General features: G+C 44.0%; 49 protein-coding genes (1 of these 49 running past the window's edge). 26 read left to right on the top strand and 23 right to left on the bottom strand.

Translation table 11 applies throughout. From position 1 onward, the window contains the following. Positions 1–766: the 3' portion of an MFS transporter gene (locus L4D12_RS16115; protein ID WP_428448872.1), read on the top strand. Its footprint begins 395 nt before the window's first position; 766 of the gene's 1161 nt are visible here — the last part of the coding sequence; its start codon lies off the left edge, out of view; it ends in the stop codon at positions 764–766. An 84-nt stretch (positions 767–850) separates the two neighbouring features. On the opposite strand, the gene L4D12_RS16110 is transcribed toward L4D12_RS16115, so the two are convergent. Beyond that, entirely contained in the window at positions 851–3517 is a 2667-nt protein-coding gene (locus L4D12_RS16110) for a hybrid sensor histidine kinase/response regulator (RefSeq protein ID WP_428448871.1), read from the bottom strand. A gap of 100 nt (positions 3518–3617) precedes the next feature. On the opposite strand from L4D12_RS16110, the gene L4D12_RS16105 reads away from it, so the two are divergent. Together L4D12_RS16105 and L4D12_RS16100 are read left to right on the top strand one after the other, a co-directional pair. Further along, positions 3618–4097: a hypothetical protein gene (locus tag L4D12_RS16105; protein ID WP_428448870.1), complete on the top strand. Its 480-nt coding sequence runs from the start codon at positions 3618–3620 to the stop codon at positions 4095–4097. A gap of 3 nt (positions 4098–4100) precedes the next feature. Then, entirely contained in the window at positions 4101–5153 is a 1053-nt protein-coding gene (locus L4D12_RS16100) for a hypothetical protein (protein WP_428448869.1), read from the top strand. 88 nt (positions 5154–5241) lie between these two features. Here the strand turns inward: L4D12_RS16100 and L4D12_RS16095 are convergent, their stop codons facing one another. Further along, positions 5242–6168 (bottom strand): ROK family protein, encoded by a 927-nt coding sequence (locus L4D12_RS16095; RefSeq protein ID WP_428448868.1) that lies wholly within the window; start codon positions 6166–6168, stop codon positions 5242–5244. A gap of 178 nt (positions 6169–6346) precedes the next feature. On the opposite strand from L4D12_RS16095, the gene L4D12_RS16090 reads away from it, so the two are divergent. Continuing rightward, on the top strand, positions 6347–6562 hold the full coding sequence (locus tag L4D12_RS16090; RefSeq protein WP_428448899.1) for an acetyltransferase: 216 nt from the start codon (positions 6347–6349) through the stop codon (positions 6560–6562). Positions 6563–6657: 95 nt separating this feature from the next. Here L4D12_RS16090 and L4D12_RS16085 read toward each other — a convergent pair whose 3' ends face one another. The 5 genes from L4D12_RS16085 to phhA form a co-directional block, all read right to left on the bottom strand. Next, the gene (locus L4D12_RS16085; RefSeq protein WP_428448867.1) at positions 6658–7239 is read right to left on the bottom strand and encodes a PqiC family protein; all 582 of its coding nucleotides are present in this window, start codon (positions 7237–7239) and stop codon (positions 6658–6660) included. After that, positions 7239–8888 (bottom strand): intermembrane transport protein PqiB, encoded by a 1650-nt coding sequence (pqiB, locus tag L4D12_RS16080; protein WP_428448866.1) that lies wholly within the window; start codon positions 8886–8888, stop codon positions 7239–7241. The genes L4D12_RS16085 and pqiB overlap by 1 nt, the downstream gene beginning before the upstream one ends. Continuing rightward, positions 8881–10221 carry a PqiA/YebS family transporter subunit gene (locus L4D12_RS16075; protein WP_428448865.1) on the bottom strand — a complete coding sequence of 447 codons (1341 nt, stop codon included), beginning with the start codon at positions 10219–10221 and terminating at the stop codon, positions 8881–8883. Before L4D12_RS16075 ends, pqiB begins: the two co-directional genes overlap by 8 nt. Positions 10222–10427: 206 nt before the next feature. Beyond that, entirely contained in the window at positions 10428–10763 is a 336-nt protein-coding gene (locus L4D12_RS16070) for a 4a-hydroxytetrahydrobiopterin dehydratase (protein WP_428448864.1), read from the bottom strand. Continuing rightward, positions 10756–11595, bottom strand: coding sequence for a phenylalanine 4-monooxygenase (gene phhA, locus L4D12_RS16065; RefSeq protein WP_428448898.1), 840 nt, complete (start codon positions 11593–11595; stop codon positions 10756–10758). Before phhA ends, L4D12_RS16070 begins: the two co-directional genes overlap by 8 nt. Before the next feature lie 276 nt (positions 11596–11871). Here phhA and L4D12_RS16060 point away from each other — a divergent pair, with 276 nt between their 5' ends. The 8 genes from L4D12_RS16060 (at position 11872) to L4D12_RS16025 (ending at position 21533) form a co-directional block, all read left to right on the top strand. Further along, complete coding sequence (locus L4D12_RS16060) at positions 11872–13008, top strand: homogentisate 1,2-dioxygenase (RefSeq protein ID WP_428448863.1); 1137 nt, start codon at positions 11872–11874, stop codon at positions 13006–13008. A gap of 104 nt (positions 13009–13112) precedes the next feature. Beyond that, complete coding sequence (locus L4D12_RS16055; RefSeq protein WP_428448862.1) at positions 13113–14141, top strand: fumarylacetoacetate hydrolase family protein; 1029 nt, start codon at positions 13113–13115, stop codon at positions 14139–14141. 68 nt (positions 14142–14209) lie between these two features. After that, the gene (gene maiA / locus L4D12_RS16050) at positions 14210–14860 is read left to right on the top strand and encodes a maleylacetoacetate isomerase (RefSeq protein WP_428448861.1); all 651 of its coding nucleotides are present in this window, start codon (positions 14210–14212) and stop codon (positions 14858–14860) included. Between the two features lie 19 nt (positions 14861–14879). Then, positions 14880–16937: an acetoacetate--CoA ligase gene (locus L4D12_RS16045; protein ID WP_428448860.1), complete on the top strand. Its 2058-nt coding sequence runs from the start codon at positions 14880–14882 to the stop codon at positions 16935–16937. Between the two features lie 102 nt (positions 16938–17039). Beyond that, complete coding sequence (locus L4D12_RS16040; RefSeq protein ID WP_428448859.1) at positions 17040–18026, top strand: CobW family GTP-binding protein; 987 nt, start codon at positions 17040–17042, stop codon at positions 18024–18026. Positions 18027–18153: 127 nt separating this feature from the next. Further along, on the top strand, positions 18154–19536 hold the full coding sequence (locus L4D12_RS16035; RefSeq protein WP_428448858.1) for a TldD/PmbA family protein: 1383 nt from the start codon (positions 18154–18156) through the stop codon (positions 19534–19536). Continuing rightward, complete coding sequence (locus L4D12_RS16030) at positions 19536–20879, top strand: TldD/PmbA family protein (protein WP_428448857.1); 1344 nt, start codon at positions 19536–19538, stop codon at positions 20877–20879. Before L4D12_RS16035 ends, L4D12_RS16030 begins: the two co-directional genes overlap by 1 nt. Before the next feature lie 390 nt (positions 20880–21269). After that, positions 21270–21533, top strand: coding sequence for an Lpp/OprI family alanine-zipper lipoprotein (locus tag L4D12_RS16025; RefSeq protein ID WP_428448856.1), 264 nt, complete (start codon positions 21270–21272; stop codon positions 21531–21533). A gap of 124 nt (positions 21534–21657) precedes the next feature. Here the strand turns inward: L4D12_RS16025 and L4D12_RS16020 are convergent, their stop codons facing one another. Further along, complete coding sequence (locus L4D12_RS16020) at positions 21658–21906, bottom strand: hypothetical protein (protein WP_428448855.1); 249 nt, start codon at positions 21904–21906, stop codon at positions 21658–21660. 38 nt (positions 21907–21944) lie between these two features. Then, positions 21945–22394 (bottom strand): acyl-CoA thioesterase, encoded by a 450-nt coding sequence (locus L4D12_RS16015; protein ID WP_428448854.1) that lies wholly within the window; start codon positions 22392–22394, stop codon positions 21945–21947. Positions 22395–22791: 397 nt separating this feature from the next. Here L4D12_RS16015 and L4D12_RS16010 point away from each other — a divergent pair, with 397 nt between their 5' ends. After that, a complete protein-coding gene (locus tag L4D12_RS16010; RefSeq protein WP_428448853.1) occupies positions 22792–23787 on the top strand; it encodes a Preprotein translocase subunit SecY in 996 nt (331 codons plus the stop codon). Positions 23788–23947: 160 nt separating this feature from the next. Here L4D12_RS16010 and L4D12_RS16005 read toward each other — a convergent pair whose 3' ends face one another. The 5 genes from L4D12_RS16005 to L4D12_RS15985 all read right to left on the bottom strand — a co-directional run bounded on the left by L4D12_RS16005 (position 23948) and on the right by L4D12_RS15985 (position 30665). Next, a complete protein-coding gene (locus tag L4D12_RS16005) occupies positions 23948–26194 on the bottom strand; it encodes a peptidase U32 family protein (protein WP_428448852.1) in 2247 nt (748 codons plus the stop codon). A gap of 172 nt (positions 26195–26366) precedes the next feature. Then, positions 26367–28187 (bottom strand): class I poly(R)-hydroxyalkanoic acid synthase, encoded by a 1821-nt coding sequence (gene phaC / locus L4D12_RS16000; protein ID WP_428448851.1) that lies wholly within the window; start codon positions 28185–28187, stop codon positions 26367–26369. 67 nt (positions 28188–28254) lie between these two features. Next, positions 28255–28602 carry a phasin family protein gene (locus L4D12_RS15995; RefSeq protein WP_428448850.1) on the bottom strand — a complete coding sequence of 116 codons (348 nt, stop codon included), beginning with the start codon at positions 28600–28602 and terminating at the stop codon, positions 28255–28257. 74 nt (positions 28603–28676) lie between these two features. Continuing rightward, positions 28677–29885 (bottom strand): acetyl-CoA C-acetyltransferase, encoded by a 1209-nt coding sequence (locus tag L4D12_RS15990; RefSeq protein ID WP_428448849.1) that lies wholly within the window; start codon positions 29883–29885, stop codon positions 28677–28679. Positions 29886–29924: 39 nt separating this feature from the next. After that, positions 29925–30665 carry an SDR family oxidoreductase gene (locus L4D12_RS15985; RefSeq protein WP_428448848.1) on the bottom strand — a complete coding sequence of 247 codons (741 nt, stop codon included), beginning with the start codon at positions 30663–30665 and terminating at the stop codon, positions 29925–29927. A 726-nt stretch (positions 30666–31391) separates the two neighbouring features. Here L4D12_RS15985 and L4D12_RS15980 point away from each other — a divergent pair. The 7 genes from L4D12_RS15980 to sstT all read left to right on the top strand — a co-directional run bounded on the left by L4D12_RS15980 (position 31392) and on the right by sstT (position 40076). Further along, a complete protein-coding gene (locus L4D12_RS15980) occupies positions 31392–32348 on the top strand; it encodes an AAA family ATPase (protein WP_428448847.1) in 957 nt (318 codons plus the stop codon). Further along, positions 32345–33325, top strand: coding sequence for a DUF58 domain-containing protein (locus L4D12_RS15975; protein ID WP_428448846.1), 981 nt, complete (start codon positions 32345–32347; stop codon positions 33323–33325). Before L4D12_RS15980 ends, L4D12_RS15975 begins: the two co-directional genes overlap by 4 nt. After that, positions 33318–33824, top strand: coding sequence for a DUF4381 domain-containing protein (locus tag L4D12_RS15970; RefSeq protein WP_428448845.1), 507 nt, complete (start codon positions 33318–33320; stop codon positions 33822–33824). The genes L4D12_RS15975 and L4D12_RS15970 overlap by 8 nt, the downstream gene beginning before the upstream one ends. Next, on the top strand, positions 33817–34782 hold the full coding sequence (locus tag L4D12_RS15965) for a vWA domain-containing protein (RefSeq protein WP_428448844.1): 966 nt from the start codon (positions 33817–33819) through the stop codon (positions 34780–34782). Before L4D12_RS15970 ends, L4D12_RS15965 begins: the two co-directional genes overlap by 8 nt. Then, complete coding sequence (locus L4D12_RS15960) at positions 34775–36646, top strand: VWA domain-containing protein (protein WP_428448843.1); 1872 nt, start codon at positions 34775–34777, stop codon at positions 36644–36646. Before L4D12_RS15965 ends, L4D12_RS15960 begins: the two co-directional genes overlap by 8 nt. 7 nt (positions 36647–36653) lie before the next feature. After that, positions 36654–38369: a BatD family protein gene (locus L4D12_RS15955; protein WP_428448842.1), complete on the top strand. Its 1716-nt coding sequence runs from the start codon at positions 36654–36656 to the stop codon at positions 38367–38369. A gap of 456 nt (positions 38370–38825) precedes the next feature. Continuing rightward, positions 38826–40076 (top strand): serine/threonine transporter SstT, encoded by a 1251-nt coding sequence (sstT, locus tag L4D12_RS15950; RefSeq protein WP_428448841.1) that lies wholly within the window; start codon positions 38826–38828, stop codon positions 40074–40076. Positions 40077–40150: 74 nt separating this feature from the next. Here sstT and L4D12_RS15945 read toward each other — a convergent pair whose 3' ends face one another. The 3 genes from L4D12_RS15945 to L4D12_RS15935 all read right to left on the bottom strand — a co-directional run bounded on the left by L4D12_RS15945 (position 40151) and on the right by L4D12_RS15935 (position 42839). After that, on the bottom strand, positions 40151–41131 hold the full coding sequence (locus L4D12_RS15945) for an OmpA family protein (RefSeq protein ID WP_428448840.1): 981 nt from the start codon (positions 41129–41131) through the stop codon (positions 40151–40153). A 268-nt stretch (positions 41132–41399) separates the two neighbouring features. Beyond that, complete coding sequence (locus L4D12_RS15940) at positions 41400–41828, bottom strand: PAS domain-containing protein (RefSeq protein WP_428448839.1); 429 nt, start codon at positions 41826–41828, stop codon at positions 41400–41402. A gap of 3 nt (positions 41829–41831) precedes the next feature. Then, positions 41832–42839, bottom strand: coding sequence for a response regulator (locus L4D12_RS15935; protein ID WP_428448838.1), 1008 nt, complete (start codon positions 42837–42839; stop codon positions 41832–41834). Between the two features lie 174 nt (positions 42840–43013). Here L4D12_RS15935 and L4D12_RS15930 point away from each other — a divergent pair, with 174 nt between their 5' ends. After that, the gene (locus tag L4D12_RS15930) at positions 43014–44510 is read left to right on the top strand and encodes an NAD(P)-binding protein (RefSeq protein ID WP_428448837.1); all 1497 of its coding nucleotides are present in this window, start codon (positions 43014–43016) and stop codon (positions 44508–44510) included. 19 nt (positions 44511–44529) lie between these two features. On the opposite strand, the gene L4D12_RS15925 is transcribed toward L4D12_RS15930, so the two are convergent. The 3 genes from L4D12_RS15925 to L4D12_RS15915 form a co-directional block, all read right to left on the bottom strand. Beyond that, positions 44530–44847, bottom strand: a complete 318-nt coding sequence (locus tag L4D12_RS15925; protein ID WP_428448836.1) for a cupin domain-containing protein — start codon at positions 44845–44847, stop codon at positions 44530–44532. Between the two features lie 20 nt (positions 44848–44867). Beyond that, positions 44868–45530 (bottom strand): chromosome segregation ATPase, encoded by a 663-nt coding sequence (locus L4D12_RS15920; RefSeq protein ID WP_428448835.1) that lies wholly within the window; start codon positions 45528–45530, stop codon positions 44868–44870. Between the two features lie 148 nt (positions 45531–45678). Continuing rightward, a complete protein-coding gene (locus L4D12_RS15915) occupies positions 45679–46746 on the bottom strand; it encodes a PTS sugar transporter subunit IIC (RefSeq protein ID WP_428448834.1) in 1068 nt (355 codons plus the stop codon). A gap of 262 nt (positions 46747–47008) precedes the next feature. On the opposite strand from L4D12_RS15915, the gene L4D12_RS15910 reads away from it, so the two are divergent. From L4D12_RS15910 to L4D12_RS15890, 5 genes are all read left to right on the top strand, one after another. Then, the gene (locus tag L4D12_RS15910; RefSeq protein ID WP_428448833.1) at positions 47009–47917 is read left to right on the top strand and encodes a DNA ligase; all 909 of its coding nucleotides are present in this window, start codon (positions 47009–47011) and stop codon (positions 47915–47917) included. A gap of 336 nt (positions 47918–48253) precedes the next feature. After that, complete coding sequence (locus L4D12_RS15905) at positions 48254–48604, top strand: PepSY domain-containing protein (protein ID WP_428448832.1); 351 nt, start codon at positions 48254–48256, stop codon at positions 48602–48604. Beyond that, on the top strand, positions 48601–49260 hold the full coding sequence (locus L4D12_RS15900) for a response regulator transcription factor (protein WP_428448831.1): 660 nt from the start codon (positions 48601–48603) through the stop codon (positions 49258–49260). Before L4D12_RS15905 ends, L4D12_RS15900 begins: the two co-directional genes overlap by 4 nt. Further along, the gene (locus L4D12_RS15895) at positions 49250–50587 is read left to right on the top strand and encodes an ATP-binding protein (protein WP_428448830.1); all 1338 of its coding nucleotides are present in this window, start codon (positions 49250–49252) and stop codon (positions 50585–50587) included. Before L4D12_RS15900 ends, L4D12_RS15895 begins: the two co-directional genes overlap by 11 nt. Positions 50588–51102: 515 nt before the next feature. Further along, positions 51103–52752, top strand: a complete 1650-nt coding sequence (locus tag L4D12_RS15890; RefSeq protein ID WP_428448829.1) for a P-loop domain-containing protein — start codon at positions 51103–51105, stop codon at positions 52750–52752. 134 nt (positions 52753–52886) lie between these two features. Here L4D12_RS15890 and glgB read toward each other — a convergent pair whose 3' ends face one another. The 3 genes from glgB to L4D12_RS15875 all read right to left on the bottom strand — a co-directional run. Further along, positions 52887–55037: a 1,4-alpha-glucan branching protein GlgB gene (glgB, locus tag L4D12_RS15885; protein ID WP_428448897.1), complete on the bottom strand. Its 2151-nt coding sequence runs from the start codon at positions 55035–55037 to the stop codon at positions 52887–52889. Between the two features lie 53 nt (positions 55038–55090). Then, a complete protein-coding gene (gene malQ, locus L4D12_RS15880; RefSeq protein ID WP_428448828.1) occupies positions 55091–57274 on the bottom strand; it encodes a 4-alpha-glucanotransferase in 2184 nt (727 codons plus the stop codon). Positions 57275–57395: 121 nt separating this feature from the next. Beyond that, the coding region (locus L4D12_RS15875) for a glycogen/starch/alpha-glucan phosphorylase (RefSeq protein WP_428448827.1) at positions 57396–57671 on the bottom strand (276 nt) is incomplete at its 5' end.

The following is a 57671-nucleotide window of genomic DNA, read 5'->3' as shown; positions in this document are numbered from 1 at the left end:
ACGTGCAAAAAATCTTGGTTTATACATGACATCTCTTTATGGCGGAACCACACTTGGTCAATTTGGCATTGGTATGTTTGGAACCGTAGGAATGATGCCATTCATGGTTGTCATTGCGTTGTTAATACTGGCGCTATTACCCGCGATTACCGCAAAAAAAGCCAAACCATCTGTCGATGAGCATGTCAGTTTGACACTGAAGCAAATTGCAGGATTAAGCAAGCCTGCACTCATCGGCTGCTTAGTATCTGGCATCGTAATGGGTTCAATATATGGCCTTTTACCACTAGCATTACGTTCAACAACAACTAATTTTGACCAAATTGGCGTACTTATGGCCGCGACTGTATTAGGCGGCATGACAATTCAGCCTATTGTCAGTAAGTTATCATGTCGGATGTCTAAGTCATTGCTATTAGCCCTAGTGAGTATACTTGGCGTCTTTGCGATGGGGGTCTATCAACTTGATCAGAGCTATATTACACAAATTATCGTTCTTGCATTGTTGGGGATGTCAGCCTTTGCGCTCTACCCTATTGCCATTACCCTAGCATGTGATGGACTTGAATCGTCATCTATCGTTTCAGCGACACAGATTATGCTGTTTAGCTACAGTGTAGGATCAGCGCTTGGTCCGGTAGCCGCCAATTACTTTATGCAGACAAACATGGGATTAATGGGATTTTTCTTTGGCATCTTATTAGCAACATCGATTTATATGTTACTGGTCAGCATGAAAACAAAACCAACCATTATTGCCCAGTAGGATAAAGTCGATACATTAGTGGTTATTTATTAGAAAGGGCGCGACCATGGTTGCGCCCTTTCTTTATTTATCTACACTACATGTCTATGCCGGAACATGTAGATCTTCTAACTTTCCAAGTAGTACGGTTTTGTTAAAAGGTTTCGCTACGTAATCATCCATACCAACTTCATAGCACTTCCCTATATCTTCGTCCATCACACTGGCTGTCAGTGCTATAATCGGCATTCGTTTTTTCTCATGCTCTATTTCCCACGCCCGAATTTCACTGGTTGCAGTGAACCCATCCATGACTGGCATCATGCAATCCATCAAAATCGCGTGATAATCATTTTGTTGCCTTATGGCAACAACGGCTTCTTGGCCATTATTTGCAAAGTCACACTCATAACCAGCCTTTTGTAAAAACAACCCAGCAACGCGTTGGTTTACCTTATTGTCTTCAACAACCAGGATTTTTAGCTTATCTAAGCTAGATTCAATCTGCGGCTCGGGCTCTTTAACTTCAGAAGGCTGTTTTATCACAGTAAAAGCCGTTATCAATGTCTTAATGAAACGCTGCCCCAACAACGGTAACGTAACGACACCTTCAATACTATTTCCATAATCATAATTGTCATGACTATGACTACAACACAAAATCAACGGCATATTTGGTAATTGCTTTTTAACACGTGATAGTTCATTAACGGCATTCACTTTCGTCTGTTGACAATACAATACCGCATCAAACTTATTCAAATGACTATCATTAATAAGGGAGAAATCATGGTTTTCTTCAATCTCTAAACCAAGACGCTGACACTCTCCGTAAACACTATTATAAATAAGATCGTCATTTCTATTCGCACCAACAAGTAAAACCCGTCGACTAGATAACGGCTCTGGCAACTCTCGTCTTTCTTGAATAACATCAACATCAAGCACAAATGAAAACTCACTCCCCACGCCTTTTTCTGATTGAAGAGTAAGATCACCGCCCATTAATTCAACTAATTGACGACAGATGGTCAACCCTAATCCCGTTCCACCGAACTGCCGGGTAATTGAGCCATCTTCCTGAGTAAATGGTGCAAAAACTTGTGCTTGCTTATCCTTTGCGATACCTATGCCAGTATCAATAACGCTAAATCGCAGTGATACTTTATCAGTGGTATGCTGCGTATATCCTATCTCTAATGTCACACTGCCATCTTGTGTGAATTTCACCGCATTAGACAATAGATTCATAAGCACTTGTCGCAAGCGATATTCATCGAGTAAAACGGTATCAGGTAAATCATCATCGATTCTGACATCAAGTATGAGATTAGTTTCTGCTGCTTTAGCAACAACCATCGTTATTGTATCGTATGCAACTTCCCTGACCCTTGACTCGCTAGGCGCCAATACTAAATTACCCGATTCAATCTTGGATAAATCTAAAATATCATTAATTAACAACAGCAATGTCTGCGATGATGTTTCAATAGTCTGGACATACTCCGTTTGAGATGGCGTCAATTGTGTATCTGCTAAGATGCCAGACATGCCAATAATCCCATTCAATGGCGTACGGATTTCATGTGACATATTGGCAAGAAATGAACTTTTTGCTAGGTTAGCTTTTTCTGCTTCATCTTTCGCTTTAATCAATATATCTCGATTTTGTACACGTTCTTCGATCAAATCATTCAGTTTATGGCTAAACACGGTGAATTCATCATTACCATCAACGGTAATTTTAGCTTCACTTCCTTCTTTAGTTTCAAGCTTCATCATCGCTTTCAAGATTCGATTTAAATAGGAACCGATCCGACGAATAAGATTAGCGCCAAGCCATACAATCAATGTTATTGAGACAAGAATCACACTTAAATAAAACCAAATCAACATCTTTGCTTTACTTATCGATTGCTCAATATTATGTTCAAGCTCACCACTTATCTCGTTAACCACGTATTTTATAAGCATAAATCGCTCATTTAATACCGTTAAACTTGATGGCTCAAGTGGTGCAGAAAACGTTTCTGAAAAAATTTCATTTCTAAGTTGGTAGCTTGCAGCAAAAACAGGATCAGCAAAAATTTTACTCAGTAACTCTATTTGGCTGGGAGTCGCATTAATTGTAAGGTATCGGTCAATCATTAACTGTTGTTTTTCAATAACATTATCAAGATTATCTTTATAAATATCAGTACTATCGAATACTGATCGACCTATCATCTGAATATACCAATTTTCTTGCTGAGCCCATAATTGTAGCCATTGGAGCTGATATAAAACCGTTAATTGCTGTTCGATGACTTTATCTTGAACATGCAAATCCGACTTTTCTAAATTCACTAGATTCTGAATTAATATATCAAATGCCCAATCAGACCAGTCATTGATATCTTCTATACTAACATAATGAAACTCATCAACCAGCTCCTGCATTTCACTTTCTGCAGAAATAAATTCAACCTGTAGATCTAATTTTAATGCACTGGACACATAATCACTAAAATGTGATACATCTTCCAATGATTGCTTAGTTAATGTATTGACATCGCCATTTTCTAATTTAGCCACTTTTAACTTATGTATTGAATTTGAAAATTCAGAGTTTGCCGCCAGTAATTTAACTTTACCTTGTAGCATACCAAGTGAATTAACTTTATAAAACAAAGAATTAACCTCAGTGACAGTAAAGGCACTAGTGAATGTCAGTGGTAAAACAACCAATAAAAGCAACCGTATTTTTATCGAAAATCGATTTAATAGGCCCATAACCTCTCCTTGATCAAATTTTTTGAAATGCCTATTTGTAGTCACATCAATGTCTACTAATATTTATAGCAGGATTAATTCAGATAATGGAAATTTATCAATGGTCAAATGGCTGAGTTTACGACATTTTTTATTAATATTACCCTTATTAACGTTTTCCTTGTTAAGTAGCACAATATTCGCTGCTGACGATAGCAGCACAGACGTAAATTTTGCTGTTTTTTCAATGAACAGTGATATTCCGCCGCTGACAAAAAGCAAAACACGAATGCTATATAAAGGGAAGACAAAAAAAGTAAATGGCAGTATAAAAATTATACTTGTCGATTTACCTAAATACTCCATTCACCGCGAAGAGTTTTACAGTATGCTGCTTGGCAAATCAGTGACTCAGATGAATGGCTATTGGGCAAGTCTGTCATTCTCAGGTAAAGGAACCCCTCCAGAAGAGCTAAGTAGTGATGATATTAAAGACATTATTGAATGGCTCAATGCTAATCCTAATGGCATCGCTTACGCGCCTGTTAGCGCTGTGCCTGAAAATGCCAATATTCTTATCACTGTTTTACAAGGAGAGTAGGAAATGACCAAGTTCACATTCCTTCCGTTGTCTTTACTTGTTATCTCAAATTCCGTTTTTTCAGCTATTAATGTAACAGACAACTTTTCACTCCGAGGTTTTGGTTCAACGTCTATTACCCAGTCGAATAATGCAGTACCCATTTTTGTTCATCGTGAAATAACCGATGATACTTGTTATGACTGCGATACGACTTTTGGTATTCAAGCTGACTTACAGATCACTGATAACATCAATGCTTCAGTGCAAGTTGTGAAGAGACCTCAGGATACATGGTCTGATCCTGAGCTTGAATGGGCATATATTAACGGGGAATATAAAGACATTTCACTTAAAGGCGGACGCCTACGTATCCCACTTTTCTTGATGTCAGAATACTACTATGTCGGTCAAGCCTATCCATGGGCCCGCCCACCACAAGAGGTTTATGATAGTATCCTTGGCTTTACTTACTTTGATGGAATTAGTGCAGCATGGCACACTGAATTAAACGATGAGAACATTTTTACACTGTCACCGTATTATGGTTTTAGTCACGATTACAAGGCCAAACTAGGCAATGAAAAATTACTCTTTGATACTGACCACTTCGCAGGACTCTCTGCTGAACTAAGTGGATTCAATTACCGAGTACATTTTGGCTACTTACATTCACAATATACAATGCTGCCAGCAAGTTCACCGATAAAAGAAACATTAAATATCTATACATTGGGTGCTGAATATTCACTCAATAACTGGCAATTTATAACAGAAGCGCAAATCGATAAGCTTCAGAGTAGCTGGTACTTTTCCTCAGCTTATAATTTCGGAGAGTTTACGCCGTATGCCGTCTATGGTGAAAGTCATCATCGTCGTAAAACACAGAGTGTCACGGCGGGCTTACGCTATGACATCACCCATACCATATCACTCAATGCGGAGTGGCAAGGTATATATATGCAGCGCTCAGACTATGATCAATTCAATACAGGGCAATTTATCACATCACCAAAACTCACTGATGAAAGTAAAGATGCCCAAATATATACCCTTATGATCAATTTTGTTTTCTAAAAACCTCACGTAATGGGCCACCACGGGTGGCCCATTATCTATATCCCCGTTACCTCAATGTGGCTTGTTTGACGCTCTTGTCTTGCCATTACTTTACCAACATTGCCGCACCAAACACCCCTGCACTGTCACCCAATTTAGGCTTTACTATCTTCGTATTAAGCGCTGGGTTGAATAAATGCGGCAGAATGGCTTCTCTGCATTTGTCATACAGAGAATCAATATTGCCAACCCCTCCACCGATAACAATAACAATAACATCAGGATCGATAATATTGATAATATTCGCAACCGCTAAGCCAAAGTTATCATAGAGCCTGCGCATCGTTTTTAGCGCATCCTTATCGCCACGTTCAGCAAGGGTAACAATTTGAGGAAGTGTCACGTTTGAACTGGACTGTGTTTGTGCCGTTATTTCTCGGTAATATCGCTCCAGCCCTTTTCCTGACAGCACAGTTTCAACACACCCTGACTTACCGCAATAACAAGGTGCACCATGGGGATCAATGACATTATGCCCCCACTCACCGGCAATGCCATGGCAGCCATACAGCACTTGGCCATTCACCACAATACCCGACCCGACTCCTGTTCCCATAATGATACCAAACACAACTTCTGCATCGGGATGTACATCACGTACAACGCCTAATTTTGCCTCTGCCAATGCAAAACAATTTGCATCATTCGACAACTTCACCGATATCCCCAGCTGTTGCACCAAATCTTTATCTAAAGGCTTCCCATTAAGATGGGTAGAATTACAGTTTTTCATGCATCCAGTGGCTGGATCTATTGTACCCGGGGTACCAAAACCAACGACCAATGGATATTCACCGACTTCGCTTGCACACTCATCAATCAATTGTTTTATACGGCCAATTACGTGCGTGTATCCCTTATTCCCTTCAGTTGCAATACGCTTGCGTAATACACAGTGGTCATCATCATAAGCCATGACTGCGCATTCTATTTTTGTACCACCTAGATCAACACCCCAATAAAACTTAGCCATCAGCTGATTTCTTCCTTAACAAAATAAAGTACCCCGATAGACACATCATGCTCATCAGCAAAGCGTACAAAATCAGCCATACTTATACCAAAATAATAATTCTTTAAGCGTGATTACCGATAGTAGGTGATTACCCATCTTTTTAATCGTCTATATAGCAAATTTTGGAGATAATGTGATGTTTTTAAAAGAGTCACAAACTGGTGATTTGGTCGATGTCGTGGATATGTCCTCACTCGTCAACCCTTTCTCCTCACAAGTTAAGGTTCAATATCAATCCGGGGAGGATTTAGCTGATCCCGTTACTGTAGATAAACAGCTGTTAGCATTTCCATCTGGTGAACAACTGCCTGAATGCTGGACTAATGGTTATTATCGACACGGTCCAAAATAAGCTTGGCCTGATACACGCCTCCTCCACTTTGCATACGTACAAAAATAGCCCTGAACGGGCTATTTTTGTACGTCACTGAATGAAGAACCTAACACTTACAGTGTAATGGCTCCGACCCGTTGGCTAACCTGAGTGGTTAATCGGGATACCCCTTCAGACAATGCTTTTACTTGAGCATCATAACCATCTTCAGCCAGTGGTACTTGCATTGAAAATGGCTGTCGTGTCACTACCTCATCGCTTTTATTAATCAACATCCATTGGCCACTCAGCATTGCAAAGCCTGAATAATGGCCGTTAAACTGGGTAAACCGGATTTGCAACGCAGGCATACCCGCTGAACTCACTGCCGGAGTAAGTTCATCGAACCAGTAACGAGACTGTTTCTGACGCAAATCTTGAGTTATCGCACGTGTTAACTGATCAGTTAAACTTTCGGCCCACAAGTTTTGCTGCGCCTGTACCACCTGTGTATCACTAACCTGATACACAAGACCAATACCTGATAGGTACTCGGCTACTTCAACAGGCCGAACGATGACAACTGGCTGAGATTTATTGACCAATGTTGTTGATACGCTGACATCACTGACTGGGAGCAAATAACTATGGCTAACTGGCTCCGATGAACTACAGCCCGCAAGTAGTAGTAAAACCAAAATACTTATTTTATACATTACTGTCGTCCTCCTACAGGAATGGGGTCAGCCGGTTTTTCGCCAGAAAAAATCAATGAATTTGGCTTATCATTCAGCTGTCTTAGCACGGGTTGTAACTCTGCCATGACTTGTTCAAACTGCCCCAATGCTTGCTCCAAATTCTGATAAGGTGCACCATCTGGACCATAGCCATTCAGCGTATCTTGGATCTGCTGTAAGCTCTCGCGAATATCGCCCGGCAATGCTTGTGTTTCTTTATTTGCGAGCAATTTGTTCAGCTCGTTCGCAACTCGCCCTGCAGAAGCTAGCGTTTTCTGCGACGATTCCAACGTCTTATTCAAGGATAATAGAGTGTCTTCCACTGGAAGATTGTTCATCTTATCTAACAGTGATGTCACCTGTTTTTGAATTTGCGCAAAGCCACCAGCTTGAGTTGGAAAAATCTTATAATCTCCATACATGGTCTGCTTCGGCGTATTTGTCGCATCAGGGTACACATCTGTATCCACCAGCAGCGCACCTGTTAACAAGTTACCTGTTTTCAATGTTGCGCGAAGGCCGTGCTTAAATTCCTTTTCTAAGCTATCAGCTAATTCTTGCAAACTCTCGTAATTCACATGGTTTACTACACGCCCCAGTTCGATGCGTATCAGTACCGGTATATCTTTATCGGTGAAACTCTCACGGTTTGATGGCATGTTCAATGGCACTTTTTCTACGGTACCAATACGAATACCACGATATTCAATAGGAGCCCCCGCCTTTAACCCTCGCACAGATTCATCAAACAACATAACGTACTCAAGATATTCATCAAAGAAACGCTCTCGCACTTCCTTCATGTTCTCATAAAGCCGAAACTTAGATAGATTCTTAGTAATTAACGGACCTGGCTCATGCCCTTCGGGTACTTTGAAACTAACCCCCCCAGTGATCAGTGATTCAACTGAGCCTATCTTCAGATTAAACCCTTCGGCTGACATCTGTAAATCCACGCCTGAGGTTAACCAAAAACGGGTACGCTTACGGATCAAGCTATTGTAAGGCTGGAAAATAAACAGCTGGTATTGGGCTTTTTTGGTTTCGGTATCAAAGGTTGTTTTCTCAACACGACCCACCGTGAACCCTTCGTATAATACCGGATCGCCGACACCCAACTTACCCGCTTCATCATAAGAGAGTATTAACCGAAGACCTTTAGCATCAGGCGGGGCAACGGGCGGAATATCTAATACATCAAACGAATGCCTCGTTTTTTCTGCCCGTCCGGGCTGAAGCTGGATATAAGAGCCTGACAGTAATGTGTCTAACCCTGACACACCCGATTTACCAATACGGGGTTTTACCACCCAGAATAAAGTATCTTCTTTAAGCATCCTGGCCGCTTCTTTATCCATCTGAACCTTCACATTAATCGAACTATAGTCATCGTTTAATGTCACGCCCGTTACCATACCCACTTTGACATTTAGCGCTTTAATTTGCGTTTTACCAACCTCTATCCCTTCGGCAGTTTTCATCTTCAGCGTAATTTCAGGCCCTTGGCTGGTGATGAATTGAACGAGCATCCATATCCCAATACCAACGGCAATTAGCGGTACCAACCAAATGGATGATACCTGTTTAATGCTATGGGTCTTCGCCCGTTTTGATGGTTGTTCACTCATAACTTTGATCCTCTTTATAATTATTCCCGTTACCTGAAGATGATTCTGACAGGGGCTCCTTCGGCCAAAAAACACGAGGGTCAAAGACCATTGCGGATAACATAGTAAGCAAAACAACGCAGGCAAACGATAATGCCGCTGGCCCTGGATATATTGCCATTAAATTTTTCAACTGAACTAACGCGACCAAAATAGAAACAACGAAAATATCAATCATTGACCAACGTCCAATCAACTCGGTTATGCGATAAATTTTTAATTTCTTGATCGCTTTTTTCTCTTCGTCAAAGACATCCTTTTGGGCGTGATAGTACAACCAAGCTAATGCCAGCATTTTGGCTAACGGGATCACCACACTCGCAAGAAATATTACGATGGCAATCGGATATGACTTAAGATGCCACAACAATGTAACCCCCTCCAAAATGGTCGATCCTTCGCTTTTCCCCAAACTCACGGTGTACATCATTGGGTACAAGTTGGCAGGTACAAAAAACACAATGGCGGCTATAAGCAACGCCCATGAACGTTGAAGCATTTGTCCAGGATGGTATGCATGCAATCGACCATGACATCGAATACAACGCGCATGTTTGTCATCGGCATACTCTATTGGGTTAAGTTGTGAGCAGGTATGACAATTAATGTGATTGTGACTGTTGTGACAGTCTCCGGCTTGCACGCCAGGTATCGGTTGTAACGGTATAAATTGTAACCATAACCAGGTTCGATCTACCATCGACACACATTTCACTACCAACATGGTATAAATACAAAACGCCCAAAATGACATACCAATGCCAATATCGGCTAACGAGGCAATTTTAACCAGGCTGACCAAAACACCAATTAGAAATACATCGACCATTAACCAAGGCTCAACCCCCAGCATAAGCCGACATAGACGCTTCTCTGGTGATGAAATCTTTTTTGCTGTTTTTCCTGTTATCACACGGCCAGCTCGATAATACAGGTACAATAGCGACGATATGTAAAATGCCGGTAAAACCAACACAGTTAATAATAGCAATATTGCTAATAAACTATTTTGAAAGACATTCAGCATTTCAGCAGCATGCATCAAGGTAATCGATTGACTTATTCCCTTCACACTGAATGACATAAATGGAAAACTAATACTGGCTACTAGCATCACCAAACAGGCAACACCATAAGATAAAGGCCGTTGGAAAGGCAGGGCTATCTGCTTGGCTAAGGTATGGTCACAGCGAGGGCAAGTGGCTTTTTCATCGTCTACCAAAACGGGTAGTTCAACCACCAATCCACACTCTTCACAGCCAACCAGCATCTCTTGTTCTTGCGGTTTGCTCATTACAACCCTCAACCACCTCATCTTACACTAGTATAGATAAGGTCTACTTAATGATGGCCGCAATCATACTGCAATTAAAAGTCAGTTCACAACCCAAGGCACTGTTTTGACTGTTTCAATGGAAAGTAAATCGCCAAAAGCATCGCTCATGTGAAAAGTGAAGAATTGATTTAGCGTGTTCTACAAAAAGACCTGTTATACAAATATCACTGCAATTGATCGGTTTTTGCCGCGCAAATGAAATCATTTTTATGTAATCCCTGAACAGCATGGCTCCACCAACGCACTGTCACTTTCCCCCACTCCAATGTAATTTCCGGGTGATGAAATGCCTCCTCAGCTAATGCCGCTACCTTATCGGTAAATACCCACGCCATTTTGAAATTCTTAAAGGAAAATACACGCTCAAGTTGCTTAATATCGCCTTGCGTGATTATCTCCCATTCGGGAATCTTTTGTAGCAATGTGTGGGTCTCATCATCAGAAATTTTCTGCGCCCCCATTTTGCACGCCTCGCATTGTAATTCATGTAACTCAGTCATAATTCCCCACTTTTTTATCATCGTTGCTAATACTTGATGGCATTTTTGTCTCTTTGGGTGAAAATAGCGGCGGATGAAGCCCTTGCTGTTTAGCTTGTGCCACCATTGCCATAATGTCTTGCTGAGCCAAGTCATAAAGCTGTTGGATATCATCAAGTATGAAATATATTGGTTGCATAATATCAATCCGGTAAGGTGTACGCATGATTTCAACCGGATCGAACGCTTTGTATTGTGGCACGTTCTGCTCGACCGACAGTGCATAAAGAGTCTCTCCTGGTGAGGATAAGATACCACCACCATATATGCGGATCCCTTGTGATTCTCTCAGTAGACCAAATTCCACCGTAAACCAATACAACCGGGCTAAATACACTCTATCGGCAGGGCTTGCCTTCAAACCCAGTTGACCATAAGTATGGGTAAATTCAGCAAAAGCAGGATTAGTCAGCATAGCACAATGACCAAATATCTCGTGGAAGAAATCAGGTTCTTGTAAATAATCAAACTCATCGCGGCGACGTAAAAATGTAGCAACGGGAAACTGCCGATTTGCAAGCTGTGCAAAGAATCGATCAAAATTGATCAGAGCGGGTACTGCAACACATTGCCAACCAGTTTCCTGTATTAATACACGATTCACTTCCTCAAGCTGAGGTGCCCTATATCGCGGCAAGTCCAACAACTTTAACCCATCAATGTACGCCCTGCAGGCTCGGCCTTCAATACACGCCAGTTGGCGAGTGACCAAGTCATGCCATATTTGGTTCTCTTCATCACACCAATCGACAATGCCATTTTCATCTGGCTTCTTAGATACATACTTATTCATGCTACCCATGATAATCCCACCTTAGTTAACGCTGCCTCCCCTTGGCACACCACATCACTCCCTGCTCATCGTAAATTAAACGTTGTGTTCTATCTTATTAGATTAGGTGGGCCAGCTCTGACGAGAAAAGCAAGCCACGGTGATCACGCAACCGCAGCATGTAACAATATATTTACAAACAACATATCACTAGAGAATACTTCTTCAGAGTTGCTGGAATCGCTCCGCTAAGCCAAAGTTAGTGATAAGGCGAGGCAACGGTCACGAGGAGCGGTAATGCGGCAATGGTTTCAGTTTCCCATCACAGAAGGAATAGCGTCCCGTCAAGCACACTGTGATTTGCCGCAAGGCACCTATGAGCGTGAGTGCGGTAAAGAAGGCTTTTTCGGTCCAGCCAGTCACATGTACCATCAACACCCCCCTACAGGGTGGATTAAATGGGACGGACCTCTTCGGCCGAGGGCAGTTGATACAAGTAAAATCCAGAGTTCCGGCAACTCACCTTGGGACGCAGCACTACTTTTAAGTAATAACAACATCAAGTTACGTATTTGGCACTGTGTCACTGCCATGAATCACCTTGCTCGCAATGGTGATGGTGATGAAGTCCTTTTCATCCATCAAGGATGCGGAGATTTATTCTGTGATTATGGACATCTCCATTTCCGTGATGGGGACTATATCGTCCTTCCTCGTGCCACCAGCTGGCGAATTGAGCCACAGCAGCCTGTCACTATGTTACTTATCGAGGCCACCAATAGTGCTTATCAAATGGCTGATCGCGGCATTGTTGGGCAGCATGCTATTTATGATCCCGCCGTGCTCGACTATGCCCGTATTGATGATCCCTTTTGCCAACAGCAAAATGATAATCAACACTGGCAGGTTAAGCTAAAAGCGCGTAACCAGCTCAATACTATTACTTACCCCTTTAACCCTCTTGATGCACAAGGGTGGAAAGGTAACTTAACCGCCTTCAAACTTAACTGGCGCGATATCCGACCTCTAATGAGCCACCGCTATCACTTACCACCTTCAGCCCACACGACTTTCGTCGCTGAAGGTTTTGTCATTTGTACATTTGTCCCGCGCCCTATTGAAACCGATGAAGGAGCTCTCAAAGTACCCTTCTTCCATAACAACGACGACTATGATGAAGTCCTTTTTTATCACCGAGGTAATTTTTTCAGCCGCGATAATATCGATGAAGGCATGATCACGCATCATCCTTGTGGTTTTTCTCATGGCCCGCACCCCAAAGCACTGGCTGCAAGCCTTACTACCCCAAAGCACGACACAGATGAAGTTGCCGTCATGATTGATACCCGATGGCCATTAAATTTCTCCGACATACCTGAAGAGGCTGAAAATACAGACTATGTTTACTCATGGATGGCAAATAAAGAGAAATAAATAGAGGTGCGAGGTGCGAGGTGCGAGGTGCGAGGTGCGAGGTGCGAAAAAATAGCAGATAGAATAATCATAGCAACATCAATATCGTCAACAAGGAGGCGAATGTGAAACTAGCGTCCCTTAACCAAGGTCGAGATGGTCAACTTATTGTCGTGTCACGTGATTTAACCGCTGCTGTGCATGCTAATGATATTGCACCGACATTGCAGTTTGCCTTAGATAACTGGGAGCAGGTTGAGCCTGAACTACAGCATCTATACCGCAATCTCAATGACGGCCAACTAAATACGACGTTTCCTTTCAACCCTGAATATTGTAGCTCTCCCCTTCCCCGCGCCTATCAGTGGGCTGACTGCAGCGCGTATGTTAACCATGTCGAATTAGTCCGCAAAGCCCGAGGGGCGGAAATGCCTGACAGTTTATGGACGGATCCCCTCGTGTACCAAGGCATGTCTGACGCTTTCATTGGCCCAACGCAACCTATTCTCGTTGCCAATGACCAATGGGGCATCGATTTTGAAGCCGAAATAGCCATCGTGACCGATGATGTCACTATGGGCACTCGTGCCGAAGAAGTCCATGACCATATCAAACTATTAATGCTGGTCAACGATGTCTCGCTGCGCAACCTTATTCCAGCAGAGTTAGCGAAAGGCTTTGGTTTCTTTCAGTCGAAACCCGCCTCATCATTTTCTCCCGTTGCTGTCACACCCGATGAGCTCGGAGAATACTGGCACGATTTCAAAGTCCACCATCGCCTCAGCGTGTATCTTAATGGTCAACTCTTTGGCCAACCCCATGCAGGCACAGATATGATCTTCAATTTTGCCGTGCTCATTCAGCATATAGCTAAAAGCCGCCCGTTAAGTGCGGGAAGCATCATTGGCTCAGGAACGGTTTCAAACAAAGATCGTAATAGCGGCTCATGTTGTTTGGCTGAGCAACGAATGCTTGAAATTATCGAGTCCGGCGTTGCCAAAACACCATTCATGGCATTTGGTGACACGGTACGTATTGAGATGCTGGATCAGGATGGACACTCTGTTTTCGGCGCAATAGAACAGCAAGTCATTCGCTATGAACATCAATATCACAGCGGCGATCTTAACCATCACAATCCCCGCATTTTATAATTTCTAACAGAGTAAAGAGCTACGGGGATTCATTGCTCGCTTAGTCAACGATCAAAGGACTGGATACGATGAAATTGTACGATTACTACCGTTCTTCAGCATCCTATCGGGTGCGAATTGCGTTAAACCTTAAGGGGCTAAATTACCAGCAAGTGCCAGTCTCTCTTATTGACAATGAACAGCTGTCAGAGGCTTATACCACGCTTAATCCCTCTGGACTAGTGCCTGGATGGGATAATGAAAGCAATGGTGTCGGGATCCTCGGACAGTCTCTGGCAATCATTGAATACCTTAATGACCGTTATCCCGACCCACCGCTACTGCCTGACGATTTATGGCAGAAAGCTAAATGCCGAGAGATCGCACTGACCATCGCCTGCGATATCCATCCATTAAACAACCTAAGGGTACTCAATTATCTCAATACCGAACTGGGTGTAAGCCAGAATGAGAAAATGATTTGGTATCACCACTGGCTCAAGCGCGGCTTACAAAACCTTGAAAGACTCGTGAGCCAACAAAAACATCCCTATTGCTGCGGCTCTGGACCCACTCTGGCCGATCTCTGCCTGATCCCCCAGTTATACAATGCCAAACGCTTCGGCTTTGATACCAGACACTACCCACACTTACTGAATATAGAAGCGCATTGCCAAGCACAACCCGCTTTTATTGCTGCACATCCTGATAATAATCTCATTCTGGATAGAAAATATTGATCATGGAGGCTGGCTCACGATGACGACAAAAATACCCTCTGACACAGGCAATGAACCGCAATGTCTGTGGACACCGCAAACAGAGAGGATACATAACAGCCTGCTCTACCAATTTACGCAAATACTGAATCAAAAAATCACATCACCGATTAATGACTACCGCCAACTTCATCAATGGAGCGTGGAGCACAATGAAGCATTTTGGGAACACGTTTGGTCATTCTGCCGCATTGACGGTGCTAAAAAGCCCCCAGTGACCTTCTGCCCTCCTGATAGTACAACACCCGCAAAAGAAACCCAATGGTACCCATATGCGAAACTCAATTTTGCAGAAAATCTATTGAAAAACTGGCACCATCACCCTCACACCGATGCCATTATTTTCCATAGTGAAGGGGATACATCTCGGTGCCAACGCATAACCTGGCAGCAGCTATTCGAGCAAACCTCGCAAGTAGCCAGCTTTCTTCATCAGTCAGGGATCCGTCGCGGCGATGTGGTTGCTGGCTATCTTCCCAACATTCCACAAGCCATTGTCGCCATGTTGGCTACCACATCATTAGGAGCAACGTGGACATCAACGTCACCCGATTTTGGTAGCGACAGCGTTATTGAACGCTTCGGGCAAACCCAGCCTAAGCTGATGTTCTACGCCGATGGCTATTACTACAATGGTGAAGCCCATTACTATCGGGACAAAGTGAATGCTATCGCGCAGCAAGTAGCATCGCTAACACAACTAATAAAAATCCCCTATCTCGCACAATCCGATCCACAAAGACTAAACACAATGGAACAACAAAGCGCCCTCAGTGCCGAGCCTCAGACCCGTTTCAACACCCATGACTGGGCAAACATCTTATCGTCAACAACACCCGGAGAGCTCGGTTTTACCCCTGTGCCATTTAATCACCCGCTCTATATTCTTTACTCCTCAGGCACTACTGGTAAGCCAAAGTGTATCGTTCATAGCGTGGGGGGAACATTGCTTAATCATGTCAAAGAACACCAACTCCATTGTGATATCAAACCCGATGATAGGCTTTTTTACTATACAACCTGTGGTTGGATGATGTGGAACTGGATGGTGTCAGCACTCGCTTCCGACGCGACGCTTGTATTATATGATGGCTCACCTTTCTATCCTGACGAAAATGTACTGTGGGACATGGCGGAACAAGAAGGTATCACCCACTTTGGCACCTCCGCAAAATATCTAGAAGTACTGGAAAAGCAAGGTATTAGTCCCATATCAAATCACACATTCTCGGCACTCAAAAGTGTACTTTCAACCGGTTCAGTCTTAGCCCCTGAGCAGTTTGACTACGTCTATAACGCTATTCACGCCAATATCCAGCTGGCATCTATCTCTGGCGGCACTGACATTTGTGGTTGTTTTGCCATCTGTAATCCCCTAAGTCCGGTATACCGAGGTGAATGCCAAGGACCAGCATTGGGAATGGATGTACAAGTGTACAACGATCAGGCAATGCCTCTGCACCAACAAAAAGGCGAGCTGGTTTGCTGCAACAGCTTTCCTAATCAGCCTTGTGCTTTTTGGGATGATCCGGATGGAGAACGCTATCAGGAGGCCTATTGGAACACCTTCCCCGGCGTATGGCATCATGGGGATTTTATTTCATCCAGCCCAACGGGAGGCATCGTTTTCTATGGCCGTTCTGATACGGTATTAAATCCTGGGGGAATCCGCATCGGAACGGCAGAGATTTACCGTCAGGTTAATCGCCTTGAGGCAATCGCGGATTCGTTGGTGATTGGTCAGGTTATCGGCAACGATGTAAGAGTAGTATTGTTCATTCAGCTCACCAGTGATGCCCAATTTGATAAATCACTGCAAGAGGTAATTTGTGCACGTATACGTAAACAATGTTCACCGCATCATGTCCCTGACGTGATCCTAAACGTACCTGATATCCCTCGAACCAAGTCAGGTAAATTAGCCGAACTAGCCGTTCGAGATATTATTAATAATAAAACGATTAAAAATATCGGTGCGCTGGCCAATCCCGAAGCACTGGATGCGTATAAAAATCGACCTGAATTGGATGTTTCGTAACAACTTAAATCGCGTTACTCATCAACTTTCAGCGTGTGATTAACGCATTGGTAGCGTGAATGATATGATAACAGGAACAATCACGATGAAAACAACGAGTCTATGAAACGTATCCCAACTAATATCATTACCGGCTTCCTTGGTGCTGGTAAAACGACTTCAATTTTATCTCTTTTGGCGCGTAAGCCAGAGAATGAAAAATGGGCCATCCTCATTAATGAGTTTGGTAACGTCGGCGTTGATGGCGCAATCCTTGATCAACAAGGTGCCATTGTGAAAGAAGTCCCTGGCGGTTGCATGTGCTGTGTTGCTGGGCTGCCAATGTCTGTTGGGATCAATGCGCTACTGGCTCAAAAGCCCGACAGATTACTGCTAGAACCAACGGGATTAGGCCATCCCAAAGAGATCATCGCAAAATTAACCTCTGACACATATCGTAATTATATTGATCTGAAAGCCACCATTACCTTGGTTGACCCACGCCACTTCTCAGATACGCTTTATACCGATAATCAAAACTTTCAAGATCAAATCGCACTGGCAGACGTTGTTGTTGCCAATAAAATTGACCAGTGTGTCGACTATGATCTACTGGCTTTTGAAACCTATATTGAACAAATAGAACCACAAAAAATCATGATTGGCCAAGTCGAACAAGGCGAGCTCAAACGAGAATGGCTCGATATCGAACGCTTAGAACGCCATGCAGCCCATAGCCATCACCACCATCATGCGGATTCAGATGACGCAGCCCCGCTTCCAGGCTTTGAATTAGCACCTGGACAGCAGTTTATCCGCAAAGAAAACAGTGGTCAGGGTTATCGTAGCTGTGGTTGGTTTTTTGCCGCCGAACAGATCTTTGACTTCTCTAAGCTATTTTCTTTGTTCTCTAACCTTAATGCCCAGCGCGTAAAGGCTGTTGTAAACACCGAACGTGGCTGTTTTGCATTTAATGTCGTCAATCAAGTGGTATCGATTAACGAACTATCACTTGACGGGTTTGAGTCTCGCATCGAAATCATTGATAAAGAGCCTCTCCCATGGGATGAACTTGAAACCATACTTTGCTCTCTGGCGAGTGAAAAGTAACTCAAAATAGCCACATTGCAATATAAATTGCCACAACAACCAGTGGAAATTATTACAATCTGATTACATACGGCAAGTTGATATAAAAATCAATTTGAACAGCGTTTTTATCAAGCAAGGAGCAACTATGCTAAACCCTGCAACTGCGCAAGCAGTTATCGACCATGCACTGTTTCTCGGTGCAGATTTTGCCGAATTGTTCGTTGAGCACCACCAATCAAGCTCAGTAGAGTTGATTTCAGGAGAAATCGACAAGGTGAACTCTGGCATCGATTTTGGTATCGGTGTTCGCCTGTTTTTCGGCTTCAAAGTCCTCTACGGCTATACCAATAGCACTGACGAGGAAGAGCTTAAACGTGTCACTAGCCTGCTGGCAGCAAAAAATAAACGCGATCAAATCGCAACCGCAGGCTCGCTGAACCTCAGTCGCTATAATAATAGACACCTGTGTCAACAAGCCCTAAGTCAAGGCGCTAATCTTGACGCCAAAATAGCCTTTTTACGTCAATGTGATACGGCAGCTCGTGCAGAAGATGAAAAAATCCATCAGTTCATTGGGCGTATTCTACAACGTGAACAGCAAATCGAGATTTTCAACTCAACAGGCCTGCATATTGGTGACACACGCCACTATACCCGTGTTGCTGCCACCGCTATTGCACAGAATGGCAGCGAACAATCCACCGGTTTTGAAGCGCCGGGCGCATTAACCGGATGGGAGTTTAATGCTCGCCTTGATGCGAATGAACTTGGACACGCTGTCGCCAAACAAGCCATGGTCAAACTGTTTGCTGACAACTGCCCGTCAGGTGAAATGCCAGTCATTATCGGTAATGGATTCGGGGGCGTTATTTTCCACGAAGCCTGTGGCCACTTACTAGAAACCACCTCTGTCGCGAAGAAAGCTTCGGTCTTCCACGATAAGATGGGGGAAATGATTGCTCATCCTGCTGTGAATGCCGTTGATGATGGCACCATGGCCAATGAATGGGGCTCCCTCAACATTGATGACGAAGGCATGGAAACACAGCGCACTCAACTGATCAAAGACGGTAAGCTCACCAGTTTCATGGTTGATCACATGGGATCGCTGAAAACGGGCTATGCCCCGACGGGCTCTGGCCGACGAGAGTCCTACAAGTATGCTCCGACATCACGTATGCGCAATACCTTCATAGAGCCAGGTAACAGCTCGCTCAATGAAATGATCAGCGGCGTTGAGCGCGGTATCTTTGCGAAAAAAATGGGTGGCGGTTCAGTACAACCGGGCACTGGTGAATTCAATTTTGCGGTTCAGGAAGCCTACCTTATCGAAGAAGGTAAGATTACCAAGCCATTAAAATCAGCCACGCTGATCAGCACCGGACCAAAGGTACTGAAAGAAATTTCCATGGTAGGCAGCGATTTCGCCCTCGCCGCAGGTATGTGTGGCTCAGTGAGCGGCTCGGTACCAACCACAGTTGGTCAGCCAGCACTTAAAGTTGACAATATTCTTGTAGGGGGTAACTAATGGCCGATCAACAACAATTACAAAATGCCATTGATCAAGTTCTTGATCGTGTAAAAGCAGCGGGCGCTGAAGCGGATGTTATCGCCAGTGGTAGTCATAACTTTTCGCTGAAAGCCAATGCTGGTGAGCTGGATGAATATAAAGTGACGTCAGGTCAAGTCATTGGCGTCCGCATTGTCAAAGATAGCTGCATCGCAACCAGTTACTCAGAATCGCTTGAACCTGCGAGCCTCGATATGATGGTTAATCAGGCGCTGACTAATGCCACCTTTACTAAAGAAGATGAGCATCAGCAAATCCGCTGCGCAAACAGTACCCTGATAACCAACCAGCCAGAAATCTACCAGACTGATACCGCATCAGTCGATGACAAGATTGCATTAGCACTGGCATTAGAAAGTGGTGTCATTGCTAAACCCTACGCGAGCTCTGCGCCTTATAATGGTTTTGGCGAGTCAGACAGCCAAATTATTTTAGCTAACACACTGGGTACTCGTTGCTACCACCAAGAACGTTCAACCTACTGCTACGCCTATACCTTGTTTGAAAAAGACGGTAAACAATCGATGCACGGTGGCATGTCATCTGGCCGTCGATTTGATCAGCTTGATGCCGACTACTGCGTAAATTACGGTTATGGCATGGCTGAAGCGTTGATTGATGGTGCACCTATCGTAACAGGTAGCTATAGTGTGATCTTCGACCTTAGCTGTTTAAGCAACTTGTTCGGCGCCTTCGGTATGTGCCTATCAGGTCAAGCCGCTATGAAAGGGATCAACCCGTGGCGTGATCAAATTAATCAATCCGTTGCCAGTCCATTATTAACCGTATCAGACACTGCCTATATTGAAGGTGGCTCAGCCATTAAAGCATTTGACAGTGAAGGTTATGCTACCCGAGACAATATTTTAATCGGTGAAGGCCAACTACAGAGCCTGTTACACAATAGCCACACTGCCAGCTTCTTTGGCATTGAGAATACAGCAAACGGGTCACGATCAGCCAAAGGCGGGCTCGGCGTATCAAGCCGTCACACAGTTATTGCACTCGGCACAAGTTCAGAGGCAGAAATCACTGCTGGTGAATATCTGGAGCTAGTAGACCTGCAGGGTGTCCACTCAGGTGCCGATGCGGTAAGCGGTGATTTCTCATTTGGTGCGAGTGGCTTTCTATGTCGCGATGGCAAACGTATTCAACCAATACGTGGGATCACTGTTGCAGGTAACTTCTATCAAATGATCAAAGCAATCGATGCCGTTGGTGACAATTTACAGCACGATCATTCCCGTGATTTCTTTGCCCCAATGATTCGCTTTAATAAATTGAGTATTGCGGGTAAATAACACGTTCTCGTCACGAATATCTTCAAGCGGGCAATGCCCGCTTTTTTCCGCTATCACTTACAATAATGATAATTATATCTATTACGATAACCCGCCACGCTGTTCAAAATACCGCCACAAAACTCATAACTACTTTATTTTTTATATTTTTTATTCCTTCTTGACATACCCCTGACATAAGGCGCATAGTATTTTCAACCAGAGAGGCCTTTAACATAAGATTAATCAGTCACCTAGCCACTCATTACCAGTGGAAAGATGACCACTCTTGATAGTTCGGCAATGCATTATGCCGATATAGATAGATCTTGTTTTTAGTATGTTAATTGCGCTCTTGTAAAAAGCAGTTTAACTCTTGATGTAATCAAAAAATAAAAAATGGAGAAAATCATGAAACGCTCTCTTGCACTAGCTACTGGCCTAATTCTTAGTACTACTCTTATGGGCTGCTCTAACTCAGAACAAGCAGAACAACTTAGCCAGCTAAGCAATAACATTGATACTCTTTCTCAGCAAGTTGCAAGCATTCAAGCTCAACAAGATGTAATGGCAGGCGCTATTGCTGATTCTGTTGCTGCATCTGATGTGGCTTACCAAGAAGCAGTACGCGCTAACCAACGTGTCGACAACGTTGCTAAGTCATACACTAAATAATTAAATCACTGCACGTTTACCGTGCTCAGTGCTTTGAATAAAAAAGTGGCACACCTGTTTTAATCAACAGATAGCGCCACTTTTTTGTTAGCTCAATCTTCCAGCACACAACAGATACTCGGTGTTATCCAATCGCCTTATCAGGATCAACCTGACCATAGGTGTTAATGCTTGCCTCGCCTAATTCAGGCTCCAAGTAGTCCCGCATCATATCTATCGATTCCGCTTCCCACATACATTGGCACAGTGTGAGTCGTTCAACCACCATCGTCGAATGCAACCGCATTCCCGCAGGAGGATGCGTCAATGCTCCACTGGCCTTCTGCCAAAAGAGTTCAGGATCCGTTATTTCATGTTGAATCATAATGAACATTATTTTCCTCTTCTGACTGACAGTGGCAAGTAAACGAATTAAGTGTTATCCATCACGACAAGCTCAGGTTGAACAGCCAATATTTTCTCTAATAGCCGATCACTGGCAATCGCTTTAGTATTGTTGGCGAAGTTATACATCACAACCTTCGCTTGACCCACTGTCGTCACTTTACCCTGTTGCTTGCTGACAATAATATATTCCATCGTAAAACGATCTCGTTGCATTTCAGAAACTCGACTCCCAACAAGCAAAGTATCAGGATAGGTAACAGGCAATTTATAGCGACTTGTCGTCTCACTCAAAATAGGCCCTATATACGTCGCCTTCATTTCTTCCATCAAACCCACTTTACTGAAGTAATCCAATCGAGCCGTTTCAAAATAACGAAAATACACCACATTATTGACATGATTTAGAGCATCCATTTCACCCCATGCGACAGGGATCTCTGAAATCACAGGGTAACCATCGAGTAGCGTCTTCATGACTTTTTCCTTGTCTGTTGTATAAAACCTGAATTTAAACAACTGTTCGATTATTAACCGTATACCTTCGTATACATTTTTGCAACAAGTACATTCTATAAGCAATCTCAGTGGTTAGCACTAGCACGTTCATCTCGTATCTCACAGCAAAACGAATAAGATTTAAACAGTTATGAAAGCGGCGTGTGAATTTTCAGCGGTAAACCCGCATAAGCCTTAATTTATAAGGGTTCAGCATTGATTTTAAGGTATCCTTACCCACCTTTTTATAACCTGACGGTATGAGCCTAATGCTTGCCCGGTGGGTTCAACATGGGCAGCACAGCCTGTTGCAATGATTTAAATTATGCTTTACGACAACAATCTACCAATTCGATACCCTAAGGGGACCTTCGCGATGACCACGGTATACAGTTTTACCGGTGCGTCCATCCTTGCATCCATTATATTTTCTCTCCTGCTTTTCCTGTCTATCGATGAAGATCCTGTTATGCAGATCTTATTCGGGGGCTTAGCGGTGATCTTTGAACTCGGCAAATTCTTTGCCTGGTATGAATTTGGTGAACGTCGAGCACGCCGTAATTATACCGGTGCCATTTCTGCCTTTGCCTTTTATGCCGTACTAGCTGCAATCTCAATTGGTGGTTCAGTAGGTGGCATTAATAGCGCGACCAATCAGGCTCAGAGTCATGTCAATGTTCAGCAAAGCAAAATCAACAACTATAATATGCAAATCAAATCTATTGAGGAGCAAATTGAGCTGAATAATGTTGCGGCTGAAAAATACATTCAAATGGAACGTATTGCCACTGGCGTAACTCGTATCCAACATCAAAACGAAAAACTTCGTGAACAACAACTAGCACTCGCAGCTGAACGTGATAGCCTGCCCGTTGTAAGTCAGGGGTCGGTCATTGGCCTTATCGACAGCCTTGCCACTTCACTGAATGTAAAAACACAAACAGCTCAGCTTGGACTGGTTGTTTTCCTTTCGGTATTGCTCGACTTTTTCGCCGCTTTCTTTGTTGGCCTGATCGGTGAAGAGCAACGTTTCCGTAATCAGTTCCGTCGGATAAAGCCTATTACGATTGACGCTTATTCTACTCATGAAACCAAGGAACCTGAGTTGCTCACAAATCAGTTCTCGTCTGATACAAACGAGTCACATCACGATGAACAACCAGTGGAACCCGTGAAACCTAAAAGCCTTTATGAGCAAGCTATTGAGGCATTGAGCAGCAATAAAGTTAACTGCACTAAACGAGCGGTAACACGTTACCTCAACGCCAGCAACGAAGAGGTCGACGACATCTTCAAGCTATTTATGGATGAAGGCATCGTCAGTAAAAAGCCAAATAATCACTATCAGTGGCACGGTGTTGCAGAAAGTTAATTTTTCTAGTTTGGTATTATGACCTGTCAATTTTAGACTGACAGTGAAACAAAAAGCCCGAACATCATCACATGTTCGGGCTTTTTGTATATATAGACAATATCGTCACATGCACATCTCTGAGTCAATCCATTTACGCTCAGAAATTTAAACTAGTGCATTACAGACCTTTTCGATACTGCGCCTTGGTGGTCGGAGCAATTATAGTGTCAATGGATGTCGCTATTGAGCGGTCTTGGGTCAACTGTTGATTAAAAGCAGCAACAAGACCCGCTTTATCGATGCCGACCTGTGTCGCGGTTTTAATGTCGCGCAGATCAACCATAAACCCATCAAACTGATCAGCCAGATCAGACACGATATCAGTATTTAAGAAGTTCTCCTGACTGTACAACGCATTGTGATCACCTCGCTGCTTGTCTACGATAAATGACGCACTCTTCATGCTTAGGATCGAGGCTGACTTATCACACTTACGCAAGCATTTCTCATCAAAACGCTTCTTCTTGCACCCTACTGTTTGATGGAACAAACATTGACGACTGGTCAGCAGCATAATAGGGTGGTAAATACTGTAATACAGCGTAAAGTTATCTGGTTTCACTAACTGCTTAATTTGGTATCGGTTAATTTCATTCGATACAAACGCACCAACGCAATTAAACTCGTCTTTCAAACACTGCAAGCTGTAAGAGTTTGTTATGTTCATTTGGGGGCCTGCAACCCACTCAATTCCTAGCTGACAAGCCGCATACCCCACCCCGTTATTGTTTGTCACAATGCGAGCCGGTTTCACGGCCTGTAAAAACTCGACAGCTGCGTGATAATTATCACCAATCAATATGGCCGGGAACCAAGGCACTAATGTGGTATGAGCTTCAAACAAAGCCACCATGTCCTTAAGAGTTGCAGCCAGCGCCTCAGGTAACTGATAGCATACCGTGGTGTTCTCCGCCTGTACCAAAGGTATATCAGCTTGAGATGCAATAAGCACATGTAGATTGGGTTGTATTGTTGGCAATTGTGATGCTTTAACACGCTCTGGAAGCTCAACAGGTTCCACAAATTGCTGTCCGTTATTCAGGTTAGCAATTATCTGCTCCTTCATCACCCTCAGCTCTTTATAGGATAAATACAGTCCCGCATTAAACTCTGTCAGATCAAGCGAGGCTAACTCGTACCCACCGCAGGCAAAACTATTCACCCATTTAGTGATGCTTTCCTCATCCACTGTAAACTTATTGCTTACTAATACTGGCGCCAGTGATTTCACCTCAAACATGCTATCCGAAGAGGTGATAACAGCAACCAACGGTTGCCCTTCTGTCGAGATAACTTTAACGGTTAGGGCTAGTGGGCCGGTATCTAACACCTGAGTTTTAGCATCAACCAGCTGGATAATATTGGTCTTATCATCATAAAGCTTTTTCTTGACTATCTGTACATCGCCCGCTGACTGGCAACTATAGATTTTCGTAAAATGCTTAACAGAATGATCGCGGGGATTATCAATAAACATATCTTTATTGATATCACCTTTTAGATAAGCATTAGAAAAATCGCGATTGAATACGGTATACAATTCAGATGTATCGGTTAATAGCGAATCCTGCTGACAGTAATTATCAATCTGCTGACGCCAATTATCCACCACCGTATACACATAGTGAGATTTTTTGATCCGTCCTTCGACTTTAAGCGAATAAACCCCAGCATCCGCTAGCGCATTCATATCACCAAACGCTGAGTTATCTTTCAAATTCAGCGGATAATTTTTACCCGCTTGCGTTGTTTGGTATTGATCTCGACATGGCTGGCTACAACGACCTCGGTTACCTGAGTTACCATTTCGAACAGAACTGATATAGCACAGACCGGAAAAACCAATACAATATGAGCCATGAACAAACACTTCCATTAGGATGTCGTGTTGATGCCCAAACGTCGCTAATTGTTTAATTTCATTGATGTTCAGTTCACGTGATAAATTCACGCGAGAAGCGGTCAACTGCTTAAGAAAGCTGATCTGTCCTTCATTGTGGGTATTAGTTTGTGTTGAAGCATGGACATCCAGCGAAGGAAAATGGTGTTTAAGGATATAAAACAATCCCATATCCTGGACAATTACACCATCGATCTGCGTATTCACTAGCTTATTCAGCAACCGCACCAACGCTGGTATTTCACTCTCAAGAATGACGATATTCAGAGTAAGAAAGATTTTACAATCATACTGATGAGCCAAGCGAACAATGCCATAGAGCGTATCAAAAGTCAGATTAGTGGCCCGATTTCGCGCATTGAAGTTATCGAGCCCACAGTAAATCGCATCAGCGCCTGCAATAATCGCAGCCTTGATTGACTCAATATCACCACCCGGTGCCAATAGCTCAAATTGTTTTTTCATTACGCCACTACCTACTTGCCAACCGCAATATCAAAGGGGGCGTATTCTACGTGTTTCATCGGCTAAATGCCATTAATGTGCTGTCTAGCCCCAGCTCTGATGAATGGCTATTATGGCCAAGAAAAAACCAGCGCAATGCGCTGGTTCTAAATTAGCAAGACACTTTGATAGATTACGTTGCGCTAGCGACATCGTCTCGCTTTTCAGCAAGTACATTCGATACCTCTATCGGTAACTTCTGCATGACATAATCACCAGGTGCTGCTGCTCTGACGGGATAATTAGTGCTGCCTGATTCACGAGCATTCACAGGCTCCGCTTCTTCAAATTCAGATAACCATTTATTCCAGTGAGTCCACCATGAACCATCATGACGTTTTGCACCATCCATCCATGCTTCAGGATCTTTTACGGGTTTACCATTCGTCCAAAAACCATACTTGTTCTTCTCCGGATGATTCACAATACCGGCGATATGACCAGACTCACCCAGAACAAAGGTAGACTTACCACCTAAGCACTGAGCGCCACGATATGTCCCTTGCCACAGCGCGATATGATCTTCCTGTGTCGAGATAAAGTATGTCGGTATCTTAATCTTTGCCAGATCAATGTACACCCCAGCAATTTTAATCCCTTTTGGATCAACCAACTTATTATCAAGGTAGAACTGTCGTAGCAAAGTACTATGGCAAGCAACAGCAACATTAGTACTATCACCGTTCCAGTAGAGTAAATCAAAATCGATTGGACTGTTGCCTTTCAAGTAATTGTTGATGTAATAGTTCCAATACAGGCTATTTTCACGCAACAAACTGAACGTCACGCTCAATGAGCGCCCATCCATATACCCTTTAGCTTCATTCTGAGCTTCAATCGCAGAGATAATAGGGTCATTAATATAAGCCCCAATTTCTCCTGGCTGAGAGAAATCCAGCAGTGTTGTAAAGAAAGTAGCTGACTTGATTCGGCTACGCATACGCTTTGCTGAATAATAAGCTAACGCGGTGGCAAGTAAGGTGCCACCAATGCAATAACCTGCCGCATTGATCTGTTTTTCACCCGTAATATCTTCGATTATATCAACCGCTTTTACTACGCCATCAACAACGTAGTCATCAAAGTCAATATCAAACATACTGGCATCAGGGTTACGCCATGACATCATGAAGACAGTGTGACCTTGCTCAACCAACCAGCGTACCATTGAGTTCTTCTCTCGAAGATCCAAAATGTAATACTTATTGATGAACGGTGGCACGACAAGTAGCGGAGTTGAATTTACATTTTCAGTAAGAGGTTTATATTGAATCAATTCAAACAAATGATTCTTATAAACAATATCACCGGGTGTATTAGCAACATTTTCTCCAAGCTTGAAAGCGGCATCGTTGGTCATGCGGATCTTTAGCACATCAGCACTCGATTGCATGTCCTGTTGCAACAACTCCATACCTTTGATCAAATTTTCACCATTACTTTCAACCGTTAGCTTAGCAAGCTCAGGATTGGTCGTAATAAAATTTGAAGGAGACATCGCATTAATTGCCTGACGAGAAAAGAAATTCAACCGTTCTTTTGCTTTGTCGTCAAGACCATCAATTGAGTCGATCGTTGTTTTCATCGTATTGCTAAACAGCAAATACGATTGCTTTATATAATTATAAAACGCTTCATTTTCCCACGCAGGGTCTGTGAAACGTTTGTCATCTTTTTCAGGCTTAATAAGATCAGCATCGTTACCTGTTTTCATGGTCACGTTTTGCCAGATCTTCATCTGATTTTCCCACCAATCCATTTGCACTTGTGCAAGAACGGTTGGTTGCGCTGCGGCTTTTTCTAATAGTTTGGTTGTATCATTCAAACTAATTTCGTTGAGCGCTTTATTAAGGGGAGAGCTCATGGCGACTTTGCCGGAATCCAGTTCTTTCCACCATATCTGGTTCATTTCCTGGAGCTTGGTAAAGTAGTCCGAAAAGAAATTATGATTCATTACAATGACCTCTAAATTAGGGCTAATAAAGCCGCCTCTTGGCAGAGGCGGCTATTTGGTCATTATATTAAGCTGGAGTAGCCTGTTTTACGTTCTCTGCCACTAGCTCTTCTACTTCAGTCTTGAAGCTCTGCGCAACAGCATTAAACTTATTGCTATCATCAATTAACTGCTGAGATAGCTTGGTTAGGGTTTCTAGCTGCTGGCTATTAAACTCCGCAAAAGATTGCACATCTTTCACTTCACTGACTGCCTTAAGCTGAGACAGGCCAAGTTCACTGTAAGCGCGTACTGCTGCTAATTGAAGCTCTGTCAGCTCTTCAACATTCTTAGTAAAAAGTTTATTGAATTTTACATATGGCGCTAGAGATTTTTCAGTCTGCTCAGAGAAAGATTTAAACATTTCCGTATACATAGCTTGTTTCCTTCATTTCAAGTAATAAGATTGTCACCCGGTCTAGAGCATTCCAGACACAGTGGCTTAATCGATTAAACATTTTTTAGTACAACAGCTGTACCCATACCGCCACCAACACAGAGTGTTGCAAGACCATGTTCAGTGCCGCGACGACGCATTTCATGCAAAAGGCTAACAATAATACGGTTGCCCGATGCACCCAGTGGGTGGCCTAGCGCAATGGCGCCACCATTCACATTCGAGCGCTCAGCCAAGTCTTCGACCTGAGTATTAAGTTCATCAGCAAGCTCATGAAGTACACCTAAGGCCTGGCCAGCAAACGCTTCGTTAAATTCAAAAAGTCCAATAGAATCAATAGATAGATCAGCTTTATTAAGTGCTTTAACAACAGCGGGCACTGGCCCTAATCCCATGATTTCTGGTGCCACACCAGCTTGAGCATAACTTTCAATTTCTGCCAGCGGTGTTAACCCATATTTTGCAACTGCCGCTTCTGAAGCCACAATGATTGCGCTCGCACCGTCATTAATCCCTGAAGCATTACCCGCAGTCACTGACCCCCCTTCTTTCTTGAAGGCTGGACGTAGGTTTGCTAGTGCTTCAATGGAGGCATCGGCTTTGGGATATTCATCAGTGTCGACAACATTTGTTGCACGACGAACAGTGACCTCAACAGGGGCGATTTCATCAACGAATTTACCTTGTTCAATAGCCGTGACCGCTTTTTGCTGGCTGGCTAGTGCAAAGTTGTCCTGCTGCTCACGGGTCAAACCGACTTTTTCAACAACGTTCTCTGCCGTCACTCCCATATGATACTTGTTGAAAACATCAGTCAAACCATCAGAAATAAGCAGATCGGTCAGTTCCAAATTACCCATTTTCTGGCCATCCCGGATAGCAGAGGAGGCACAAAATGGAATTTGAGACATATTCTCAGCACCTGCGGCCACAACGAGCTCTGCATCACCCGCTTTGATGTGTGCAGCAGCATCCATCACTGCTTTCATTCCAGAACCACATACCATATTCAGGCTATATGCTGGAACTTCTTGTGGAATACCCGCAAACAATGCAGCTTGGCGACCAGGTCCCATTCCTTGACCCGCTCCAATCACATTACCAAGAATAACTTCATCTATATTTGCGGGATCAACGTTAGCTTCAGCCAACGCAGCTTTAATAGCAACAGCTGCCAACTGGGTCGCTGATACTGTCTTTAGTGCACCATTAAAACTACCAAGTGGAGTACGTTTTGCTGCAACAATATATACTTTAACCATGATTTTTTGCGTCCTTTCTTTCACTACTCAATTAAACCATTAGTGCATGTACAAACCGCCATTCACTGACAAGGTTTCACCAGTGATATAAGCTGCAGCATCGCTCGCGAGGAAAGTCACAGCAGCGGCAACTTCTGCTGGCGCGGCAAGACGTTTCATTGGAATTTCAGCTTTGATGCTATCTAATACTTCTGGCTTAATAGCCTCAACCATTGGCGTACCGGTATACCCCGGCGCAATCGCATTTACCGTCACTCCGGCACGCGCACCTTCCGCGGCAAGAGCCTTAGTAAAACCAATCATCCCTGCTTTAGCCGCTGAGTAATTTGCTTGACCAAACTGTCCTTTTAGGCCATTAACCGATGAGATGTTGATAATACGTGCGTTACCATGTTCGCACATGGAAGCAAATAGAGGCTGTGTGACATTAAATAAGCTATTAAGGTTTGTCGTGATGACCTCATTCCACTGCTCTTTTGTCATACGCTTAAACGTTGTATCACGTGTGATGCCAGCATTATTAACCAATACATCAATGTTACCTTCATCTTGCAATAATGTTGCTAGCGCTTCTTCACAGTAAGTCGCATCCGTAACATCAAGAGGAAATAATCTCACTTGTTCTTCTGAATAATTATTCTCTTTAAACCACTCTTTTGCTTTAGCTTCACCACTTGGAAAATACGTGGCAATAACACGATATCCTGCATCAACCAATCCCTTAGTGATTGAAGAACCAATACCACCTTTCGCACCAGTTACTAATGCTTTTTTACTCATTACAAAAGACTCCATTCCATCATGATGATGACATATAACCAATACTGACAATCACTTATATGCAACCTGTCGTTAAAGACCACTAACCAACGTGAACTGTTATTCAGTTCTATAATTTATCTTTTTGTATCCTAGCGTGTGAAAAAGACACTTAAGTGACCTTGTCATTGCATTTACATTATAAGAACACATGCACATATCAATATCAATACAGGGCATCAATGGTCGTACCAATATTCCTGAATAGAATCACACATAAACATTGAAACAAATTTAATCGTTAAATGTGTCAATATTGATGTTTTTTTGTTGCTTTTGGGGTGAGGATTTAATTAGTTCATGGAAATCAACTATATACATGTTGTTTCTTATCTTTTCCGGAAATTTTACACTGTATGCTATTCACAAAATATGCAAGACGTTACGGATATAGTGTGCATAAAAAAATCGGCCTAACCTACATATGACCGACTCTATTCATTCAAAAAGCTATTATTTACTAATTGGTTATTATCGTTTTGATGTTCATTACCATGATTGACGAGACCCACCTTGCGCCTCATCGTCTGTGATCAATGAAGCCAACTTCGATTATCGATGTGTATCAATGCTAATACAGAACAATAAATGACCAACCAAATCAGATTGATGAACTAATCCCTTTAATTTCAGTCTGAATGTCCATATTTAATTTATTGACTGTTTCATTAAAGGACATATCAATCCATGTTGACGACTACATTCCAACGCCTTCAAACGTACCTGAATAGTCAGGTTATCGGTCAGCCTGATCTTGTTAAACAGTTAATGATTGCCTTGCTTGCAGACGGTCATATTCTGGTAGAAGGGCCTCCCGGCCTAGCGAAGACACGTGCCGTTAAGGTGCTGTCTGATTGTATTGAAGGGAGTTTTCACCGCATTCAGTTCACCCCTGACCTACTTCCCGCAGATCTAACGGGAACCGATATTTATCGCCCTGAAACCGGAGAATTTACCTTCCAGCCCGGGCCGATATTTAATGCCTTATTACTCGCTGACGAAATTAACCGTGCGCCGGCGAAAGTTCAAGCCGCCATGCTTGAGGCTATGGCTGAAAAACAGATCACAGCAGGGCGTAAAACTTATACCTTGCCAGAGCTATTTTTGGTCATGGCAACACAGAATCCGATTGAGCAAGAAGGAACGTATCCGCTGCCTGAAGCGCAGCTTGACCGCTTCTTGCTACAACTTAATGTTGAATATCCGAGCGCATCAAGCGAGCTTGAAATTCTACGACTAAACCGAGGGGAAGCGCTGGGAGTTCAACGCGCCGAACCAGTACAGATCAGCCAGCAAGAAATTTTTGCTGCCCGTAAAGAAGTTCTCAGCATTCATATGGCTGAAGAAGTTGAACAATATATCATTCGGTTAGTCATGGCGACGCGCCAACCAGAGCGGTATAGCAGCCAACTGGCCAGCTGGCTGCAAATGGGTGTCAGCCCACGTGCAACACTGGCCCTAGATCGTTGTGCTCGCGCGCACGCTTGGATCTGTGGCCGTGATTTTGTCACTCCAGAAGATGTACAACAAATGGCTTACCCTGTATTGCGCCACCGCCTACTGCTTAGCTATGAAGCACAAGCGGAAGCAATTGCTGCAGATACCATTGTTGAACAGCTTATTACACAGGTCGCATGCGCATGATCAAAAACACAATGACTCCTGCACTGCCTATGCACAGTGATGGCGTTAATTTGTGTCTGGCCGAGCTACTGCAATATAAAAACCAATCTGTGCGCTGGTTACCACCAGCGCAGAGTGTTTGGTCACAGCTCAATGGTCAGCACCAAAGCCAGCGCAAAGGTCGAGGGATGAACTTTTCTGAAGTGCGTCCCTATCAACCTGGCGATGATATACGCGCCATAGATTGGCGGGTCACCGCACGTACCGGAAAAACCCACACTAAGTTGTTTACGGAAGAACGTGAACAACCCGTTATGTTATTGATTGATTTGAGCCCCAGCATGATGTTTGGTTCACAACTCATGCTCAAGTCTGTACAAGCTGCTCACTTCAGCAGCTTATTAAGCTGGCTGGCTGTTAGCGAACAAGACCGTATTGGTGCGATCATTTATACTGGCCAGAAACTGATAGAATGCAAGCCCACTGCACGCCAGCAAGGCCCTCTTAAGGTTATTAACGCCTTGATTGAGGCGCATCAAGACTATCAGCTCAGTGCCGCCTCACCAGACACAACATCACTGCCCTTTGCCGATGCCTTGAAGCATTTGCATCATCTCTGCCCTAAAGGCAGCGAAATTGTGGTTCTGAGTGATTTCTACCAGCTGCAACAAAGTGATAAGCGACGACTTAGCCAACTGCGCCAACATAACCGAATTCAGTTTGTCCAACTGTATGACCCGCTGGAGCTTGGTCAAACAACCTTCAACGGGATTGAATATGTCGCAGACAGCCAGCAAGCAACCTGGCTGGATTTTTCTAAGGCTAAAACCCGCGATGGACTAAGCCAGCAATATCAGGCACATCAGGAATTCTTACAGTCACTCTGTAAACGTTTAGCTATTCCACTCCATACGCTTTCCGCCGCCGAGCCGTTAATGCAGCAATTAGGCTTTTCGGGAAAAACAACTGCCACTCAGCAGGGAGGACAACATGGCTAACCCAACAACAGTACAAACGCTGCCATTGGCTGATCTCCACCTGCCTAATGCGCCAAGCTTCTGGCCTCTATCTTGGGGATGGTGGTTGTGCCTTCTCTTTGCCATTGCTTTACTGGTCGTCGCCATGCACTGGATACAACGCAAGAAACTGCATAATCAGGCGCGTCGGGAAGCAATCAAGCTTCTAAAAGGGCTCAATTCACCCGCTCAATTTGATAAATTGAATTTACTATTACGGCAAATGGCTCTGACTTACCAACCTCGACAACACGTTGCAGGCCTAACCGGAGAGCAATGGCTCTGTTATTTGGATCAGCAACTACCTGTTAAACACCGTGGTTTCATGGCGCTATCTGCTGAATGGCAACAAGGGCTGTTTTCAGCAGCCCCACTCACGCCGGATCAGTTCAACGCCTGCTACCAACAGGCAAAAATTTGGATTGCTAGAGCAAATTTCGTGCAATCCTCTACTAAACGTCAAGAAGGCCAACATGTTTGAGTTTACATGGCTTTGGGCACTTGTTCTCTTGCCTCTGCCGTTTTTTGTTTACCGCTTCAGTAAGCCGTCGATTCAACCGTCAGCAATCCGACTGCCTAAACTGCCTACTGGGCTAGGGCAGCAACAACAAACCAGCCGCTGGCTGATCGGCCTGATGACTGTTGCTTGGCTGAGCTTAATTGTGGCGCTTGCGCGGCCTGTTTGGTATGGCGACCCGATAGAAATCAACCCTGAACATCGGGATATGATGCTCGCAGTCGATCTTTCAGGTTCGATGGCTATAGAAGATATGATCACAAACAATGGTGATAGTATTGACCGCTTAACGGCTGTCAAGAAAGTCTTACATGATTTCATTGGTAAACGTCAAGGCGACCGTCTTGGGCTGGTTGTGTTTGCAAATCATGCTTATTTGCAAACACCATTAACCTTCGACCGTAATACCGTTCAGCAGCAACTTGACCGTACTGTCCTTGGCTTAATTGGCCAAAGTACGGCAATTGGTGAAGGGCTTGGCGTTGCTACCAAAACCTTTATCGAAAGCGACGCCCCACAGCGTGTCATCATTTTACTCAGTGACGGTGCAAATACGGCGGGGGTTATCGATCCTATCGAAGCTGCAGAGCTTGCAGCGCGAAGTAATGTGACTATCTACACCATCGGTGTTGGCGCAGAGGAAATGCAACAACGTTCATTTTTCTCCACTCGAACAGTTAATCCCTCTCAGGACTTGGACGAAAAAATGCTCACTCGCATCGCCAAAATGACCGGTGGGCAATATTTCCGAGCCCGCAGTCCTCAGGAGCTTGAACAAATTTACCAACTTATCGATCAGCTTCAACCAATCAACAATGCCCAGCAAACTTGGCGTCCACGTCAAGAGCTATTCCGTTTCCCGCTGGCAATTGCATTACTGCTGTCTGTCATTATTGTTATTATGAGAAAGCGACATGGCTAGTTTTACATTTCTATATCCGCAATGGTTTGCAGCTCTGCTTCCATTAGCCTTGCTACTGCCATGGTTAACCCAACATAAGCAAAAGCAGGGGCTAATTGCTCCGCACCTCGCTGACAAGCTGGGTCTGAACCGCCTGACAAAGCAACGATCTATCCTGCCATGGCTAACGGCTTTATGGTTATTCACCGTCATCGCTCTGGCGGGACCAAGCTGGCAGAAAACCAAACTGCCAGCCTATAGCCTATCCGGCGCACGAGTATTGGTCATGGATATGTCTCGTTCTATGTACGCGACAGATGTCAAACCAAACCGCTTAGCTCAAGCTCGCTTTAAAGCGCTAGATCTACTCCCAGGATGGAAAGAAGGCAGTACGGGGTTAGTCACTTATGCCGCTGATGGCTATATCGTTAGCCCATTAACCCGCGACAGTAAAACGTTGGCGAATCTGATCCCTCACCTTTCACCTGAAATTATGCCGATCCAAGGCAGCAATGCCGCAGCGGGCATTCAACAAGCCATTGATTTATTAGAACAAGCAGGTCACGCCCAAGGAGATATCATATTAATCACCGATGGCCTCAGTGAGAAAGAATCGGCACAGAGCCAAAAATTGCTCACGAATACCCAATATCGATTATCCATACTGGCCGTCGGTACAACGCAGGGTGCTCCAATACAATTACCTGATGGCAGGCTTCTTACTAATAGCGAAGGAAAAACGGTCATTGCTAAAGTTGATCTCGATACACTGCTCCCCCTAACAAAAGAGACAGGCGGTCAACTACAACTGGCACAAACCTCCAATCGAGATGTTGATAGCCTGATAGCGGCGACAGCGAAACCATTTCACAGCACAAGTAAAGAAGAGAAAAAAGAGCTAGAAGAGCGCCTCAATAACGGTTTCTGGTTACTCATTCCCATCGTTATTATTGCCCTGTTTGGATTCCGCCGTGGGATCGTACTGGCTCTGCTTATCGCGATCACTCCTGTTGAATCAGTACATGCCGCAAGCTGGAAAGAGCCATTTCGCAATGATGACACTGTAGGCTTTGAGCTATTTGAACAAGGGCAGTTTGCTGAAGCGGCAAAACATTTCAATGCTCCCGCATGGAAAGGAGCGGCTGAATATAAAGCAGGGGAATATGACAAAGCCATTGAGACCTTGCGTCCCCTAAAGGACACCCATTCAAAATACAACCTCGCCAATGCCTACGCTCAGAACAAACAATTCGATCAGGCTGAGGCGCTGTATAAAGAATTACTCACCAGCGATCCCAATAACCCTGATATTAAACATAATCTTGATGTTATTCAGAAAATGAAAGAGCGACAAAAACAGCAAGATCAGAAACAGCAGCAATCTGGCAAGCAGTCACAGCAAGATCAGAAACAGCAGCAATCTGGTCAGCAGTCACCGCAAAATCAGAAACAACAGCAATCTGGTCAGCAGTCACCGCAAGATCAAAAACARCAGCAATCTGGTCAGCAGTCACCGCAAGATCAGAAACAGCAGCAATCTGGTCAGCAGTCACCGCAAGATCAAAAACAGCAGCAATCTRGTCAGCAGTCACCGCAAGATCAGAAACAGCAGCAATCTGGTCAGCAGTCACCGCAAGMTCAGAAACAGCAGCAATCTGGTCAGCAATCACCGCAAGATCAGAAACAGCGGAAATCTGGTCAGCAGGCCCAAACAGGCCAAGAACAGCAGCAAATGAGTACTGAAGAAAGTGGCGTTTCTGCCAGTGATCCTGTACTAAAAAAACTGGAGCAAGTACCCGATGATACTAGCGGCCTTATTCGCGCTCAGTTAATTTTGCAAGCTCGTCAAAAATCGGCCCCGACCGCCACTGAGAATTCATGGTAAACAAACAATGAAACGACTCGCTTATACTCAATCAAAACAGACGAATAAAGGTATGGTCGATAGAATGATCATACTTGCCACTAGCTTACTAATGCTATTCTCGGCGTCCAGCCAAGCCGCACAAGCGATTGCGACGGTGTCGAAAAATATTGTTGGCATCAACGAAGTGTTCCAACTTCAAGTCACTATTGATGATAACGTCAGTACTAATGCCCTCGATCTTTCTGTACTGGATAAAGATTTCAACTACGGTACGCCTCAGGTGAGTAGTAGTACCAGTATTATTAATGGTGTTGCCAGCCGGAATACTGAATGGTCCGTAGCATTAGCCAGTAAAAAAACAGGTGAACTAACCATTCCCAGCTTTCGAATAGGTGCAAGTCAAACTACACCCATTACGATCACCTCAATGAAGTCAGCTAATAATTCAACGGTGGACGCAAGCAAACCTGATATCAAAATTGACTATAATGTTGATAAAAATAAGCTTTATATCGGTGAAACTAGTCGATATACCGTCAAGATCCGTATTGGTGAACAGATGAGCCAAGCCGCCCTCCAAGCCCCGTATGGTGACGGGCTTGAAGTGAAACAGGACGGGGAAGACAACCAAATGGAAGCGGTACTCAATGGCCGTCGATATCTTATTATCACCCGCCACTACCAAATCACGGCTAATAAAGCCGGTGATCTATTACTGCATGGTGCAACGTTCTCCGGTACGATCATCAAAGGCGGGCGAGGCTTTGGTTCAACCCTCCGTATTCCATTTGAGGAGCAAGCGACAGATCTCACTATGCATGTCAAAGACAAGCCTGCAAATTATAAAGGACTCTGGCTTCCAACTGAAAGCCTACAACTCGAACAGCAATGGCAACCAACAAGTAGTGAGGTCAAGGTTGGAGAGCCATTAAACCGTACTATCACACTACGCATTAAAAATGCAGAGCAAAGCAGCTTACCAAATATCAACCTCAGCTATCCTGACTCTGTACGTGTTTATAATGAGAAACCTGTCTACGGTAATGATGACGGTTATACCACTATGACGGTCAAGCAAGTCATCATTCCACGAGAAGAAGGCAAATTAACCCTTCCCTCACTGTCTATTAATTGGTGGAACACAACAACAGGTAAGCAACAGACAAGCCATATCGACGGCAAAACATTAACTATCTTACCCGGTGAGGCAACAACGTCCTTTGTAACATCGCCACAAAATCTAGCCACAACGAATAACCGTGCCGAAGCACCCACAACCACAACAGTCGCAACTGCCGTACAAACGCAAAATAGTAACTGGTGGCCTTGGATAAGCCTCGTTTTAGGATTGTTATGGTTTAGCACCGTTATTCTGTGGCTGAACGAGCGAAAGCGACGTACTGCACTTACCGCTCATTTATCCGCTCAATCTTCAAGGGCATTCAGTGATATGCCTGAAACAGATTCTGTACTGGGGATGACAAAAGCACTTGCTGAAAATCAACCTATTTTACTGCAAACCTACTATCAACAATGGGCCAAACAAAACCCAGATCATCCACTTAGAGAAAAGCTCGATACCGCTATCTCTGAGCAGATGAAACGTCGGTATGCTAAAGAGCCAGAAACGGCTAATGAGTCAGTTAAACATCAATTAAGTAGCCTACTTCTTGAGCTCAAGAACAGTCATTACAAGGCAAAAAATATGAACCAAAGTGCACTAAAAACACTCATTCCATAAGTGATTTTAATCAAACAAATCAAAAATAAGCCCACTTTTTGTGGGCTTTTTAACAAGATTAAATTCCACTTACCTCTATATTTAACAACTTTTTCTGCTAAAGTCGTTTTGTAACAACTAGTTCTATAATCAGCTTGTTTTCATGTTGCTCATCGGTTAATTAAAAGTTTATTTAATCAATACTGGAAATATGCCAAAAATCCTGTTACAAAATGTGATTAAAGCAATATTAAATGCTTACACCCAAGCGACCTCAAGATGCTAGTTTCAGCGAGCATGTATTGGCTTCTAATCAATATGTAGATTTATCAACATAGTCACTCTACGTTAATAATCTACAACGCAAAGTAGCAGCCAGGACAACGACCCTTTGGGAGCGGAATCCACTCACTCTGAATCCTGCATAGTGAGGTAACTTAGGTATATAAGAAAACTATAAAATATGCAGGACATAACATGAATCAATCACAACCATTTTTAGCCCGAGTTGCAAATGGCAGCCTCGTGATACAGATACTCATCGGTATCATTGCAGGTGTCATCCTTGCACTAGTTTCACCCGCCTCTGCGATCAAAGTTGGTTTCCTAGGTGGACTTTTTGTCAGCGCGCTTAAAGCCGTTGCTCCTATCCTAGTCTTCATACTGGTGGCCTCTTCTATCGCAAATCAGAAGAAAGGCACACACACCAACATGAAGCCTATCATCATGCTGTACCTTTTTGGCACACTGATGGCGTCACTGACAGCTGTTACCATGAGTTTCATTTTTCCAACCACTTTAACTCTGGTTACCGGTGCTGCGCATGCGACCCCGCCTGAAGGCATTGCAGAAGTCATAAGCACCTTGTTATTCCAAATCGTTGATAACCCAATAAATGCACTCAAAAACGGTAACTTTATTGGCATCTTGGCATGGGCGATTGCACTCGGTTTTGCCCTTCACCAAGCCAGTGATGCAACCAAGCAAGTATTCCATGATGTATCGAACGGTATCACTTTAATTGTGCGCTTTGTTATTCGCCTTGCGCCAATTGGTATATTTGGTCTCGTGTCTAACACCTTCGCAGAGACTGGTTTTGATGCCTTATTAGGTTATGGCCATCTGCTAGCGGTACTACTTGGATCGATGGCGATCATTGCCTTTGTGATTAACCCAATCATTGTGCTTGCATTAACCAAAGACAATCCATACCCACTTGTGTTGCGCTGCGTACGTGAAAGCGGCATTACCGCATTCTTTACTCGAAGCTCTGCGGCTAACATCCCAGTAAACATGCAATTATGTAAAGATCTTGATCTGCATGAAGATACATACTCTGTTTCTATCCCACTGGGTGCAACTATCAATATGGCAGGTGCAGCAATCACGATTACTGTGCTAACTCTAGCAGCTGTTCATACCATGGGCATTGAGGTTGATCTCGCTACAGCAGTACTATTAAGTGTGGTTGCAGCGGTGTCTGCATGCGGCGCATCGGGTGTTGCTGGTGGTTCACTACTCTTGATCCCACTTGCATGTAGCTTATTTGGTATCCCTAATGAAATTGCGATGCAAATCGTTGCCGTTGGTTTCATCATTGGTGTCATTCAGGATTCAGCAGAAACTGCACTAAACAGCTCAACTGATGTTCTCTTTACCGCTGCTGCGTGTCGAGCTGCCGAGGCAAAGATAGAAGCGGCTGATATAGAAAATATAAAAGCCGCTTAATCTCTGAACGTTAACTTTTAATAAAAAAAATCCAGCATTGAAGAATGCTGGATTTTTTATTTGTACTTAAATACTTAATTCGTCACTTGAAAACTCGGAACAAACACCTCTACACGACGGTTTTGAGCGCGTCCCTGTTCTGTGTCATTAGGAGCAACAGGATCAAGCTCACCCTTACCTTGCGCGATAATACGGCTATTATCGATACCAAAGTACTTACCCACATAACCAGCAACCACTGCTGCACGCTCTTCAGAGAGTTTTTGGTTATATTCTACAGAACCACGGCTATCCGTATGGCCGACAACATATAATTTTGTATCCGGATAATCCACAAGCTGCTGAGCAACTGGCTGCAATAATTCTATATCTCGTTGAGTTAACTGATCGCTATCAAACGCAAAAGGTAACACAGCCCCAACAGCTTCAATGGTAATAATCTCCGGTGCTGGTACTGGCTCAGGCATTGGTTCTGGCTCAACAACCGCTACGGGTATCGGAGCTGGTGCTCCCCAATGATAAACTAAGCTCAAACCATAAAAATGAATGTCACTTTCACCCGGGCGGCTAGTTTCACCAACCTGATTATAATACTGATATTCAGCTCGAGCCGAGAGATCATTATTAAAGAAATATTCAGCACCTACACCAGCGGTTGCTGCTAGCCCACTTTTATCGACGTTAACGACACCGTTATCACCATCAAATACGAAGCCACCCGCTTTAGCATAAAGATCAAATGACTTTGATACTTCATAGGTGAACTTACCCACTAGATCGATACCTTGTACTTCGTATCCATCATTTAAATAATCGGCTTGTCCTAGGTACGTATACCCACCTTCTAAGCCAAACCAAGAGTTAACGTTATAACCGATAAAAAGACCACCACCCCAGTCATCTTTATCAATATCTTTTCCTTTCAACTCCCCGTCAAAATTATCAAAACTCGTCCCCCCTACTCGCGCCCCGGCATACCATGGGTTATCCGTCGCTGCTTGTACGGTTCCCGATATTAATAGAACCAGCGGAATTATTTTAAATATTTTAGTCACGATAGCTGTCTCCACGTTGTATTTACCACCTGCTTATTTACACAAACCACAACAACCAGTGCTGCAAAATAACAAATAGAACACCAATTACTATAAAGTGCAATCATTCACACAAAATAGTGACATAAAACACAAAATTACACAACATTATCGATATTGGTTAACAAATTTAGTCTTGAGCGTACGAATTATCGGCAAGTCAGTATAAAAAAGCCTGCTTGATCAGCAGGCTTCAACTCAACTATATTATGGAAGCACATTACATATTTTATTCCGCCATTGCTTCAGCAGTGGCATCCTCAACGGCCATAAATAAATAATCTACATGTCCGCGAGTCGACACCATCGGGTTAAGCGTCACATTCTGGTACATGAAAGGGGCTTGTTGAGTAATAGGCCTGACGTTACGGCATTTAAATAAATAGGGCCGTTGGCGCCAAATCAAAAAACTACGGCATTCTAATTCAAACACAGGTTTCGATTTTGCGATAAACCACTCTCTGGATATTTCTGGAAATATCTCGAATAGATTCTTTCCTATCACCTCATGTGCTTGCTTACCGCTATGGTGGGTCATAAACCCATTCCAGACGTGGACAGTAAAATCACGATCTAATACAACCAAACCGATATCGACATGCTGAACCATGTCGACCATCCAGTGGAATTGCTCAAACTCAGCAGGGAGTGACGACATGAATTAATCCTCATCCATCAAATAAGACAACTTGTTATCAAGTAAAGGCAATGATTCATCAACAAACATAAGTAGCAGCTCGCACTTAATCCCTGTCCCTTCAATCCCATAACTCACTTCAAACGTCATCGTTCGGCGCCAATTGCCTTCTGTTTTTTCAATCATATTATCGATTGAAGCATGTTGCCCAAGCACCATTGGATGACTTTGATAGAACTTTACTTCAGCCTGCTGCCCTAACCCTTTCAAGAAAGACCCCACAAGAATATTACTGACATCCATCAACAATTCGAGCTCAGTATCTACCCCTTCTGTGACTGGATAATTCATCATCGTCATTAAATCAGAGACACTGGAATCACTCAAGAGCACCAAGGCCTCCCCAGCAATACCCTCACCACTAAACCCCTGACAAACTCCTGACATACTACTATTACTTGCCAGATGTCGCATCGTCATATGCAACTCACTGACCTCGAAAACATTCACATTTGGTAGAGGTAAGTGAACAAATACATTGAAATGACGCGCCAATGAATCAGCGGCTCGGCCAATTGCGACGTTAGCGACTTCTAAATAAATATCACGACGCCGAAGCGCTGGTGTCACAACACGCTGAATCACACTCTCTAAATTTAATGAATCAACAGGCTTAAGAAGCGACTTCAGCAACGATCTTAGCTGCTCTTTGTCTATTGGTTTTTTTAAAAACTCAATCGCACCCAGCGCCTTTACCCTAGCCTGCGCTTGGGGCTGAATATCCCCAGAAACAACAATTATTCTGATATCAATATTTTTCTGACGAATCGCTTCAAGCGTTTGATAACCATCCATCACGGGCATTGTCAAATCAAGAAACATTAAATCAAAGTGTGACTGTTCCAGCTCACGCATTGCCTCTAGGCCATTAACCGCAAACGTCACATCAGCATGAATGGACGTTGGCAGGGAGCGAGCCATCTGCTTTCTTGCTAAAGCAGAGTCGTCACAAATAAGAATTGATGTTGACATTTTTTCCCTAATCAATTTAAACATCCTCACTATCGAGGATTAACCACAGGGGTATATTAACAGTACAGCTAGGTATAAGATCAATACCCCTAATTTTTTTCGGTTTTCATTGCCGTTACTGCACAGTAAAATCATCTCACTTTTACACATCGCTTTATTTACGACTCACACATTATGAATGATCATGACTTACTTATAAATCGTCAGCAGAAAGCACTATCTGTGGGTATTATTGGGGGGGGGATTGCAGGCTCAACCATTGCACTGCAGTTGGCTGAACTAGGCATTCAAGTCGAACTCTTTGAAGAAGGCCGTAGTCTAGTTAATGGTCCCCCAATTTGCCATCTCCATGCAGGTGGTAACCTCTATCGGGAAATTGACGACGAGCAGTGTGTTACGTTACTCACACAATCCATTGAGACACTCAAAATTTACCCACATAGCGCCAACATACGTCCAACGGTTATTGCAGTACCTCTCCATGACAAGAGTGACCCATCAGCGTTATTACCAAGATTGATTCTGCTGCAACAAGCCTATCAACAATTGGTAGATGATGACTCAAGCAATCAGGTACTAGGAAAGCCTGCACATTATTTTAAATGTTATGACCGCGATACTCTTGATGCTCTTGCGCGCAAAGAACCTCCAACTATACCTGTACAATTAGATGATTGGATGATTCCTGTTGCAAAAAATCTTGATCTCGACGAGCTCAAATACCCGCTAGTCCTAGTACAAGAATATGGTTTAAGTGTGTTTCGCTTAGCGGCAACAGCGAATCTTGCCCTCTCTCACTTACCTAATTGCAACCTTCATACATCCAGCAAAGTCACGCAAATTCATCAAATTGAAAATGCGCGTTGGTCAATTACATACCATGCTGCTGAGACTAACGACACCGTGCAATCGAAGAAGCAGATAGTTGTTGATTACCTTGTCAACGCCTGCGGTTTTCAGACTGGTGCTATTGATGATATGGCTAAATTAAAACGCCAACGCCTTGTTGAGTTCAAAGCCGCTTATGTCACTCAATGGCAAGATAGCCAAGGGGTCTGGCCTGAGATCATATTTCATGGAGAAAGAGGGACACCAAACGGTATGGCGCAGTTAACGCCTTACCCTGACGGATTTTTCCAACTGCACGGAATGACTGAAGAGATCACACTATTTAAAGAGGGGCTGGTTGCCAGTACAGAAGAAAGTGCTCAACCCGTATTAAACGAAACATTCACTCAAAAAATTAAGCATGGCTGGCAAATTGACGAGGTTAATTGTCGCTCACAACGCGCAATATCACATATGTCACGTTTTGTACCTCGGTATAAAACAGCCACTGTTGGTGGACAACCGCTATTTGGCGCTCAGCAGATCCCTGGAGAAGATGCATCACTGCGCGCGGCCGATATATCCTTTGACGGGCATCGCTACGCACGAACAGAAATCGTTAAGGCCTCATCCGCCTTATCCGCTGCACATAGCATTATCGCTCAACTGTATTGTGATGGTTTGCTTCATCACCACACTGAGTATAGTCAAGCAAGACCATCGATTACCGCATCACTAACACGGCAAGATATCGAAACCAAAGCCATTGAACTGGCGATTGAACGCAATTACCCGCCCGCTCTTGCAAAAACACTGTCCTATCCATTAGTGGAGAGTGCTTAACCCATCACAAAAAATAGAGCTAACGATAAAAGACTGCGAGCCAGATAGTTTCAATGTCTGGCTCAGTCCATGACACTCGATGCCGTTGGTGGGCGGGAATATTAATATAATCGCCTTCATTGAGCTCTATCTCTCGCATTCCGTTCTCAAACAGTATTCGCCCCTTCCCTTTAACGACCATAACCCATTCATGTTCATCTTGATCATACCACTCACCATCTGCGGTCACGTGCCCGCGAGAGACAATACGCTCAATACGCGTATGCTCACTTATCACAAGATTGTTCAATAATTCTTGCGGTAAATGAGTAGGCACTGAGGTAAATATATTATTCATATGGGTGCGACTTCGGCCTATTATTCTGGTCGGGGGATTTCAATATCAATCTTTTGATTAAGCTCTTCAAGCTCTTGTTCTAACGCAACTAATTGAGCCATTTCTTCATCAACCCTGCTCAATTTTGCTTCATACTTATCACAATCCGCCTGTGATACCCAGTTCCAACTGGTTCCTGATTTAAATTCGTCGCATGCCTGCTTGAATTCATTAGCAACTTGGGTGGCCTTTTTTACACTTACCTTGGCTTCAATAACTTGTTTCTGTAAAAGTAACTGCTGCTGATACAGGGCCTTCGAATTATCCAGCACTACTTTCTGCTTCTCTGCGGTACTGGTTAATTTCACCACTTGAGTATCGAGCTTTTTGGTCGTAACCGCCATGGTCTGTTGTTGCTTCTGCAACGATGCCAGTTGATCACGACATGCTTGCTTCTGAGCATCAAGATCGAGCCGAGCTTGAGCCAGCTCCGCATCTACTTTCTCAATCGCTAAGGTTTTTGCTGTTTCAAGTTGCTGTAATTGAGCCTGCATATCTGCATACTGCGCGGTTAATTGTCCATTTTGCTGCGCCAGTTCATTATAGTCTTCCTGACTGGGTCCTGAGCTGCTGTACCAAGCCCCACCCACCAGCACACCACCAAGCATAATCCCTGCGACTAACGATACTTTCCAGGATCTCATACGATTCATGTCCACTTGATACCGATTTAACCATTATTGATGACTGAACATACTCTACTCAGTTCAACGTCAATATATGTCATATTTATAACAAACTTACTGATAAAACAATACAGTAAGATTAATGTAGACTGTGACCCAAGCCACGTCATCGTTCAGATAAGTTCAAAGCCAAATCACCGGGTTTGATCCACCCTATTTTTCGCATCAATTCAGAAAAGAACAAAGCCAGTAGCGCCGGTAATACAAAATGCATCAGAATAATAGTGAGATATATTTCACCATTCTGCCAGCCAGCCGCTTCTAATGCGCTAACAGTCTGAATTTGACCAACCAATCCAGAGGTTCCCATTCCAGCTCCAAGAGGGGTGTTCTCTAATGCAAAAATCATCGTTGCGATGGGTCCTAAAATGGCAGACGCCAAAATGGTTGGTAACCAAACTTTATGATTTTTAATAATATTCGGCATTTGCAACATCGAGGTACCCAGCCCTTGTGCCGCAAGTCCAGCCCAGCGATTTTCTCGGAAACTCATTACCGCAAAACCAACCATTTGTGCGCAACATCCAACCGTAGCCGCCCCTGCGGCTAATCCATTAAGGCTTAGCATTATTGCAATTGCCGCACTACTGATAGGTAAAGTCAGTGCCATACCCATCAATACAGAGACAATCATACCCATTAATAATGGTTGTAACTGAGTGGCATACATAATTACGCCCCCCAACGATGTCATCATGGTGCCAATATAAGGACCAATGAAGGTGCCCACCGCCACGCCACTGATAATCGTCACGGCTGGCGTAACAAGAATATCAACCTTCGTTTCATTAGCGACTATCTTGCCGCACTCTGTCGCGCACACCGCTGCAACAAAAGCACCGACCGGCCCTCCAAGCACCGCCCCCGCAGCACCAACAGTTGTTACAGAAAACATCACTAATGGTGGTGCCTTAAGCGCATAGGCTACCGCTACAGCAATAGCAGGGCCCGTCATTTCTTGGGCTAACGGCCACAAAGTGTCAGTAAAAAGAGGGACCCCTAATTTACTCCCCAACGTATTGAGGATCGAGCCAATAAGCAATGAGGAGAACAACCCAAGCGCCATAAAGCTCATAGCATGAATGAAATACGTCCGAGCAGAAAAAGAGATATTCTTACGCGTTAGAAACGCCTTAAATCGTAAATGCTTAGGTAATGATTGGGGTTGTTGCATAATTCTGTAAGCTACTGCTATTTTGTAAACCAATTTGACGGATTCTATCTCACTAACACACTATTTTTCAAAGAATGTTTTACCCCGCATTCGCTGATAAAAATCAGCTTTTGATCTCATTCAAGCGTTTAAACAATCAATCCGTTTCACTCACTTTTCGATCAGAGCCCCATAACATCACCGACAAAAACTATTAACTTTTTACTTGGTACCATATCACCACTTAGGTTTACGCTATCGTTCACCACAATAAGGTTGCCCCATGATAAGCTCTCCTCTTATCGTCACTCGGTTATCACAATTAGCTGCAACTATCGCATTAGCCATCAGCCCATTTTATCTCAACGCCGAGGGCTCCGAGCTCTCATTCTCCGTCATGCGGGCCACAGATGCCCCCAAAGCAAACCTCTTTCAGAACAACTTCAATGATCATGCTATAAACACGTATCTGGCCAGTGAAAAACTCGATGGCATTCGCGCTATCTGGACAGGTAAACAGCTCGTTACCCGCAAAGGCAATCTAATCCATGCCCCAACATGGTTTACCGCAGCACTGCCTGATGATATGAGCGTTGAAGGTGAGCTCTGGCTAGGTCGTAAGCAATTCCAATCACTATCCAGCATTGTGCTTGATACCCAGCCAAATGATGACCAATGGAAAAACGTCAAATTCATGCTGTTTGATAGCCCTTCAACGACAGGAGGATTTCAAGACAGGTTAAACATACTGAACCAGCTAGTAAGCACAAACAGCGCCGATTTTATTCAAGTGATCCCACAACAAACTTTGCTAAATAGCATCGATATTGATCAATTTTTCACTCAGGTTGAACAGCTAGGTGGCGAAGGCATCATGCTTCATCATCAAGATAACCCTTACCAAGCCGGTCAAAGTACAGGGATACTAAAGGTAAAATCCCATCAGGATAGCGAAGCAATAGTGGTAGGCTACGAGCCTGGTTCTGGGAAATATGTTGGCATGATGGGCTCTGTTTGGGTATTAACTGCTGATAACATCAGATTCAAAATTGGCTCTGGGTTTCGTGATGTCGATAGAAAAAAACCACCTGAAATAGGCAGTATCATCCAATTTCGTTATAACGGCTATACAGACCGAGGGATCCCTCGATTTGCCCGTTATGTACGGGTACGTCACCACCCCGACAGCTAACAGGCTGTTTTCTGCAAGCTATTATTCATTTTAGGTTCACATCTGAACAGTTATAATTGTCGACAAGCTACCTCAAGATACTCGCTTCAGCGAGCCTGTCTTGGCGGCTAATCAAGGCAAAGATTTGTAGTCATCGTTGTTCTACATACAAATCCGCAGCGCCGAGCAGAAGCCAACGCTTTATTAATACAATCAAAAAGTTGAGGGATACGTCAGCACTCCACGCAGGTGGAAAACAAGCTTGAATGGGATACTATTTCCGCACATATTTCATTAAATTGAGCTTGCTGATCCCATCCTGAATCCTGCATTTTGAGGTAACTGGGGTATATTACTATGAATATAAAGAGCAAATTACTCGCTATTCTTTTATTGTTCTTCTGTATTTTGCCAAGGAGTTACGCCACGGTTGCGTTGGAAATAGAAGAAGATCATGATGAGGTTATGTTGGCAGTCCAACAGGGGCTTATTCAACCTTATTCCGCTCTGCAGGCCATCGTCAATAAACAATTACGCGGCCGTATTATTCAAGTCGAGCTGGAAGAAGATGATGACGTTTGGGTCTATGAGTTAAAACTCATTGATCCCAATAACAACATCGTCAAAGTGGAATATGAAGCCAAAAACCTCTCAATCATTGAAATAAAAGGCCGTGGATTGGAACATATTATCAAGGTGTCAGAATGAAAGTACTTGTCGTCGAAGACGAAATCACACTGGGTGAACAAGTCGTTGCCGGATTAGAGAGCAATGGCTGGGTTGCCGAACTCTCCTGCGATGGTATCGATGCGCTCTACAGAGGAACGTCCGAGCCGTGGGACGCCATTATTCTTGATCTTGGCTTACCTAAACTTGATGGACTGACCGTACTTAAAAGCATCCGTGAAGAGAATGTCTCATGCCCAGTCATTATCCTGAGCGCCAGAAATGAACTCACACAGCGTGTCGAAGGGCTCAACGCCGGTGCCGATGACTATTTGACGAAGCCTTTCCAAATGGTTGAATTAATAGCCCGACTACGCGCCCAAGTGCGCCGTTCAACAGGAAATGCCTCACCCGTTATCCAAGTCAATGGGCTCAGCCTTGACACCCGGACATCAAAGGTCACTTACAACGGTGAAAATATTGATCTCACAGCATTAGAGTTCAAAGTACTGTCATACATGATACACAACGCCGACAAAGTCATTTCGAGAACTGAATTGGTCGAACATATCTATAAACAAGATTTTGACCGAGACTCCAATACTATCGAAGTATTTATTGGCCGAATACGTCGCAAAATTGGCAGTGATGTCATTAAAACCGTACGGGGACTAGGATACCGTATCAATGGCAATTAAAGTACCAGAACGTCAGTTGCCCAGCCTTCGCAGCCGCTTGCTTCTTGCCGCGGCTGTTTGGTTATTGGGCATTACCATTTCTGCCGGATACATCGTGCCCTCATTCATCAAGCATTATCTGGTCGATCAAGAGAATCAGCAGCTTTTTCTCTATCTTGATGAGTTGACGGCCCAAACGGAAGTCGATCATAGTGGCACCTTGTTGCCCCCAAAATCTCTTGCAAATCCACGCTTTCAGCAGCCATATAGCGGACTGTACTGGACCATGAGTCTCAATGGGACCGAACTTCGTTCTCGTTCATTGTGGGATACCCAAATTACGGGTAACAGCCAAACAGGCTTTATCGGTCCCAACCATCAATCTCTACTGGTTGTACATCGTCAATTTCGGCTTCCCGAAACCGATCACCCCGTTGAGCTGACCATTGCTGCGAATCAAGATGTCTTACTCGATACACTTCAGCAACTCACACATAGGCTGTGGTTTATCCTTGCAGTGATGGCCGTTGGTGTGCTCATGCTAATATGGCTGCAAGTCAGCTGGTCTTTATTGCCACTTAAGCGCTTACAAATTGATCTTAAGCAAGTGCGTGAAGGTAATGATTCTGAACTGACTGGTGCCTACCCAGCTGAAATTCGCCCTGTTGTTGACGATCTCAACGCTTTGCTATTTCATTATCAAGAACTGTTAGAGCGAGCCCGTAACCACGCTGGTAATCTCTCTCATGCCCTGAAGACCCCTATCGCCGTATTGTATAACGAAGTAGATAACCTACAGCCAGAAGAACAAGCACGATTAACGCCATCGTTACAGCAACTGCAACAGCAGATTAACTATCATCTAGGGCGTGCTCGCATGGCTGGTGCCGTCAACATCCTTTCTACTCGCACAGCAGCATCAACACGTGTTGATGCCATTTCAATGGCAATGGATAAGGTCTATGCCTATCGACATGTCATACTGGTTAATGAGTTGGCGAGCGACCTGATGATTGCAGTAGAAAAAAGTGACCTCGATGAGCTTATTGGAAACTTGATTGAAAATGGCTACAAATGGGCTCATAGCCTTATTCGTGTTCATCATAGCGAATGCGACACTAAATTTATTCGGATCATCATTGAAGATGATGGGCCAGGCATTGAAGACGATGCCTATCAAAATGTACTAAAGCGCGGCGTCCGGCTTGATGAGACAACACCGGGCACAGGTCTTGGCTTAAATATTGTCAATGAGCTGGCTCATAGCTATCGTGGTGAGCTATTTCTCAGCCGGAGTGTGCTCGGAGGCTTAAAAGCTGAGCTAATACTGCCAAAACCACGAAATTAGCCGTTAATCACACTCCTAACTTGGCCAGTAAACCAAGTTTATAATTCTAAGGACGATACCAATGACTATGCAACTTATCCCAATACGATACCATTTATACTCAGCGCCTATCATACTGATCCGGGAGTAAAACATTTTCACAATTCCTGACCAATCACTGGTGCGTCGTCCATACTGAGCCATGCTAATGAGGAGCATACACAGTCCTGCGATCAAAAGCAGATGTTCAGAAAGGCTCATTGTTACTTGTACCATGACAGATTCCTTTTTTCGTCAACTACAATAAGACAACTAGCTAAAAATTACGCGTTAAAGAGGTGACCTGCAATTAGACTATGGTAGGAATGATACTGATCTATCACGCCACCGCATCGTTACACGGTAACTTGTGTATTTATCGTAACTACACAATAATTCGATGAAAATAACCCCAATCATCAAACTTTATATGCTTATACACTGTGTTTAGTGTAGAATCCGGCCCCCGGAATTATTAACGAAGGTATCGAGGCGACATGCAATTACTCGAATCAAAACTACATAAAATTGACCGTCACAATTACCGCAGCTATTCCAGCTTGCGCGGTGAATACCACTTCGTTGACTTCGATTTCTTCATTGATATCACTCAGGCAGATCCTTTTGCACCTGCGTCACGAGTTCGTGCCCGCCGTAAGTGGTCATTAACTGATCTTGAGTGGCTAAAAGAAAAATCCCCCGTTTATCAGCGTGCAGCCCGAGACTTCATTGCTCGCCACTTTGCCGATCTCGCTCAGCAGATCAATGACATTCAAATTGATCGCCCAGGCCAAACGGTGCTGGACCGCACTGCCGTCGTATTCGATGACGATGCACTAGAGCTTCGTTTTCGCGTTAACCTGCCTTCTGACGGCCGTACTATCATCGCGAAGAAAACAGCAAACCTACTCACCTTCACTATGCCTAAAATCATTCGTCGCGCCACGATTGCCCGTGAGCTGCCAATGGATGAGCTAAAGCGCCATTGTGAGACAATTGAAGATCAGGTTGCCCTGCGCCAACAGCTTGCAGAAAACAATTTGATGGCCTTCATTGCTGATGACAGTATCCTGCCACGTCATGCGGGTAACAGCGATTTGCCAATGGCAGATGCCGTTCCATTCGTCAGCCCTGAAAAACTGGCCGTTGAGTTGACTGCACCACACCGAGGTAAAGTACGAGGTATGGGGATACCGAAAGGGATCACCATGATTGTCGGAGGTGGCTTCCACGGTAAATCAACATTGCTCAATGCCATTGAGAGCTCTGTCTATGACCACATTCCTGGCGATGGCCGTGAGTACATCGTAACTGATGAAACCGCGTCAAAAATCCGAGCTGAAGATGGCCGCTGTGTCCACAATGTGGATTTAACACCATACATTAGTAACTTACCGATGGGTAAAGACACCAGCATGTTTGCCACTCAGAATGCCTCTGGTTCAACATCGCAGGCGTCATGGTTGCAAGAATCCATCGAAGCAGGCTCGAATGCTCTACTAATCGATGAAGATACATCGGCATCTAATTTTATGATCCGTGACGAACGTATGCAGGCATTGATCACTAAAAGTGATGAGCCTATCACACCACTGGTTGACCGTATCTCACTGCTACGTGATCAATTAGATATTTCTGTTCTGCTCGTGATGGGCGGCTCAGGAGATTATTTGGATGTCGCTAACACCGTTATCCAAATGCATAACTACCAAGCCGTTGATGTGACCGAAAAAGCGAAGGCTGTAGTGGCTTCACACCCTACCCGCCGCCAGCTTGAAGGCTCAGCTGAAATTACCCGTCCACGCACCCGTAAACTCAACCGCAGTGGTCTGAAAGATCAATTGGAAGATGGTAAATTCCGCATTCAGGTTAAAGACAAAACATCCATGCGTTTTGGTCGTGAGTTAGTTGATCTGCAAGCATTAGAGCAAGTTGCCGATTCAAGCCAGCTACATGCCATTGGTTGGTTATGGTTCCAGATGGCTCAAGGCAAAGGCTGGGAAAAAGCCCCAAGTAAAGCCTTCGGCCAAATGCTGGCTAACGATGACTGGTTCCGTTCAATGCCAAACTATGGTGATATTGCCAAGCCTCGCGTTATCGAAGTGATGGCAGTACTGAACCGCATGCGTAAAGCAGACTTCCAGTAAGCATTTATAATTTTTTCAGACACTAGACTGTCTGAAAAAGATAAAAAAAGCCCGCAATTCTCATTGCGGGCTTTTCAATATACAGAATTTTACTTATCGTAAAATCAACTAATAAACTGTTATTTTACAAACCATTACACTTTAGCCTTAAAACGGTAGAACACCGTTGCAAGAGGCGGCAAATCAAGTGTTACCGATTGTGCTAAACCACAAGCAGGCTGCATTTCTGTTACTAAGGCTGACTTAATTGATGCCTGACTCCCCCAATACATCTCATCATCAGTATTGAGTAGCAGCTCATAAGTGCCTTCTACTGGTACACCAAGCACATAGCCTTCACGAGGAACCGGCGTAAAATTAGTCACCACCAGCACTTTATCGCCGTTTAACGCAAAACGCTCATGCGCTAGCACACAGTTATCAGCGTCATCCTGCATTCGCCATTCAAAGCCAGCAGGATCACAATCTAACTCAAATAATGCAGGGTCTGAGGTATACAGGTGATTGAGATCTTTCACCAATGCCTGCATGCCGCTATGACGAGGATACTGCAGCCAATGCCATTCAAGTTGACCTTCATGCGCCCATTCAGCACTTTGCGCAATTTCAGCCCCCATAAAGTTCAGCTTCTTACCAGGCTGGCCATACATGTAGCCCATGTAAGCACGTAAATTGGCCGTTTTTTGCCACTCATCGCCTGGCATTTTATTCAGTAGTGACCCTTTCCCGTACACCACTTCATCATGGGACAAAGACAATACATAATTTTCACTGAATGCATATACCATAGGGAAAGTAATGGTATTGTGGTGGTACTTGCGATAGATCGACTCTTCCTTAATGTAAGACAGGCTGTCGTGCATCCAACCCATATTCCACTTAAATCCAAAGCCTAAACCGCCCATATTCGTCGGTTTCGTCACACCAGGAAAGGCCGTTGATTCTTCAGCAATCGTCATCGCATTAGGGTAATGCAGATAAACTTCCTCATTCACCCACCGCAGAAGGCTGACAGCATCGAAGTTTACGTTGCCACCTTCGTGATTAGGGATCCATTGATCATGCTCTCTTGAATAATCGAGATAAAGCATGGAAGCAACAGCGTCTACCCGAAGCCCATCAATATGGTAATGTTCGAACCAGAACAACGCATTAGAGACTAAGAAACGGCGAACATGATCACGGGCATAATCATAAATATAACTCTGCCAATCTTGGTGCCAGCCGCGACGAGGATCTGGATCATTGAATAATGCTGTCCCGTCAAAATTAGCCAGACCGTGATCGTCAGATGGAAAATGGGCAGGTACCCAGTCAAGCACAACACCAATGTTTGCTTGATGGCACTGATCAACGAAATATTTAAAATCATCTGGCGAGCCATAGCGGCTAGACGGTGCAAACAAGCCAATTGGCTGGTAACCCCAGGAGCCATAGAATGGGTGTTCTGATACAGGCATTAACTCAACATGGGTATATCCCATTTCAGTCAAATACGGGATCAATTCAACCGCTAACTCTCTGTAGGTTAGTAACTCACCCTGCTCATTAGTCCGCCACGAACCAGCATGCAATTCATAAAATGACAGTGCTTGTTGATGCTTCGCTGTTACAGCTCTGGCTTGCCACTCTCGATCTTGCCACTGATATTTCGACTGGTCATAAACCTTCGAAGAAAAAGAGGGATACTGCTCACTATAATAACCCCAAGGATCGGCCTTATGCGGCAAACCATTCCCAGCACTATCTTTCAGCTCAAATTTGTATAACGTGTCTTCTGCGAGATCTGGTACAAAAAGCCCCCACAAACCATTATCGAGACGCTGCATCGGATGTCGACGGCCATCCCACGCATTAAAGTCCCCGACGATACTTGCAGCGGAAGCATTGGGAGCAAAAACAAGGAAACGTACACCGGAAACAGGCTGATTACCTCGGTTCAAGGTGATCAGCTGTGCACCCATTTCTCGATGCATTTGAGATGGGGTCTCCAATGCATCGTAAGATGATACGAGATTATGAAATTGATACGGGTCGATAATGATTTGTTCGCCGTTAGGCCAACCAACAACGAGTTGATAAAGTGCAGTGGTAAAATCGATATTGCTCTCTAATATAAAGCCACTTTCAGCTTCACGAGTTAGAGAAAAACGTTCACCATTTTCAATAAGCACATCGACAGTATCAGCACCTGGCATATACACACGCAGTGCAACACCATCAGACTGATACTGAGGTCCTAGAAATGAAAATGGATCTGAATATGCAGCCCTTTCGAGCTGCATGTATTCCTTATCACTGCGGGTCACTAATAATGTGTCCAACGCATTACTCCTGATTACGATTTTTGTGATGCTTCTTCTCGCGTTTCAGTTAAACGGCGAGTCAAATCAACAATGTTCTCGCGTGTAAATATATCATCAAGCGTGGTCGATAATTTACGACGCCAGTTTGGGTATTCATCCACAGTACCTGGAATGTTCACAGGCTGATCCATTTCAAGCCAATCTTCAAGCTGTAAACTCAGCAGTGCACTTGCCCCAGCAGCAAGGTGTAATTGCATCGCTTCACTCAGGTACCTGTCCATAGGCACATATGCAGCATTATGCCCAACACCTTCAGGAAGATAACCATGCCAGGCTAAACTATCAAGAATTTTCTGTTTGCTTTCTGCACGACTTTCAAACAAACCTTGCAACTGCTTCTCATCTGGATACAAGCCAAGCTCTGCCCCCATCTTCAAATCATCACAATGCCAGAATCCACGTAATGTTGGCATGTCATGGGTACACAGCGCCGCCATCGATTGGTCAGCATAATGTGTCGGTGAATAGAAACCACCGTCTTCCGCGGTCTCGAAGAAGAATACCTTATACGAATGGATGCCTGCTGTCGCTAACTTATCTACAATCTCGTCAGGCACGGTACCCAGATCTTCACCAATCACAGTACACTGATGACGATGGCTTTCTAAGGCCAAAATAGACATCATGTCTTCAACAGGATAATACATGTACGCGCCGTTTTGGGCTGAATCCCCTTTCGGAATCCACCACAAGCGTAGCAAACCTAAAACGTGGTCAATACGCAAAGCACCGCAGTTGCGCATATTGGCACGCAATAACTGAATATACGGTTCATAAGCACGTTCTTTCAATACTTCAGGGTTCAATGGTGGAAGGCCCCAGTTTTGACCAAGAGGACCTAGGATATCAGGTGGCGCCCCGACACTAACATCTTGACATAATGCACCGTGGTCAGCCCAACTTTCAGAACCTGAATCACACACACCAACAGCAAGGTCACGGTATAGTCCCATCACCATGCCCTTCTCTTCAGCCAGCTCATTCACTTCAGCAAGCTGACTATCCGCTAACCACTGCAGGTACATATAAAGTTGTACTTGCTTTTCATTATTCTTAATGAAAGTTTGGACAGCTGTATTATCAAAATGACGATATTTTTCAGGGAAAACAGGCCAACCCCAAATTGAATCATCTTCCGCTTTTAGTTTTGCATGCAGGGCATCAAATGCTGCTTGATGAAGCAGGCTTTCGCCACCCTCTTCTACAAATGCCAAAAATTGTTGTCCACGCGCCGTTTTTTTCTCTAAATGGCGTGCACAAAATGTCTCAAACAATAATGGCAGTATGGCCATTTTCAAGCATGACACTTCGCTATAGTTGACCCAATTTGCATCACGAGCGTCATTCAAACGCTGTTGAAATTCAGGACTACCAACTAACTGCTGAGCCTCATCACATTGTGCAAACTCACACACAGAGCTTACATCAATATACATCAGGTTTAACCAGCGACGAGAAGAAGGGCTATATGGGCTTGCTCCTTCAGGGTTCGCAGGGAATAGTGCATGAATAGGGTTCAAACCAACAAAATCACCACCGCGAGCAGCCACATCAGCAACGAGCTGTTTCAGATCGCCGAAATCACCAATACCCCAGTTATGGTTGGTGCGAATTGAATACAGCTGGACGCTGGTACCCCATAGTTTCTTATCAGCAAGCAAGCTTTCCTGCTTGTAGCAAGATTGTGGAGTGACGATCAAAGTCATTTCAAATGGAGATTTACGACGTTTACGGTAAATGCCAAGTTTGTGATAGCCCAGAGCCAGATCGTTTGGCAAGGCGAAAACTAAATTCCCCCCCTGTTCACGATCATCTGACACTAACTGAGACTGTAGCCACCCCTCTAAAACATCACCTTGTTCTGTCTCTAAACGCCAGCTGAAGTCACTGATGCGTGCACTCTGGCCAAGAAACATTTCAACGTGCATAGGTTCGCCACTACGCACCACTTTTACCGGCGCTAAAACGTCTGGTCGTTGCCTTTTATTGGCCGATTCCAGTAATGCTTCATCATTTTGTGTGTCGTAACCTAAAGCAGTAAGCAGACGACGAATAGTATCGTTATCAACTTTGGCTTCATCTCCCCAAGCGCTGACATAACTATCGGCAATACCTACCATCTCAGCAACTTGTTTTAATACTTGATCATCTTTCATTGTTCTCTCCGTTAACAGCCACACGGCTGCTACGATGTTAGGATTTTGCTGCTATCAATTCAGACTTTGATACCAGCCTGAACAGGCTTCACCATTCAGACTGGCATTTTCACGAAATAAATTAACGAGTGATCGGTTCTAACTTCCAAATGTTATTCGCATAATCACGAATACTGCGATCTGAACTGAACTTACTCATCAATGCCGTGTTCAGGATGGCTTTACGCGCCCACATCTTTTGATCACGGTATTGCGTATCGATCTTCTCGTGTGTTTTCAGATAATCCGCAAAGTCTGCCAAGACTAAATAAGGATCACCGCCATCCAGCAAGTTATGACGAATTGCCGCCAGTTGACCGGGTTTACCTGGCGTAAACTCATCCGTTTCCAGTAAATC

Origin of the sequence: Photobacterium nomapromontoriensis, from assembly GCF_050336815.1 — a bacterium.
In the GTDB taxonomy this organism is placed as follows: Bacteria; Pseudomonadota; Gammaproteobacteria; order Enterobacterales; family Vibrionaceae; genus Photobacterium; species Photobacterium nomapromontoriensis.
This window is presented reverse-complemented; position numbering and strand designations above follow the sequence as displayed.

What these genes read in the sequence shown, in the direction of transcription:
- L4D12_RS16110 (WP_428448871.1), bottom strand. Translation starts at nt 3,517, where the DNA reads ATGGGCCTATTAAATCGATTTTCGATAAAAATACGGTTGCTTTTATTG.
- L4D12_RS16105 (WP_428448870.1), top strand. Translation starts at nt 3,618, where the DNA reads ATGGTCAAATGGCTGAGTTTACGACATTTTTTATTAATATTACCCTTA.
- L4D12_RS16100 (WP_428448869.1), top strand. Translation starts at nt 4,101, where the DNA reads ATGACCAAGTTCACATTCCTTCCGTTGTCTTTACTTGTTATCTCAAAT.
- L4D12_RS16095 (WP_428448868.1), bottom strand. Translation starts at nt 6,168, where the DNA reads ATGGCTAAGTTTTATTGGGGTGTTGATCTAGGTGGTACAAAAATAGAA.
- L4D12_RS16090 (WP_428448899.1), top strand. Translation starts at nt 6,347, where the DNA reads ATGTTTTTAAAAGAGTCACAAACTGGTGATTTGGTCGATGTCGTGGAT.
- L4D12_RS16085 (WP_428448867.1), bottom strand. Translation starts at nt 7,239, where the DNA reads ATGTATAAAATAAGTATTTTGGTTTTACTACTACTTGCGGGCTGTAGT.
- pqiB (WP_428448866.1), bottom strand. Translation starts at nt 8,888, where the DNA reads ATGAGTGAACAACCATCAAAACGGGCGAAGACCCATAGCATTAAACAG.
- L4D12_RS16075 (WP_428448865.1), bottom strand. Translation starts at nt 10,221, where the DNA reads ATGAGCAAACCGCAAGAACAAGAGATGCTGGTTGGCTGTGAAGAGTGT.
- L4D12_RS16070 (WP_428448864.1), bottom strand. Translation starts at nt 10,763, where the DNA reads ATGACTGAGTTACATGAATTACAATGCGAGGCGTGCAAAATGGGGGCG.
- phhA (WP_428448898.1), bottom strand. Translation starts at nt 11,595, where the DNA reads ATGAATAAGTATGTATCTAAGAAGCCAGATGAAAATGGCATTGTCGAT.
- L4D12_RS16060 (WP_428448863.1), top strand. Translation starts at nt 11,872, where the DNA reads ATGCGGCAATGGTTTCAGTTTCCCATCACAGAAGGAATAGCGTCCCGT.
- maiA (WP_428448861.1), top strand. Translation starts at nt 14,210, where the DNA reads ATGAAATTGTACGATTACTACCGTTCTTCAGCATCCTATCGGGTGCGA.
- L4D12_RS16045 (WP_428448860.1), top strand. Translation starts at nt 14,880, where the DNA reads ATGACGACAAAAATACCCTCTGACACAGGCAATGAACCGCAATGTCTG.
- L4D12_RS16040 (WP_428448859.1), top strand. Translation starts at nt 17,040, where the DNA reads ATGAAACGTATCCCAACTAATATCATTACCGGCTTCCTTGGTGCTGGT.
- L4D12_RS16035 (WP_428448858.1), top strand. Translation starts at nt 18,154, where the DNA reads ATGCTAAACCCTGCAACTGCGCAAGCAGTTATCGACCATGCACTGTTT.
- L4D12_RS16030 (WP_428448857.1), top strand. Translation starts at nt 19,536, where the DNA reads ATGGCCGATCAACAACAATTACAAAATGCCATTGATCAAGTTCTTGAT.
- L4D12_RS16025 (WP_428448856.1), top strand. Translation starts at nt 21,270, where the DNA reads ATGAAACGCTCTCTTGCACTAGCTACTGGCCTAATTCTTAGTACTACT.
- L4D12_RS16020 (WP_428448855.1), bottom strand. Translation starts at nt 21,906, where the DNA reads ATGTTCATTATGATTCAACATGAAATAACGGATCCTGAACTCTTTTGG.
- L4D12_RS16015 (WP_428448854.1), bottom strand. Translation starts at nt 22,394, where the DNA reads ATGAAGACGCTACTCGATGGTTACCCTGTGATTTCAGAGATCCCTGTC.
- L4D12_RS16010 (WP_428448853.1), top strand. Translation starts at nt 22,792, where the DNA reads ATGACCACGGTATACAGTTTTACCGGTGCGTCCATCCTTGCATCCATT.
- L4D12_RS16005 (WP_428448852.1), bottom strand. Translation starts at nt 26,194, where the DNA reads ATGAAAAAACAATTTGAGCTATTGGCACCGGGTGGTGATATTGAGTCA.
- phaC (WP_428448851.1), bottom strand. Translation starts at nt 28,187, where the DNA reads ATGAATCATAATTTCTTTTCGGACTACTTTACCAAGCTCCAGGAAATG.
- L4D12_RS15995 (WP_428448850.1), bottom strand. Translation starts at nt 28,602, where the DNA reads ATGTATACGGAAATGTTTAAATCTTTCTCTGAGCAGACTGAAAAATCT.
- L4D12_RS15990 (WP_428448849.1), bottom strand. Translation starts at nt 29,885, where the DNA reads ATGGTTAAAGTATATATTGTTGCAGCAAAACGTACTCCACTTGGTAGT.
- L4D12_RS15985 (WP_428448848.1), bottom strand. Translation starts at nt 30,665, where the DNA reads ATGAGTAAAAAAGCATTAGTAACTGGTGCGAAAGGTGGTATTGGTTCT.
- L4D12_RS15980 (WP_428448847.1), top strand. Translation starts at nt 31,392, where the DNA reads ATGTTGACGACTACATTCCAACGCCTTCAAACGTACCTGAATAGTCAG.
- L4D12_RS15975 (WP_428448846.1), top strand. Translation starts at nt 32,345, where the DNA reads ATGATCAAAAACACAATGACTCCTGCACTGCCTATGCACAGTGATGGC.
- L4D12_RS15970 (WP_428448845.1), top strand. Translation starts at nt 33,318, where the DNA reads ATGGCTAACCCAACAACAGTACAAACGCTGCCATTGGCTGATCTCCAC.
- L4D12_RS15965 (WP_428448844.1), top strand. Translation starts at nt 33,817, where the DNA reads ATGTTTGAGTTTACATGGCTTTGGGCACTTGTTCTCTTGCCTCTGCCG.
- L4D12_RS15955 (WP_428448842.1), top strand. Translation starts at nt 36,654, where the DNA reads ATGAAACGACTCGCTTATACTCAATCAAAACAGACGAATAAAGGTATG.
- sstT (WP_428448841.1), top strand. Translation starts at nt 38,826, where the DNA reads ATGAATCAATCACAACCATTTTTAGCCCGAGTTGCAAATGGCAGCCTC.
- L4D12_RS15940 (WP_428448839.1), bottom strand. Translation starts at nt 41,828, where the DNA reads ATGTCGTCACTCCCTGCTGAGTTTGAGCAATTCCACTGGATGGTCGAC.
- L4D12_RS15935 (WP_428448838.1), bottom strand. Translation starts at nt 42,839, where the DNA reads ATGTCAACATCAATTCTTATTTGTGACGACTCTGCTTTAGCAAGAAAG.
- L4D12_RS15930 (WP_428448837.1), top strand. Translation starts at nt 43,014, where the DNA reads ATGAATGATCATGACTTACTTATAAATCGTCAGCAGAAAGCACTATCT.
- L4D12_RS15925 (WP_428448836.1), bottom strand. Translation starts at nt 44,847, where the DNA reads ATGAATAATATATTTACCTCAGTGCCTACTCATTTACCGCAAGAATTA.
- L4D12_RS15920 (WP_428448835.1), bottom strand. Translation starts at nt 45,530, where the DNA reads ATGAGATCCTGGAAAGTATCGTTAGTCGCAGGGATTATGCTTGGTGGT.
- L4D12_RS15915 (WP_428448834.1), bottom strand. Translation starts at nt 46,746, where the DNA reads ATGCAACAACCCCAATCATTACCTAAGCATTTACGATTTAAGGCGTTT.
- L4D12_RS15910 (WP_428448833.1), top strand. Translation starts at nt 47,009, where the DNA reads ATGATAAGCTCTCCTCTTATCGTCACTCGGTTATCACAATTAGCTGCA.
- L4D12_RS15905 (WP_428448832.1), top strand. Translation starts at nt 48,254, where the DNA reads ATGAATATAAAGAGCAAATTACTCGCTATTCTTTTATTGTTCTTCTGT.
- L4D12_RS15900 (WP_428448831.1), top strand. Translation starts at nt 48,601, where the DNA reads ATGAAAGTACTTGTCGTCGAAGACGAAATCACACTGGGTGAACAAGTC.
- L4D12_RS15895 (WP_428448830.1), top strand. Translation starts at nt 49,250, where the DNA reads ATGGCAATTAAAGTACCAGAACGTCAGTTGCCCAGCCTTCGCAGCCGC.
- L4D12_RS15890 (WP_428448829.1), top strand. Translation starts at nt 51,103, where the DNA reads ATGCAATTACTCGAATCAAAACTACATAAAATTGACCGTCACAATTAC.
- glgB (WP_428448897.1), bottom strand. Translation starts at nt 55,037, where the DNA reads ATGCAGCTCGAAAGGGCTGCATATTCAGATCCATTTTCATTTCTAGGA.
- malQ (WP_428448828.1), bottom strand. Translation starts at nt 57,274, where the DNA reads ATGAAAGATGATCAAGTATTAAAACAAGTTGCTGAGATGGTAGGTATT.